53 protein-coding genes (2 of these 53 only partly in view) are annotated in these 55,548 nt (G+C 64.1%); 30 read left to right on the plus strand and 23 right to left on the minus strand.

Annotated features, from left to right (window positions below; translation table 11 throughout):
• The 3 genes from FJQ89_RS24675 to FJQ89_RS24685 all read left to right on the plus strand — a co-directional run.
• Positions 1 to 1,231, plus strand: partial view of a UDP-glucose dehydrogenase family protein gene (locus tag FJQ89_RS24675; RefSeq protein ID WP_141172087.1) — the 3' portion only. It extends 137 nt beyond the left edge of the window; 1,231 of the gene's 1,368 nt are visible here — the last part of the coding sequence; its start codon lies off the left edge, out of view; the stop codon is at positions 1,229 to 1,231.
• Positions 1,228 to 2,181 (plus strand): D-glycero-beta-D-manno-heptose-7-phosphate kinase, encoded by a 954-nt coding sequence (gene rfaE1, locus FJQ89_RS24680; RefSeq protein ID WP_141172088.1) that lies wholly within the window; start codon positions 1,228 to 1,230, stop codon positions 2,179 to 2,181. The genes FJQ89_RS24675 and rfaE1 overlap by 4 nt, the downstream gene beginning before the upstream one ends.
• 176 nt (positions 2,182 to 2,357) lie before the next feature.
• Entirely contained in the window at positions 2,358 to 2,888 is a 531-nt protein-coding gene (locus tag FJQ89_RS24685) for a ComEA family DNA-binding protein (RefSeq protein ID WP_141172089.1), read from the plus strand.
• A gap of 118 nt (positions 2,889 to 3,006) precedes the next feature.
• Here FJQ89_RS24685 and FJQ89_RS24690 read toward each other — a convergent pair whose 3' ends face one another.
• Positions 3,007 to 4,572 carry a phospholipase D family protein gene (locus tag FJQ89_RS24690; protein ID WP_141172090.1) on the minus strand — a complete coding sequence of 522 codons (1,566 nt, stop codon included), beginning with the start codon at positions 4,570 to 4,572 and terminating at the stop codon, positions 3,007 to 3,009.
• Positions 4,573 to 4,798: 226 nt separating this feature from the next.
• Between FJQ89_RS24690 and FJQ89_RS24695 the strand changes: the two genes are divergently transcribed.
• A complete protein-coding gene (locus tag FJQ89_RS24695; protein ID WP_243136242.1) occupies positions 4,799 to 6,133 on the plus strand; it encodes a M20/M25/M40 family metallo-hydrolase in 1,335 nt (444 codons plus the stop codon).
• On the opposite strand, the gene FJQ89_RS24700 is transcribed toward FJQ89_RS24695, so the two are convergent.
• Positions 6,130 to 7,887: an FAD-dependent oxidoreductase gene (locus FJQ89_RS24700; RefSeq protein ID WP_141172092.1), complete on the minus strand. Its 1,758-nt coding sequence runs from the start codon at positions 7,885 to 7,887 to the stop codon at positions 6,130 to 6,132. The genes FJQ89_RS24695 and FJQ89_RS24700 overlap by 4 nt on opposite strands.
• Before the next feature lie 252 nt (positions 7,888 to 8,139).
• Here FJQ89_RS24700 and cysM point away from each other — a divergent pair, with 252 nt between their 5' ends.
• Positions 8,140 to 9,042 (plus strand): cysteine synthase CysM, encoded by a 903-nt coding sequence (cysM, locus tag FJQ89_RS24705; protein ID WP_116743505.1) that lies wholly within the window; start codon positions 8,140 to 8,142, stop codon positions 9,040 to 9,042.
• Between the two features lie 100 nt (positions 9,043 to 9,142).
• On the opposite strand, the gene FJQ89_RS24710 is transcribed toward cysM, so the two are convergent.
• From FJQ89_RS24710 to FJQ89_RS24730, 5 genes are all read right to left on the minus strand, one after another.
• Positions 9,143 to 9,475, minus strand: a complete 333-nt coding sequence (locus tag FJQ89_RS24710) for a hypothetical protein (RefSeq protein ID WP_034751784.1) — start codon at positions 9,473 to 9,475, stop codon at positions 9,143 to 9,145.
• Between the two features lie 438 nt (positions 9,476 to 9,913).
• Positions 9,914 to 11,059, minus strand: a complete 1,146-nt coding sequence (mltB, locus tag FJQ89_RS24715) for a lytic murein transglycosylase B (RefSeq protein WP_141172093.1) — start codon at positions 11,057 to 11,059, stop codon at positions 9,914 to 9,916.
• Between the two features lie 8 nt (positions 11,060 to 11,067).
• Positions 11,068 to 13,092 carry a transglutaminase TgpA family protein gene (locus FJQ89_RS24720; RefSeq protein ID WP_141172094.1) on the minus strand — a complete coding sequence of 675 codons (2,025 nt, stop codon included), beginning with the start codon at positions 13,090 to 13,092 and terminating at the stop codon, positions 11,068 to 11,070.
• Positions 13,089 to 14,096 (minus strand): DUF58 domain-containing protein, encoded by a 1,008-nt coding sequence (locus tag FJQ89_RS24725; protein WP_141172095.1) that lies wholly within the window; start codon positions 14,094 to 14,096, stop codon positions 13,089 to 13,091. The genes FJQ89_RS24720 and FJQ89_RS24725 overlap by 4 nt, the downstream gene beginning before the upstream one ends.
• A gap of 5 nt (positions 14,097 to 14,101) precedes the next feature.
• Positions 14,102 to 15,010 (minus strand): AAA family ATPase, encoded by a 909-nt coding sequence (locus FJQ89_RS24730; protein WP_141172096.1) that lies wholly within the window; start codon positions 15,008 to 15,010, stop codon positions 14,102 to 14,104.
• 226 nt (positions 15,011 to 15,236) lie between these two features.
• Between FJQ89_RS24730 and FJQ89_RS24735 the strand changes: the two genes are divergently transcribed.
• Positions 15,237 to 16,163, plus strand: a complete 927-nt coding sequence (locus tag FJQ89_RS24735) for a histone deacetylase family protein (protein ID WP_141172097.1) — start codon at positions 15,237 to 15,239, stop codon at positions 16,161 to 16,163.
• 12 nt (positions 16,164 to 16,175) lie between these two features.
• Here the strand turns inward: FJQ89_RS24735 and FJQ89_RS24740 are convergent, their stop codons facing one another.
• Together FJQ89_RS24740 and FJQ89_RS24745 are read right to left on the minus strand one after the other, a co-directional pair.
• Entirely contained in the window at positions 16,176 to 16,496 is a 321-nt protein-coding gene (locus FJQ89_RS24740) for a hypothetical protein (protein WP_141172098.1), read from the minus strand.
• Between the two features lie 165 nt (positions 16,497 to 16,661).
• Entirely contained in the window at positions 16,662 to 17,459 is a 798-nt protein-coding gene (locus FJQ89_RS24745) for a hypothetical protein (protein ID WP_141172099.1), read from the minus strand.
• A 227-nt stretch (positions 17,460 to 17,686) separates the two neighbouring features.
• On the opposite strand from FJQ89_RS24745, the gene ylqF reads away from it, so the two are divergent.
• The gene (gene ylqF / locus FJQ89_RS24750) at positions 17,687 to 18,607 is read left to right on the plus strand and encodes a ribosome biogenesis GTPase YlqF (protein ID WP_243136594.1); all 921 of its coding nucleotides are present in this window, start codon (positions 17,687 to 17,689) and stop codon (positions 18,605 to 18,607) included.
• Between the two features lie 70 nt (positions 18,608 to 18,677).
• On the opposite strand, the gene FJQ89_RS24755 is transcribed toward ylqF, so the two are convergent.
• Positions 18,678 to 19,481, minus strand: coding sequence for a DODA-type extradiol aromatic ring-opening family dioxygenase (locus FJQ89_RS24755; RefSeq protein ID WP_141172100.1), 804 nt, complete (start codon positions 19,479 to 19,481; stop codon positions 18,678 to 18,680).
• 112 nt (positions 19,482 to 19,593) lie between these two features.
• Here FJQ89_RS24755 and FJQ89_RS24760 point away from each other — a divergent pair, with 112 nt between their 5' ends.
• The 6 genes from FJQ89_RS24760 to FJQ89_RS24785 all read left to right on the plus strand — a co-directional run bounded on the left by FJQ89_RS24760 (position 19,594) and on the right by FJQ89_RS24785 (position 24,689).
• Complete coding sequence (locus tag FJQ89_RS24760; protein WP_141172101.1) at positions 19,594 to 20,484, plus strand: LysR family transcriptional regulator; 891 nt, start codon at positions 19,594 to 19,596, stop codon at positions 20,482 to 20,484.
• 98 nt (positions 20,485 to 20,582) lie between these two features.
• The gene (locus FJQ89_RS24765; protein WP_141172102.1) at positions 20,583 to 22,148 is read left to right on the plus strand and encodes a TonB-dependent receptor domain-containing protein; all 1,566 of its coding nucleotides are present in this window, start codon (positions 20,583 to 20,585) and stop codon (positions 22,146 to 22,148) included.
• Positions 22,149 to 22,295: 147 nt separating this feature from the next.
• Complete coding sequence (locus FJQ89_RS24770; RefSeq protein WP_099760268.1) at positions 22,296 to 22,967, plus strand: thiol:disulfide interchange protein DsbA/DsbL; 672 nt, start codon at positions 22,296 to 22,298, stop codon at positions 22,965 to 22,967.
• Between the two features lie 12 nt (positions 22,968 to 22,979).
• On the plus strand, positions 22,980 to 23,204 hold the full coding sequence (locus tag FJQ89_RS24775; protein ID WP_141172103.1) for a hypothetical protein: 225 nt from the start codon (positions 22,980 to 22,982) through the stop codon (positions 23,202 to 23,204).
• An 80-nt stretch (positions 23,205 to 23,284) separates the two neighbouring features.
• Positions 23,285 to 24,031, plus strand: a complete 747-nt coding sequence (locus tag FJQ89_RS24780) for an SDR family oxidoreductase (protein WP_141172104.1) — start codon at positions 23,285 to 23,287, stop codon at positions 24,029 to 24,031.
• A gap of 121 nt (positions 24,032 to 24,152) precedes the next feature.
• Entirely contained in the window at positions 24,153 to 24,689 is a 537-nt protein-coding gene (locus FJQ89_RS24785) for an ester cyclase (RefSeq protein ID WP_141172105.1), read from the plus strand.
• A gap of 9 nt (positions 24,690 to 24,698) precedes the next feature.
• On the opposite strand, the gene FJQ89_RS24790 is transcribed toward FJQ89_RS24785, so the two are convergent.
• From FJQ89_RS24790 to FJQ89_RS24820, 7 genes are all read right to left on the minus strand, one after another.
• Positions 24,699 to 25,613, minus strand: a complete 915-nt coding sequence (locus FJQ89_RS24790) for a LysR family transcriptional regulator (RefSeq protein ID WP_141172106.1) — start codon at positions 25,611 to 25,613, stop codon at positions 24,699 to 24,701.
• Complete coding sequence (locus FJQ89_RS24795) at positions 25,610 to 26,518, minus strand: efflux RND transporter periplasmic adaptor subunit (RefSeq protein ID WP_141172107.1); 909 nt, start codon at positions 26,516 to 26,518, stop codon at positions 25,610 to 25,612. The genes FJQ89_RS24790 and FJQ89_RS24795 overlap by 4 nt, the downstream gene beginning before the upstream one ends.
• Positions 26,519 to 26,566: 48 nt before the next feature.
• Positions 26,567 to 26,767 carry a DUF1656 domain-containing protein gene (locus FJQ89_RS24800; protein WP_070224633.1) on the minus strand — a complete coding sequence of 67 codons (201 nt, stop codon included), beginning with the start codon at positions 26,765 to 26,767 and terminating at the stop codon, positions 26,567 to 26,569.
• Positions 26,757 to 28,895, minus strand: a complete 2,139-nt coding sequence (locus tag FJQ89_RS24805) for an FUSC family protein (protein ID WP_243136244.1) — start codon at positions 28,893 to 28,895, stop codon at positions 26,757 to 26,759. The genes FJQ89_RS24800 and FJQ89_RS24805 overlap by 11 nt, the downstream gene beginning before the upstream one ends.
• A gap of 10 nt (positions 28,896 to 28,905) precedes the next feature.
• Positions 28,906 to 29,412, minus strand: a complete 507-nt coding sequence (locus tag FJQ89_RS24810; protein WP_141172108.1) for a MarR family winged helix-turn-helix transcriptional regulator — start codon at positions 29,410 to 29,412, stop codon at positions 28,906 to 28,908.
• A gap of 72 nt (positions 29,413 to 29,484) precedes the next feature.
• A complete protein-coding gene (locus FJQ89_RS24815; protein ID WP_141172109.1) occupies positions 29,485 to 30,897 on the minus strand; it encodes an efflux transporter outer membrane subunit in 1,413 nt (470 codons plus the stop codon).
• A gap of 124 nt (positions 30,898 to 31,021) precedes the next feature.
• Complete coding sequence (locus tag FJQ89_RS24820; protein ID WP_141172110.1) at positions 31,022 to 31,336, minus strand: DUF4148 domain-containing protein; 315 nt, start codon at positions 31,334 to 31,336, stop codon at positions 31,022 to 31,024.
• 285 nt (positions 31,337 to 31,621) lie between these two features.
• Here FJQ89_RS24820 and FJQ89_RS24825 point away from each other — a divergent pair, with 285 nt between their 5' ends.
• The 3 genes from FJQ89_RS24825 (at position 31,622) to FJQ89_RS24835 (ending at position 32,917) form a co-directional block, all read left to right on the plus strand.
• The gene (locus FJQ89_RS24825) at positions 31,622 to 31,957 is read left to right on the plus strand and encodes a hypothetical protein (RefSeq protein WP_141172111.1); all 336 of its coding nucleotides are present in this window, start codon (positions 31,622 to 31,624) and stop codon (positions 31,955 to 31,957) included.
• A 66-nt stretch (positions 31,958 to 32,023) separates the two neighbouring features.
• Positions 32,024 to 32,341 (plus strand): hypothetical protein, encoded by a 318-nt coding sequence (locus FJQ89_RS24830; RefSeq protein WP_141172112.1) that lies wholly within the window; start codon positions 32,024 to 32,026, stop codon positions 32,339 to 32,341.
• Positions 32,342 to 32,428: 87 nt separating this feature from the next.
• Positions 32,429 to 32,917, plus strand: a complete 489-nt coding sequence (locus FJQ89_RS24835; RefSeq protein WP_141172113.1) for a DUF2244 domain-containing protein — start codon at positions 32,429 to 32,431, stop codon at positions 32,915 to 32,917.
• A gap of 5 nt (positions 32,918 to 32,922) precedes the next feature.
• On the opposite strand, the gene mgrA is transcribed toward FJQ89_RS24835, so the two are convergent.
• Complete coding sequence (gene mgrA, locus FJQ89_RS24840; RefSeq protein WP_141172114.1) at positions 32,923 to 33,963, minus strand: L-glyceraldehyde 3-phosphate reductase; 1,041 nt, start codon at positions 33,961 to 33,963, stop codon at positions 32,923 to 32,925.
• A 120-nt stretch (positions 33,964 to 34,083) separates the two neighbouring features.
• Here mgrA and FJQ89_RS24845 point away from each other — a divergent pair, with 120 nt between their 5' ends.
• A complete protein-coding gene (locus tag FJQ89_RS24845) occupies positions 34,084 to 35,670 on the plus strand; it encodes a CYTH and CHAD domain-containing protein (RefSeq protein ID WP_141172115.1) in 1,587 nt (528 codons plus the stop codon).
• A 46-nt stretch (positions 35,671 to 35,716) separates the two neighbouring features.
• Here the strand turns inward: FJQ89_RS24845 and kdoO are convergent, their stop codons facing one another.
• From kdoO to FJQ89_RS24865, 4 genes are all read right to left on the minus strand, one after another.
• A complete protein-coding gene (gene kdoO / locus FJQ89_RS24850) occupies positions 35,717 to 36,592 on the minus strand; it encodes a Kdo hydroxylase KdoO (protein ID WP_141172116.1) in 876 nt (291 codons plus the stop codon).
• Positions 36,593 to 36,671: 79 nt separating this feature from the next.
• Positions 36,672 to 37,031 (minus strand): lysozyme inhibitor LprI family protein, encoded by a 360-nt coding sequence (locus tag FJQ89_RS24855; protein WP_243136246.1) that lies wholly within the window; start codon positions 37,029 to 37,031, stop codon positions 36,672 to 36,674.
• Between the two features lie 247 nt (positions 37,032 to 37,278).
• Positions 37,279 to 37,857, minus strand: a complete 579-nt coding sequence (gene sodB / locus FJQ89_RS24860; protein ID WP_141172118.1) for a superoxide dismutase [Fe] — start codon at positions 37,855 to 37,857, stop codon at positions 37,279 to 37,281.
• 328 nt (positions 37,858 to 38,185) lie between these two features.
• The gene (locus FJQ89_RS24865; RefSeq protein ID WP_071078929.1) at positions 38,186 to 39,205 is read right to left on the minus strand and encodes a LacI family DNA-binding transcriptional regulator; all 1,020 of its coding nucleotides are present in this window, start codon (positions 39,203 to 39,205) and stop codon (positions 38,186 to 38,188) included.
• Positions 39,206 to 39,639: 434 nt separating this feature from the next.
• Here FJQ89_RS24865 and FJQ89_RS24870 point away from each other — a divergent pair, with 434 nt between their 5' ends.
• From FJQ89_RS24870 to FJQ89_RS24895, 6 genes are all read left to right on the plus strand, one after another.
• Positions 39,640 to 40,917: an extracellular solute-binding protein gene (locus tag FJQ89_RS24870; RefSeq protein ID WP_141172119.1), complete on the plus strand. Its 1,278-nt coding sequence runs from the start codon at positions 39,640 to 39,642 to the stop codon at positions 40,915 to 40,917.
• A gap of 7 nt (positions 40,918 to 40,924) precedes the next feature.
• Positions 40,925 to 41,914, plus strand: coding sequence for a carbohydrate ABC transporter permease (locus tag FJQ89_RS24875; protein WP_243136248.1), 990 nt, complete (start codon positions 40,925 to 40,927; stop codon positions 41,912 to 41,914).
• A complete protein-coding gene (locus FJQ89_RS24880) occupies positions 41,911 to 42,729 on the plus strand; it encodes a carbohydrate ABC transporter permease (protein ID WP_070282696.1) in 819 nt (272 codons plus the stop codon). Before FJQ89_RS24875 ends, FJQ89_RS24880 begins: the two co-directional genes overlap by 4 nt.
• Before the next feature lie 25 nt (positions 42,730 to 42,754).
• Positions 42,755 to 44,122 carry a GH1 family beta-glucosidase gene (locus tag FJQ89_RS24885; protein ID WP_141172120.1) on the plus strand — a complete coding sequence of 456 codons (1,368 nt, stop codon included), beginning with the start codon at positions 42,755 to 42,757 and terminating at the stop codon, positions 44,120 to 44,122.
• Between the two features lies 1 nt (position 44,123).
• A complete protein-coding gene (locus FJQ89_RS24890; protein WP_141172121.1) occupies positions 44,124 to 45,176 on the plus strand; it encodes an ABC transporter ATP-binding protein in 1,053 nt (350 codons plus the stop codon).
• A 107-nt stretch (positions 45,177 to 45,283) separates the two neighbouring features.
• Positions 45,284 to 47,734, plus strand: coding sequence for a TonB-dependent receptor (locus FJQ89_RS24895; RefSeq protein WP_141172122.1), 2,451 nt, complete (start codon positions 45,284 to 45,286; stop codon positions 47,732 to 47,734).
• A gap of 87 nt (positions 47,735 to 47,821) precedes the next feature.
• Here the strand turns inward: FJQ89_RS24895 and xseA are convergent, their stop codons facing one another.
• The gene (gene xseA, locus FJQ89_RS24900; protein ID WP_141172123.1) at positions 47,822 to 49,183 is read right to left on the minus strand and encodes an exodeoxyribonuclease VII large subunit; all 1,362 of its coding nucleotides are present in this window, start codon (positions 49,181 to 49,183) and stop codon (positions 47,822 to 47,824) included.
• A 1,330-nt stretch (positions 49,184 to 50,513) separates the two neighbouring features.
• On the opposite strand from xseA, the gene FJQ89_RS24905 reads away from it, so the two are divergent.
• The 7 genes from FJQ89_RS24905 to FJQ89_RS24935 form a co-directional block, all read left to right on the plus strand.
• On the plus strand, positions 50,514 to 51,119 hold the full coding sequence (locus tag FJQ89_RS24905) for a MotA/TolQ/ExbB proton channel family protein (RefSeq protein WP_141172124.1): 606 nt from the start codon (positions 50,514 to 50,516) through the stop codon (positions 51,117 to 51,119).
• Positions 51,116 to 51,559 (plus strand): ExbD/TolR family protein, encoded by a 444-nt coding sequence (locus tag FJQ89_RS24910; RefSeq protein ID WP_131687065.1) that lies wholly within the window; start codon positions 51,116 to 51,118, stop codon positions 51,557 to 51,559. Before FJQ89_RS24905 ends, FJQ89_RS24910 begins: the two co-directional genes overlap by 4 nt.
• Before the next feature lie 113 nt (positions 51,560 to 51,672).
• Positions 51,673 to 52,728, plus strand: coding sequence for a tetraacyldisaccharide 4'-kinase (gene lpxK / locus FJQ89_RS24915; RefSeq protein ID WP_141172125.1), 1,056 nt, complete (start codon positions 51,673 to 51,675; stop codon positions 52,726 to 52,728).
• Positions 52,709 to 52,885, plus strand: coding sequence for a Trm112 family protein (locus FJQ89_RS24920; protein WP_010395789.1), 177 nt, complete (start codon positions 52,709 to 52,711; stop codon positions 52,883 to 52,885). Before lpxK ends, FJQ89_RS24920 begins: the two co-directional genes overlap by 20 nt.
• 2 nt (positions 52,886 to 52,887) lie before the next feature.
• The gene (gene kdsB / locus FJQ89_RS24925) at positions 52,888 to 53,643 is read left to right on the plus strand and encodes a 3-deoxy-manno-octulosonate cytidylyltransferase (RefSeq protein ID WP_141172126.1); all 756 of its coding nucleotides are present in this window, start codon (positions 52,888 to 52,890) and stop codon (positions 53,641 to 53,643) included.
• A gap of 245 nt (positions 53,644 to 53,888) precedes the next feature.
• On the plus strand, positions 53,889 to 54,545 hold the full coding sequence (gene adk, locus FJQ89_RS24930; protein ID WP_071078917.1) for an adenylate kinase: 657 nt from the start codon (positions 53,889 to 53,891) through the stop codon (positions 54,543 to 54,545).
• A 195-nt stretch (positions 54,546 to 54,740) separates the two neighbouring features.
• On the plus strand, positions 54,741 to 55,548 hold the 5' portion of the coding sequence (locus tag FJQ89_RS24935) for a sodium-translocating pyrophosphatase (RefSeq protein WP_141172127.1). It continues 1,316 nt past the right edge of the window; 808 of the gene's 2,124 nt are visible here — the first part of the coding sequence; its start codon is at positions 54,741 to 54,743; its stop codon lies off the right edge, out of view.

Genomic DNA, 55,548 nt, shown 5'->3' on the forward strand with positions numbered 1-55,548 from the left:
CCACGAACCGGGCCTGGAAGAAGTCGTGGCGCGCAACCGCGCCGCCGGCCGCATGACCTTTTCCACCGACGTCGAGGCAGCCGCCGCGCACGGCGTGATGCAATTCATCGCCGTCGGCACGCCGCCCGATGAAGACGGCTCGGCCGACCTGCAATACGTGCTGGCGGCCGCGCGCGGCATCGGCAAGTACATGACGGACTTCAAGGTCATCGTCGACAAGTCCACCGTGCCCGTCGGCACGGCCGAAAAAGTGCGCGCCGCCATCCAGGGCGAACTGGACGCGCGCGGCGTGGCCGCCACGTTCTCGGTGGCGTCGAACCCGGAATTTCTCAAGGAAGGTGCGGCCGTCGAAGACTTCATGCGCCCGGACCGCATCGTCATCGGCTGCGACAGCACGCCGGACGGCGAGCGCGCGCGCGAATTGCTGAAAAGCCTGTACGCGCCGTTCAACCGCAACCGCGAACGTACCTACTGGATGGACGTGCGCTCGGCCGAATTCACGAAGTATGCGGCGAACGCCATGCTGGCCACGCGTATTTCCTTCATGAATGAACTGGCGAACCTGGCCGACAAGGTGGGCGTCGATATCGAGGCCGTGCGCCACGGCATCGGTTCCGACCCGCGCATCGGCCATAGCTTCCTGTACGCAGGTTGCGGCTATGGCGGTTCCTGCTTCCCGAAAGACGTGCAGGCGCTCGAGCGCACGGCGCGCGGCTATGGGCAGGAGTTGCTGATCCTGCGTGCCGTCGAAGCTGTCAACGACCAGCAGAAGCAGGTGCTGGGGCGCAAAGTGGTCACTCGCTTCGGCGCAGATCTGACGGGCCGGCATTTCGCCGTCTGGGGACTGGCCTTCAAGCCGAACACGGACGACATGCGCGAAGCGTCGGCCCGCGTGCTGCTGGCGGACTTGCTGGCGCGCGGCGCCACGGTGGCCGTGTATGACCCGGTGGCCATGCCCGAGGCACGCCGCGTGCTGCAACTGGACTTGACGCCGGAGCAGTTGGCAAGGGTGCGCTTTGCCGACAGTCCGAAGGATGCGCTGCAGGACGCCGATGCGCTGGTCATCGTGACCGAGTGGAAAGCCTTCCGCAGTCCCGATTTCGAACAGGTCAAGGCGCGCCTGAAGCAGGCCGTGATCTTTGACGGACGCAACCTGTTCGAGCCGGCCGTCATGGCCGAGAATGGCATCGAATACCACGGGATCGGTCGCTCGATCCTGACGCGCGCATGAGCGCCCAAGAGGTGGTCGCCTTGACGGCGCCGGCCGCGCTGGCCCAGGTGCGCCTGCTGGTGGTGGGCGATGTGATGCTGGACCGTTACTGGTTCGGCGATGTCAGCCGTATTTCGCCGGAAGCGCCGGTACCCATCGTGCGCATCGAGAAGCGCGAAGAGCGCCTGGGCGGCGCGGCCAACGTGGCGCGCAACGCCGCAGCGCTGGGAACGAAGACGAGCTTGCTGGGCGTGGTCGGCGACGACGAGGCAGGCAGCCAGGTCGAGCGCCTGCTCGAAGGCGGCGGCATCCACAGCTATCTGCAGCGCGATGCGGCCATTTCCACCATCATCAAGCTGCGCGTGATCGGCCGCCAGCAGCAAATGCTGCGCATCGACTTCGAGGATGCGCCCAGCGATACGGTGCTGCGCGACAAGTTGGCGCAGTTTAATGCCCTCTTGCCGCACTACGACGTGGTGGTCATGTCGGACTACGCCAAGGGCAGCCTGGTGAATGTGGCCGAGATGATCAAGGCCGCCAAGGCCGCCGGCAAGATCGTCATGGTCGACCCGAAAGGGGATGATTTCAGCCGCTATACAGGAGCGTCAGTGCTCACTCCGAACAAGTCCGAACTGCGCCGCGTGATCGGCAACTGGAATACGGAAGAGCAACTCACGGAACGCGCGCAGCAGATGCGCGCACAGCTGGGCCTGGAAGCCTTGCTGCTGACCCGTTCCGAAGAGGGCATGAGCCTGTACACGGCCGATGAGGTGCTGCACATGCCGACCGATGCGCGCGAAGTATTCGACGTCTCGGGCGCGGGCGATACGGTGATCGCCACCATGGCGGCCATGCTGGGCGCCGGCATGAGCCTGGGCGATGCAGTGCGTACGGCCAACCGGGCCGGCGGCATCGTCGTCGGCAAGCTGGGCACGGCCACCGTCACCCGCGAAGAGCTGTTCCCGCAGTAATCGCCGCCGTATTCCGCATCTCGCCTGCGCCGGTCTGTTTGATCTGGCGCAGGTTTTTCCCTCCTTCCGCTGTCCCGTCTTGTCAACCGTATCACGCCACAGCCGTTAAAGCCGTTAAGGCGCTGCTCCTCCCTTGCGTTCGAGTCATCTTGAAACCACACCACGGAGAGATACCCATGTTCAAAAAAATACTGCTGGCCATCGTCACCCTGATCGCGACGATGGGTTTTGCCTTTGCCCAGGTCGATGTCAACAAGGCGGACCAGGCGGCACTCGACGGCGTCAAGGGCATCGGCCCCGTTACATCGAAAGCCATCCTTGATGAACGCGCCAAGGGCGGCGCCTTCAAGGATTGGGCCGATTTCGAAAGCCGCGTGAAAGGCATCGGACCGAAAAGTTCCGTGAAACTGTCGGAAGCGGGCTTGCAGGTGAATGGTCAGGCCAAGTCTGGCGCGCCAGCGGCTCCGGTGGCGAAAGCTGCCCCGGCAAAAAAGGAAGCTGCTGTGAAGGAAGTTGCAGCGAAAGAAGCCGCACCGAAGCCAGCTGCTGCGACCGACACCGCTGCGGCGCCAGCCAAGACGGCCGCTGAAACGAAAAAAGAAGCTGCTGCTGCCAAGAAAGAAGCGAAGGCTGCCGCCGCTGCCGCGAAGAAAGAAGCGAAGCTGGCTGCAGCCGAGGCGAAGAAGGCTGAAGCCGAGAAAAAGTAAGCGTGTTGCTGTAAAGCGTGTTGCGTGGTGGTGCCGCGCAGCACGAGAAGAAAACCCTGCGTGGTACCGGCCGCGCGGGGTTTTTTTTATGCGCCGCCACTTTGCCCTGCCGATGCGCCTACAGCTGCGACTCGATCGGCAGCCAGCGCATCACGGACACCAGCATGCGGCGCCAGAAGCCTGACTCCGGATCGTGCGTCCACACCTTGGCGGGCTCTTCGGTGGCGTCGGACCAGCGCAGGGCGCCGTTGTCGAGGAATAAGCGGTAGCTGGTGTCGCCCGACGTCGAGTGCAGGAACAGCGCGCGCATGTCGGCCCCCAGCGCGGCATCGTGGAACAGCACGCCCATCTCCGTGTTCAGCTGGGCCGAGCGGGGATCGAGGTTGAAGGAGCCGACGAAGCCCCGCTGCCCATCGACCACCACGGCCTTGGTATGCAGGCTGGCGCGGCTCGAACCCATCAGGCTGATGCGCTTGCGGTGCAGGGTCTTCAATTCATACAGGTCGACGCCACCGCCGAGCAGCACTTCGCGGTAGCGCGCATAGCCCGCATGCACGAGGGCCACATCGGTGGCGGCCAGCGAGTTGGTCAGCACACTGACCCTGACGCCGGCGGCGACCTTGTCGGCCAGGCTCTGCGTCAGCGCCGCGCCGGGCACGAAGTAGGGCGAAGTCAGCAGCGCTTCCTCGCGCGCCTCCGTCAGTAGCGGCAGCAAGCTGTGCATGAGCCAGTGCTCGCTGCGCTGCAAACTGGCCACGGGGGCGGCTTTTTCCGGCGGGTCCGACAGCACTTGTACCTGCGCGCTCCAGTGCAGGCGCAGCCGGCCATCGAGGTGGGCTTGCAGCTGGCCCGCATCGGTCAGCTGCCGCAGGTAGGGCGAGGCGCCCAGTTCACCCGTGAGCGCGTCGAGGCGGGCGCGCACAGCCTGCAGTTCCGGCGCCCCCGCGTTCTTGCCGGCGAGCAGGGCGCTGATGGGGATGACGGCGCGGCTGTTCCAGAAGCGGTCGAAAATGTCGCTCGTCTGCTGTACGGCGGGACCCACCAGCAGCAAGTCGGCATCCTGGAAATTGACTTGCTCGGCGGCATCAAAGTATTCATCGCCGATATTGCGCCCGCCGACCAGGGCCACCCTGCCGTCGACGATCCAGGCCTTGTTGTGCATGCGCCGGTTCAGGCTGACGGCGCGCAAGGCCATTTCCACGGCGCGCAACCAGATGCCGTCGCGGTTGCGGCCCGGATTGAAGATGCGCACGTCGATCAGCGGATGGCTGTCGAGCGCGAGGATGGCGGCGTCCTGGCCGCGCGCGTTGATATCGTCAAGCAACACACGCACGCGCACGCCGCGGTCGGCCGCGCGCAGCAGCTCGCGCACCAGCAGGCGGCCCGTGACGTCGTTATGCCAGATGTAGTACTGCAGGTCGATGCTGCGGCCCGCCTCGCGCGCGCTCAGGGCGCGCAGGGCGAACGCTTCCAGATTGTCGTCGATCAGGGCCGTGCCGCTCTGTTCCGGGCGTTGCGCCAGCTGCGGCGCCAGCACGCGGTCGAGCAGGGTGGCGTCGGCTGCCACGGGCAAGGCCGTTCCCGGCGCCCCCAGCGAACGTTCGGCGAAGCGCCCGTAGCTGTACAGCGCGGCTATGCTGAGCCCGGCAAACAGGGTGGCCAGCAGCAGCAATTTGACGAGCATGCGGCGCACCGTCAGCGGACCGCGCGCAGGCTGCGGCGTGCGGGATGGAGGATGGGCTGGCGCATGCGGATGTCTTTCGTGAGCGGAACGGGAAGTGGCCGATTGTAGCAGTTTCTATAATGCACGATTTTCATCCTGGAACATCCTTGCCTGCCGTCAAAAATGCGAGAATGGCCAGCTCAATCAATCATCAGGGGATGCAGGCATGGTAAGGATTTTGACAGCAATGACGGCAGCCATGCTGTCGGCTAGTGTGGCGGCGGCGCCGGGCGCCGAACCGGCGCAGCAGCAGATACGCCAGCTGGTGGCCGACATCTCGCCGCAGCGCATCGAGGCGCACGTGCGCAAGCTGGTCAGTTTCCAGACGCGCCACAGCATGTCCGATACCGTCTCCGACACGCGCGGCATCGGCGCGGCGCGGCGCTGGATCAAGGCGGAGCTGGAGCGCTGCGGCGCGCAGGCGGGCGCACGCCTGCAGGTGGCGTTCGACAGCCATATGGCGCCCGTGTCGAAGCGCATTGCGCGGCCGACGGAAATCGTCAACGTGGTGGCGACCCTGCCGGGCAGCCAGCCGCAGTCGGCCGGGCGCATCTATGTCGTCAGCGGCCACTATGACTCGCGCGCCACCGACGTGATGGATGCGCAGGGCGACGCGCCCGGCGCCAACGACGACGCCTCGGGTACGGCGGCCGTGATCGAGATGGCGTGCGCGATGGCGCGCTACCAGTTCGACGCCACGCTCGTCTTCATGGCCGTGGCGGCAGAGGAACAGGGTTTGTTGGGTTCCGGCCACTGGGCGCGGCAGGCGAAGCTGAACAAGCTCAATATCGCCGGCATGCTCAATAACGACATCATCGGCAGTTCGCGCGCCGACGATGGAAGCGTCGACGGTGGCCAGGTGCGCCTGTTTGCCGAGGGCATCCCTGCCGTGAAAGAAATGAGCGACGGCGTGCGCGCCCTGGTGGCGACGGGCGGCGAGAACGACTCGATTTCGCGCCAGCTGGCGCGCCACGTGAAGCAGGTGGGCGAGCGCTATGTGCCCGGTTTCAAGGTCAACGTCATCCAGCGCGCCGACCGCTACCTGCGCGGCGGCGACCATATGCCCTTCCTCGCGCAAGGGTATGCGGCGCTGCGTTTCACGGAGCCGAACGAGGATTTTACCCACCAGCATCAGGATGTGCGCGTGGAAAATGGCGTGCAGTATGGCGACCTGCCGCAATTCGTCGATTATGACTACGTGGCGAAAGTGGCGCGCGTGAATGCGGCGGCGCTCGCTTCACTGGCCCTGGCGCCGGCCGCGCCCGCTGGCGTGCAGGTGCGCACGGCGCAGCTGGAAAACGCCACGACCTTGCAATGGCAGCCGAACTCGGAGCCGGACCTGGCCGGCTACCGCATCGTCTGGCGCGCTACCACGGCAGACCAGTGGCAGGGTGCGCAGGACGTGGGCAATGTCACCGAAGCCAGGCTCAAGCTGTCGAAAGACAACTATTTCTTTGGCGTCCAGGCCATCGACCGCGACGGCAATGTCAGCGTGGCAACATACCCCACGCCGCTGCGCTAGGCGCTGTTGACGGGCAGGCGCGCCAGAAAACCGTGAATCTGGGAAACGACCGCCGCGCCTTCGCCGACGGCGGCCGCCACGCGCTTGGTCGAGCCGGCGCGCACGTCGCCGATGGCGAAGACGCCCGGCACGCTCGTTTCCAGCGCGGCGCGCTCGGGCAGGTCGGGTGGATATACCCCGTGGCCGTGGGCGCGGCATTCGGCGCGCGTGACGTCGAAGCCCGTACGAATGAAACCCTGTTCGTCGACGGCCACGGCGCAGTCGTGCAGCCAGTCCGTGTTCGGATCGGCGCCGACGAAGAGGAACACGCGGCGCACGGCGCAATCGCATTCTTCACCCGTCTGCTTGTTGCGCCAGCGGGCGCCCGTCAAGCCATCGTCGTCGCCTTCGAGGGCGATGATTTCCGTGTGCGTGTGCAAGGTGATGTTGGGCGTGGCGGCGATGCGCTCGATCAGGTAGCTCGACATGCTGGCCGCCAGCCCTGCGCCGCGGATCACCATGTGGACTTTGGCCGCGTGGCCGGATAGAAACACAGCCGCCTGGCCGGCCGAGTTGCCGCCGCCGACCAGGATGATCTCTTCCTGCTTGCACAGCTTGGCTTCGATGGGCGAGGCCCAGTAATACACGCCCCGTCCTTCATATGTTTTCAGGTTCGCCAGCGAGGGGCGGCGGTAGCGCGCGCCGCAGGACAGCACCACCGTGCGGGCGCGCACCTGCGTGCCGTCGCACAGATTGACGCGCAGGGGCCAGGTGTCGCACAGCAAGTTGGCGGCGCTGGCCGGGGTGGCGATCTCGACGCCGAATTTTTGCGCCTGCACATAGGCGCGTCCCGCCAGGGCGCGACCGGAAATGCCGGTGGGAAAGCCGAGATAGTTTTCGATGCGCGCGCTGGCGCCCGCCTGGCCGCCATACGCGCGCTGTTCCAGCGCCAGCACGGTCAAGCCTTCGGAGGCCGCATACACGGCCGTGGCCAGGCCGGCGGGGCCGGCGCCCACCACCAGCACGTCGAAGATCTTGTCGCCGGACAAATCAGGCAACATGCCCAGGCAGCGTCCCAGTTCCGCATTGCCGGGATTCTTCATGATCTTGCCGTCTGGACAGACCACCAGCGGCCACTCCTGCGGCGTGGGCTGGTAGCGCTCGGCCAGCGCGGCGGCCGCCGCATCGGTGGACGGATCGAGCACCGTGTGCGGATGGCCATTGCTCGATAGAAAGCTTTGCAGGTGGAACAGATTACCATTGCCGCGCGGCCCCACCAGCACGGGGCCGCCTGAATTGGCTTCGATCAGCGCCACGCGGCGCAGGATCAGGGCGCGCACGATGCGTTCGCCCATCTCCGCCTCGGCCACGATCAGCGCGCGCAAGGATTCCGAGCTGATGTCGAGCAATTCCACGGCGCCCACGGCGCTGCCGTTGACGAGGGTGGGGCGGCCGGACAACTGCGCCACTTCGGCAATGAAATGGCCGACGCCCACTTCGCGCAGCAGCGACGCCTGGCCCAGCACTTCGTGGCGCGTGATGCTGACGCGCCCGGACAGTATCACCAGCATGCCGAAGCTGCTGCTGCCGGCCTCGAACAGCGTCTCGCCATCGGCAAAGCGCCGCAGCGTGCCATAGCGCTGCAAGCGCTGCAGTTCGAGCGCATTGAAGACGGGCGAGATCTGGTGGCTGCGGCCCTGCAAGTCGAGTGTGGTGAACTGGACGGGATCGTCCTGCGTCGTTTCGGGAATGAATTCGGGTGTGCTGCTGGCCATGGCGAGTCCGTTCGGAGGCTGAATAAGCAAATAACAAAAATAACTAACAGTGACGAGTCTAGCGCATGCGGCGCGCGCCTGCCGCAATACCCGTTGCGCACGCCCGGAAATGCCGGCGCGGCAGGCGCCGTGCGGCATGTGGCGCTGCGGCGGGACGCGCATGCGTGCCCGGCTGCCGTTGCCGATGAGCGATACGCCGTCCAGCATCTCATATTAGAATGGGTCTTTGTTGAATCTACTCAAACAGACACGATGGCTTACAAGACACTTGAAGATACGATAGGCAACACCCCGCTGGTGCAACTGACGCGCTTGCCGGGCGCCGATGCGATTGCGCGCAACAACGTCATCCTCGGCAAGCTGGAAGGCAACAACCCGGCCGGCTCCGTGAAGGACCGCGCCGCCATGTCCATGCTCAAGCGCGCTGAAGAGCGCGGCGTCATCAAGCCAGGCGATACCCTGATCGAGGCCACCAGCGGCAATACGGGCATCGCGCTGGCCATGGCCGCCGCCTTGCGCGGCTACAAGATGCTGCTCTTGATGCCAGACAATCTCAGCGTGGAGCGCCGCCAGAGCATGGCCGCCTACGGCGCCGACATTCTGCTCACGCCGAAGACGGGTGGCATGGAATATGCGCGCGACCTGGCCGAGCAGATGCAGAAGGATGGCCGTGGCATCATCCTCGACCAGTTCGCCAACGAAGACAATTCGCGCGCCCACTACGAAAGCACGGGACCGGAAATCTGGCGCGATACGCATGGCCAGGTTACGCATTTCGTCAGCGCCATGGGCACGACGGGCACCATCATGGGCGTGTCGCGCTATTTGAAGGAACAGAATCCCGCCATCCAGATCATCGGCGCACAGCCCGAGGATGGATCGCAGATTCCCGGCATCCGCAAATGGCCGGAAGCGTACTTGCCGAAAATTTACGACAAGTCGCGCGTGGACCAGGTGGAATACGTGAGCCAGGGCGTGGCCGAGCGCATGGCGCGCAGCCTGGCGGCGGAAGAAGGCTTGTTCTGCGGCATCTCGGCGGCCGGCGCCTGCGAAATCGCACTGCGCATCTCGCAAACGGTGGAGAATGCGACGATCGTGTTTGTCGTCTGCGACCGCGGCGACCGCTATCTGTCCACCGGCGTGTTTCCTGCTTGATAGTTAATACGGGAAAATAAAATCGGCCAGAACGGCCTGAGAACTGCTGGAAATACCCCCTCCCCATGGCGGGGAGGGAAAACCTGCGAAACTGGCAGGATCAGCCTTGTGGCGTTTCGCCTTCTTTTGGCTTGAATTGCTTGTCGCTGATGCGGAATTTGTTACGACGGTCACCCATCAGGTAACGCAGGTCGCGGATGCTCAGGTCGCTCACTTCGTGCATGCGGATCAACAGCGATGCGCCGACCGGCAGGCGGTGGTGGCGGATTTTACTGATGACCGGTGGCGCCACTTCCAGCGCGCGGGACAAGGCTGCGTCGTTTTTCAGGCGCAGGTTTTCGATCAGGGTATCGAGCAATCTGTTTGGGTTGTACTGGAGCAGATCGTCGGAGTCCGAATCGCTGTTCATATCAATGCCGACTTGGTTTGTCATGATGTTAATGTTCCTTCTGTAGTTGCACTGCAAAGTAAAAAACACTCGGAGCTCGCTCTTGCTGCGTTCATGTTCATTCTTTACTAAAAGGAACAAATTCACACACGGTACGATCCGGGATACAGTTTTTCATGATATATACACAATTGTACAGCAGGATTCCATTTCAGGCCGGAAAGCTCTGTAATCTTGCTTTGGATAAAATAACTGTTGTCATGTTGCAACAGCTATTTATTCTTTATTATGCTCTATGATAGAACAAAAATTGTACTTTGACAAAAGTTAAGTATAAAACCATTTCTGTATTCCGTGCCGCACAAAGGCTGGCGAGCGAGGCTGGCACATGTTATCGGCCCCACCATAGACCTGTTTGCTGGTCGCTTCAACATCGCTTACGCTTTCTTACAAGTAATATTATAACTTTACACTGACTTTCGGTTAGCGTGCGCGCACTTGGCTGATGGCCTTGCCCAAGTCAATCACTGACATGGCATAAAAATAACTTCTGTTGTACTGAGTTATAGCAAAGAAGTTATTGCTTGCCAAGTGATACTCAGTTGCTTCTGAACCATTTTGCAGATCGATCAGGCCGTACAACATGTTCTGGGGCGTGGTTGCGAGCGTACTGACGCCGGCTTCCTGCAATTCCTCCAGCCGGTACTTGGCTTGCAAGCCCTGGCCGATGAACTTTTCCCAGGCGTGGCTGCCCGAGACGGTGACGCGATATGTGCTGATGGCCGGGTCATCTCGGCGCCAGCCGTGTTCGACGAGGAAATGCGCCACGCTGCCGATGGCGTCGGCGGTGGAATTGCGCAGGTCGATGTGACTATCGCCATCGAAGTCCACCGCGTATTTCATGATGCTGCTGGGCATGAACTGGGGCAGGCCGATGGCGCCCGCATACGAGCCGAGCAGGGTCAAGGGATCGATGCCATCCTTGCGCGCGTACAGCAGCGCGTTTTCCAGTTCCCCCTTGAAAAATTCCATGCGCGCGGCGCGCGTCGGGCTTTCCGGGTAGGAAAACGCCAGGGTCGTCAGCGCGTCGAGCACGCGGAAACGGCCCGTGTTGCGTCCGTACACGGTTTCCACGCCGATGATGCCGACGATGATTTCAGCCGGCACGCCATATTCGCGTTCGGCGCGCGCCAGCGCTTCCGCGTTCTCTTCCCAGAATTTCACGCCCGCATTGATACGCACAGGCTCGATGAAGCGGGCGCTGTACGCTTGCCAGTTCTTCGGCTTGCCCGGTGGAGCCGGTTTCATCAGCTGCACGGTCGACTCGACATAGCGCACCTTGCCGATCAGGCTATTGAGTTCGGCGCGGTCAAAACCATGCTTGGCGGACATCTCGTCGAGGAAGGCACGCACTTCTTTCCAGTTGGCATAGTCGACAAACTCGCCTTCGAAGTCGAATTTCGCCGGTGCTTTTTTGGCCGTCGCCTTGGCGGGTGGGGCCTTGGCCGCGCGCACGGCGCGGGCGCGGTCAGCGGCGGAAATATTGCTGTTTTCGCCAGCATGCGCGGTCGCCAGGCACAGGGGAAGGGAGAGGAGCAGGGACAGGGCGGAGGTTTTGATCGGTAACAAGGAGCGTCTCATCGGCATTGGGTTAACAGGTGGCGCAAGCTGCGCCGCGCGCGGGATTGTTCGTCTGGGTTGGCATTACCATACTTCATCGTGGCATAGATTGCCAGAAACTGTGCGATGGCGGCGTGCGCCTCTTGTGTGGCCATGCCTGCGGCCAGGCGCGCAGCATAACCGTGCGGCCCTTCATGCGGCGCACGGCTGTAGCCGCGCCGCGCCTGCTGGCGGCAAAACTGCAGGTACAGGGCGTCGAGCGGATCGCCTTGCCGCGCCTGCCGCCACCAGACCAGTGCGCCAGCTGCGGCGGACAGCAGGGCCAGCGCGGCGCAAGCGAGTGCCAGGGTCGTCGCCGGCAGGTTTTTCAAGCGATCGAGCATGGCGCGCTGGCGTTGCGGCGTGGTGTCGAGCACCCAGCTGCTCCAGGCGTGCTCGGCCTGCTGCCATTGCTGGCGCCATGCGGCAAGTGCCCCTGTCGCGCCGCCATCGAGGCCGGCCAGGGCGCGCCAGGCCGTCAGCGGCGACGCGGCCGCTGGCAGGGCGGCATCGAGGCTGCGCTGCGTGCGCAGGGGCGCGACGGCGCTGGTGGGATCGACGCGCACCCAGCCCCGGCCGGCCAGCCACACTTCGCTCCAGGCATGGGCGTCGGACTGGCGCACAGTCAGGCTGGGGCTGCCGTCGGCACCGTCGCGTGTGCCGCCCTGGTAGCCCGTGACGACGCGCGCGGGAATGCCCATGGCGCGCATCAGCACGACGAAGCTGCCCGCGTAATGCTCGCAAAAGCCCGCCTGCGTGGTAAACAGGAACTCGTCGACGCCATGCTTGCCCAGCAGCGGTGGCTGCAGGGTGTAGCGGAAGGGCGCATGGCGGAAGTGCGTGAGGACGGCGGCGATGGCGGCGGCGGGCGCCAGCGCCTGCGCGCCGCTGCCGCGCAGTGCGCGGGCCCAGGCGATGCTGCGCGGGTTGCTGCCAGCGGGCAAGGCCAGCCATGGCTGTTGTTGCGCGAGCGACAGGCCGGCCTGCAGCCGGTAGCGGGGCTGGGAACTGACGCGGTAATGCACGGTCGAAGTAATCGGTTGTATGGTCAGCACTTCCAGCGCAGACGACACGACATACGGATTGCCGGGCAGGCGTTCGATGCTGCGCGGCACGTCGAGCGCGAAGATGCGTCGCTGGCCGTTCGCTGGCAAGGTCACTGCGTAGTGGCTGGGTGGCCCTTCCAGTGCGATGTCGATGCGGCTGTCGCTGGCGGGTGCGCGGCCAGCGCCCCGGCGCGTCCAGGTGGCGCCGTCGTAGTCGCCCAGCACCACGCCGCGCCAGTACAGCTGATCTTGCGGCGGGAGCGGCGTGGAAAAGCGGGCCGTGAAGACGGGCTCGTTTGATACGGCCAGCGCGGCGATGGCGCCCGGCTGCATGCTGTCGGACAAGCCCGTGCGCGCCTGCGCGCCCTCGTGCGGCGTACCCCACAGGGGGGCGCCGGGGCGCGGCACGGCAAGAAACAGTACGGCCGCCAGGGGAAGGGCCAGCGCCAGCATGCGCCCCAGCAAGCCCAGCCTTTGCGCCAGGCGTGGTTGCAACGTGCCGTACTGGGCCGACAGCAGGGCCGCCAGCAGCACGAGCACGGTGGCCAGCATCCAGGCGGCGCTGAGGATGCCTTGCGTATGGAAAAAGTTTGCCAATAGCAAAAAGAAACTGAGGAAGACGAGCACGAAGATGTCGCGCCGGCCATGCATTTCCAGCGACTTCAAGGCCAGCAGCAGGGCCAGCATGGCCACGCCGGGATCGCGTCCCAGCAGCGTGCCATAGCTGGCGTACACGCCGGCGATGCCCAGCAAGGCCAGCGGCGCCAGCACGGCGAGCGGCGGCTGGCGCCGGCCCCGCACGGTGATGACGGCGCGCCACAGCAGCGGTGCGGCTGTCGCTACCGACAGCCATGGGGGCAGGTGCAGCGCGTGGGGCGCGAGCACCATGGCGGCGGCCAGCAACAGCAGCACAATGTCGGCCTTCTCGCGCGGCAAGCCGCTCAGCCAGGCTTTCATGGCATCGCCTGCGCTGGCGGCAAATCGTGCGGCGTACCATGCAGGGCCAGCGCGCGCAGGCAGGCGTCGCGCTGGCCGGCACCCAGGGCCGGTGCCAGGGTCAGCACACCCAGGCGCAAGCCATATGGCAAGCCCGTGCTTTCCGCCTGCAGCACCCAGGCGGCCAGGCGCGACAGGCGTGCTTCCGGCGCCAGCGCGTGCAGGGCGGCGTAGTCGAGCATAAGCTTGCCATGCGTGCCGTGCGGTGCGCGCTTCGGTGCGTCGGCGCCAGGCTGGAATTGCTTGCTGAATAAATGCTCGCCATCATGACGGGCGATCTGGCGCCAGGCCAGGCGCTGCAAGGGGTCGCCCGGCTGGTAGGCGCGCACACCGGCCAGTTCCAGGGCGCCGCCGGGCAAGTCTGGCCAGCCTGGCTGTCGTGCCTGCTGTATTGTGCCGGCCGGCCAGGGCAGCGGCGGTGCATCTTGCTCGGGCTGCGGATACACGAGCACGCGCGCCTCGGGCTGCCAATGGCACCAGGCAACAAACAGGCCCAGTGGAAAACTGCCGGACAGGCGCACGGCGGGCGCATTGAGCCATCCGCGTTGCCGGGCTGGCATGCCGATACTGACGGCCGTTTCACCGTGGGCGGCGATATCGGCCAGGCTGGGTGCTGCCGGCGAACCGCTGACGGCCACGTGGATCGCATGGCGCGGGCGGCTGCTGCGGTTGATCAGGCGCAAGGTAAACAAGGCGCGGCTGCCCGCGAAGACGGGATTGCCCGGCGTGGAGGCCAGCGCCAGGCCCGCCAGGTTGCGGCTGCTAAACAGCATGTCGGCGATGGCGCAGGCGGCCGCGAAATACGTGAGCGCATAGCCCAGGCCCAGGCCGTAATTGACGGCGGCGATCCATAGTGCCAGCAGCAGCGCGGCAAACGCCAGGCCCGCACGCGAGGGGCGGATGTGCACGCGCTGCGCGCCCAGCCAAGGGCGCGCCGGCAGCCATGGAATAGTGCGCCAGCGCATGCCGCTCAGACGGGGATGCTCAACAGCAGATGCTGCAGCAGCGCGCGGCTGTCCGTGGTCCCTTGCGCCGCATGCAGGCGGTGGGCGCAGACGGGCAGCAGCACGGCTTGTACATCGTCGGGTGTGACGTGGTCGCGTCCGGCCAGGGCGGCCCAGGCGCGCGCCGCCTGCAACAGGGCCAGCGCGGCGCGCGGGCTGAGGCCGTCGGCAAACACGCCGGGCGCGCGGGTGGCATGCACGAGGGCCAGCACGTAGTCGACCACGGCGGGTGAGGCGTGGATGGCGCGCAAGCCCGCTTGCGCCTGCAGCAATTCTTCCGCGTTCATCACGGCCGGCAAGGTTTGCAGCATGGCGCGGCGGTCGGCGCCCAGCAGCAGCGCCCGTTCGGCTGCCGCATCGGGGTAGCCCAGGGTGACGCACATGAAAAAACGGTCGAGCTGCGATTCGGGCAGGGGGAAAGTACCCAGTTGGTGCGCGCAGTTTTGCGTGGCGATGACGAAAAACGGTTGCGGCAGCGTGTGCGTGACGCCATCGAGCGTTACTTGCCGCTCTTCCATCGCTTCGAGCAAGCCCGATTGCGTCTTCGGCGTGGCGCGGTTGATCTCGTCGGCCAGCAGTACTTGCGTGAACAGGGGGCCGGGGTGGAAGATGAAACTGGCGCTGGCGCGGTCATACACGCTCATGCCGGCCACGTCGGCAGGCAGCAGGTCGCTGGTAAATTGCTGGCGCTTCCATTGCAGGCCCAGCGAGATGGCCAGCGCATGCGCCAGTGTGGTCTTGCCCACGCCGGGCACGTCTTCGATCAGCAGGTGGCCGCCCGCCAGCACGCAGGCGAGGGTCTGGCGGATCTGCAAGTGTTTGCCGACGAGAACTTCGCCGATTTGCTGCGCGGCCTGGTGTATTTTCGAAAACATGTTATTTCTATCACAGTACAAGGGATTATTTAATTTACAATCGCTTTGGCCAGGTCAAACGGCGGCGCCCGCCAGCTGCGCGCTCGTGGTAGATTAGAGTCACAGCAAAGGCGGCAAGGGCAGCACAGACCAGCCAGTGATTTTATGCGAGAACGCGCAGGGCGAACAGGAATGCCATGCAGTGTTCCCGGAGAATGGACAGAGACAGAGGTAACCAGTACAGCGCATGAGCACAGCCATTTATACCCATCCCGATTGCCAGCGCCATGAAATGGGCGACTGGCATCCTGAATCGCCGGCCCGCTTGCAGGCCATCAACGATCAATTGATCCTCGCGCATATCAGCGACCTGGTCGAGCACCGCGACGGCGTGCGTGCGCAATTGTCCGACATCGAGCGCAACCACAGTGCCACGGCCATCGGCCTGGTACGCGACAATGTGCCGGCCGAGGGCGACTACTATCCGCTCGACGGCGACACCTTGCTCAACGCGCACAGCTACGAGGCGGCCCTGGCCGCCGCTGGCTCGGCCGTGATTGCCACGGACGCCGTTATCGATGGCGAGATCAGCAACGCCTTTTGCGCGATCCGACCGCCAGGCCACCATGCGCGGCCCAGCGAGCCCATGGGTTTCTGCCTGTTCAACAATGTCGCCATCGCCGCCAAGCATGCGCTCGACGTGCGCGGCCTCGACCGAGTCGCCATCGTCGACTTTGACGTACATCATGGCAATGGCACGGCCGAATCCGTGGCAAATGATCCACGCATCCTGATGGTGAGTTTTTTCCAGCACCCGTTTTATCCGTACAGCGATGTCGAGTCTTACACGGATACGCGCGTCAACGTGCCCGTGCCAGCCCGCTCGAAGGGCGATGCCGTGCGCCAGCTGGTGCTTGACCACTGGCTGCCGGCACTGCACCGGCAGCAGCCGCAGATGATTTTCATTTCCGCCGGTTTCGATGCCCACCGCGAAGACGATGTGGGCGGCATGGGCCTGGTGGAGGCCGACTACACATGGCTGACGCAGCAAATGATGGCCGTGGCCAATCAGTATGGCAAGGGCCGCATCGTCAGCTGCCTCGAAGGGGGCTACAACCTGTCGTCGCTGGGCCGCAGCGTGGCGGCGCACGTGAAGGCGCTGGCGGAGCTGTAACGGTGCAGCGAACTACAGCAAGCTCGGACGGCTGCTGGAATTGGTGTGGCGATGGGTCTGGTAGTCGAGCGCGTCGCCGGCCATGAAGCGGCGCCAGGCTTGCGTGTAGACGAGCGATGATTTCTCTGCGTCGAAGCTGTCGAGCTGGAGCATGTCGCGGTGGTGCTTGATTTCATTGACCAATTGGTCATACAGCATTTGCAAGCCATAGCTGTCGGCGCTTTGGCGTTTCAGGCGCTCTTCCAGCTGCGCCACTTGTCCCTGCAACTGCCGGCATTCCTTCTTCCAGTCATTGCGCGGCATGCGCTTGGGCGCCATGCCAGTGTGTTCCATCGTCATATCGACCTATCCCCGTCGCGTATCTCCCTGCACCTGGCGGAGCCAGCCTGGAAATAATTGCTTTTCATTTAAGAGGCGATATTAGAGCATACTTTTTTATTGCTTGCAGTAAATATAAAAATCCTTGTAGAAATATCTTACCTGGCTTCCCGGCACGTATCACTGGTGCTGCGCCGCCTTCAAGGGCGCAGCGGGGGCGGCTTCGGCCAGGTGGTCGTCGTCGGCGTAAGTGAGGGTCAGCAGGGTATTGTCGTCCCAGCTTGCGTCATACAGCGGCGGCACGTAGCGCTGGCGGTCTTGCGTGACGCGGATCTCCAGCGCGCGCTCGCCCGAGCGCGCCTGCACGGCGGCGAGGTTGCGCGGCACGGGATACAGCACGTGGATCAGCGACGAGTGGCACGGTCCGCCCGCCAGGCGGAACAGGTTGCGCCGGACAAAGGGCAAGTCATCCTGCTCGACGGCCCAGCGGATTTCGCATTCCAGGCGCAAGTCGCCCAGGCGGCGCACGTTCGCAGGCAGTCCCGGCGTATGGATGTCGGCGCGCCAGCGCAGGGTGTCGCGCTTCTTGTTGCTGACCAGGTCGGCATTCGCATCGTAGGCCGTCTTGTCGCGCGTCAAGGTGAAGCCGCCATCTGCCGCCAGCGGCACGGGGATCGACAGGTTGTCGGCTGACAGGTGCAGGGTCACGCCATCGAGTCTGGCCTGGGGCGTGGCGGGGACCAGCATGAAGCGCAGCGGCGCGCCCGGCGCCAGGCGCTGGTGGTCGGCATACGCGTCGAGCCCCTTGAGCATGGTGCGGTAGGGGCGCAAGTCGGGATCGCGCGTGCTTTGCACGTCGACAACCTGCTGCATGTCCTGGCTGGCCGTGTCGCCAGGCGCCGCCGTTTGTTCTTGGGCCAGGGCGGGCAGCAGGCAGGCGCAAAGGGGGGCGAGGAGGAAAAAACGGGGAAGATGCATGGAATGCGTGCCAGGTTAAGCGTGCAATGGGGAAACCGGCCAGGCTGGACGGACTGCGGATCTTATCATTCAAGTAACTGCCAAATTATCACCAATTGTCTCGTTCGCGTCGCACGGCTGGCGCTGTCGGCGGAAAATGCGACGTCGTGGCGGCAACCACGTAAAATAGCGGATTGACTGAACGAACTGAAGGCAAGAGCATGGCGATACAATGGTACCCAGGACACATGAACGCGGCCCGCAAGAAAGCGGCCGAGACCATGGAAAACACCGACCTGGTGATTGAAGTGGTGGACGCGCGCTTGCCGGCAGCCAGTTGCAATCCCATGGTGGACGAGTTGCGCCTGTTCCGCCAGCGCCCTTGCCTGAAGATCCTCAACAAGACCGACCTGGCCGATCCTGCCGCCACGGCCGCCTGGGTGGCGTATTTCAATGCCCAGGAAGGCGTGACCGCGTACGCGATGACGACCAAGAAGCCGGGCGACGTGGCGCGCATCCCTGACCTGGCCAAATCGCTGGCGCCGCACCGCGGTGTGCCAACGAAACCGCTGCGCATCATGATCATGGGTATCCCCAACGTGGGCAAGTCGACCCTGATGAATGCGCTGCTGAAAAAGCGCGTGGCCAAGGTGGGCGACGAGCCTGCCGTGACCAAAATGCAGCAGAAATTGTATCTGGACAAGAACACCATCCTCGTCGACACGCCCGGCATGCTGTGGCCGAAGATCGCCATCCCCAGCGACGGCCTGATGCTGGCGGCCAGCCACGCCATCGGCTCGAACGCGCTGATCGAAGAGGAAGTGGCCGTGTTCCTGGCCGAGGAATTGCTCAAGCGCTATCCGGATTTGCTGGCGGCGCGCTATGGCACCAAGGTCGGTGAAGTCGACGCCATCGGCGTGGTCGAAGGCATCGCCGCCAAGCGCGGTTTCCGCATCAAGGGCGGCGATTACGATTTCGAGAAAGCCTCGCATACCTTGCTGCTCGACTACCGCAGCGGCATCCTCGGTCGTATCTCGCTGGAAACGCCGGATACGCGCGCGGCCTTGCTGGCCCAGCACGCGGCCGAGATGGCGGAAAAAGCGGCCATAGCGGCAGCGATTGCCGCCGAAAAAGCAAAAAATGCGGCGCGCGGCAAGCGCGGCACGTAATTCAAGCGACAGCCATGCAAAAAGCGCCGCGACATCACTGTCGCGGCGCTTTTTTTTATGCGCTGGCGGATTATCCGAATCTGAAACTGGTCACCGCCAGCGCGCCAAAAAAATCCTCCTCGTGGTACACCACGTGCGCCGCTTCCTGCTCGGCCGCACCGAGCGCCACCATCAGCGGCAGCAAGTGATCTTCCTGCGGATGGGCCTGGCGCGCGCCGGGGGCCTGGTCCCAGGCCAGCAGTTGCTCCAGCCTTTGTTCTGGCGGCAAGGCCATCGTCTGGCGCAGCCAGGCGTCGAACTGGTGCGAGGCGACGGCGCCCGCCTGGCCGAACTGGCGCAGATTATGGTAAGACAAGCCGCTGCCGACGATTAGCACGCCTTGCCGGCGCAAGCTGGCCAGCGCGCGGCCCACCTCGACGTGCGTCAGCGGGTCATAGCCGTGTTTCAGCGACAGCTGCACCAGCGGCACGTCCGCTTGCGGGTAGATGGGAAACAGGGCGCTGAAGGTGCCGTGGTCGAAGCCCCGCTCGTGGTCCAGGCGCGCCGCGTGGCCGGCCGCATCGAGCAACTGTTTTACCTGCGCCGCCAGTGCCGGCGCGCCCGGTGCCGGGTACTGGATCTGGTAGGTATGCGGCGGAAAGCCCGAATAGTCATAGATCATGCCCGGCTGCGGACTGGCCGAAACGAGGAACTGCGGCCCTTCCCAGTGCGCCGTGACCACCAGCACGGCTTTCGGGCGCGCACCGATCTGGCGCGGGATATCCTGCAGCGATGCTTCCAGCACATCGTAGCGGTCGCCGAACTGCTCTTTCATGAACGGCCACGGGCCGCCGCCGTGCGACAGGAAATAGGTGGGGAAAGTGTGCTCTTGCATGGCGGCTCCGGAGTGGAATGACTGATGCTATCGATGATAGTCATGCGCGGTCAGTTGATCAAGATCGCAATTATTGATATATCATTTCCATTTTGTTGATGATGGGATGGTCATGGATACTTTGCGCAGCATGCGCGTGTTTCGCTCCGTGGTGGAACTGGACAGCTTCGTGCGCGCCAGCGAGCGCCTCGATCTGTCGCCGGCCATGGTCAGCAAGCACGTGATGCACCTGGAACGCCACCTGGGCGCGCGCCTGCTGAACCGCAGCAGCCGTCACCTGAGCCTGACGGAAATCGGCAAGGTGTACTTCGAACAGTGCCGCGACATGCTCGACAACCTCGACGAGGTGGAAGCGACAGTGGGCCGCACGACGGTGGTGCCGCGCGGCATGCTGCGCCTGAGCGCCCCCGTCTGGTTCGCCAACGCCATCTTTACGCGCACCCTGGTGGCTTACCGCGAGCGCTTCCCGGAAGTCACGTTTGACATCGACTTGAGCGGGAGGGTGGTCAACCTGGTGGAAGAGGGTTTCGACCTGGCCCTGCGCGTGAGTCAGGCCCCATCGCCGAGCCTGATCGCGCGGCCTATCGGCAGCATCGCCTTTCACCTGGTGGCCGCGCCCGCCTACCTGGCGCGCGCGGGCCAGCCTGTGGTGCCGCAGGATCTGGCGCAGCACGCCATGATCAGTTATTCGCTGTTGTCAAATGGCAATGAATTGACGTTGGACGGCCCACAGGGACACGAGACGGTGAAGTTTACGCCCGTGCTGCAATGCAATAACGAAAGCCTGCTGCATGCGGCCGCGCTCGACGGCATGGGCATCGCCCTGCTGCCATCGTGGCAAACGGATGCGGACCTGGCGGCGGGGCGGCTGGTGCGTCTCTTCGACGGCTACCAGTTGGCGGGCGGCAAGGTGTACGCCGTCTACACGAGCCGCCGCTACCTGTCCTCGAAAGTGCGCACCTTCATCGACTTCCTGGCCGATGAAGGGCGCCTGGGCAGCTGACGGCCCCAGCGGCGCACGCCGTGCGTATAATGATTCGCTTTTGCCATCCTCCCGTTGCACTACCGTGCGTGCCCCGGTAGCGCACCCAGCTTGCCGCCATGATGCCTGCCCCTCCCGCCCTGACCATCGCCACGCGTGCCTTGCTGCTGTGCGCCCTGGCCATGCCGGCGTGCGCGCAGGAGCTTGAATCGCCTGCCGTGCCGCCATCCGTGCAGCAGGACGGCGGCGCGGCAGGCGTCACGCATGGCGACTTGTCCACCGAACTGGCGCAGGGCGGCCAGCACAGCGTGCGCGGCGCCCTGTCGCGCGACCAGGACGGCATGTCGCTCGATCTGGCCATCGATGAGTTGCGCAATGGCAATTACCGCGATGGCAGCGTGTTTCACCAGCGCGGCTTCAACGGCGGCGCGGAATGGAAGCTGCGCCAGGGGCGTTTCGGCTTCAGCGCCGACCAGCTGAACCAGGACACCCGCTATCCCGCGCCCGAGGCGCCGTTCCTGGCCTTGCTGGCGGCCCGCCCGGAAGACCTGTACCGCTACGAGGTGCGGCGCGCCAGCGCCTTCGTGCAGCGCTATGTGGGCAATGTCGAGCTGGGCGTGGAGCTGTCGCAGCGGGAAAAGCGCGCCACCGCCCAGTATGCGGGCGAGGATGGCAGCAGCGAATCGCGGTACAGCAGCCGCCGCCGGCAACTGGCGCCGCGCCTGCGCCATTACGGCAAGGTGGGCGGCGTGGGCACGGATACGGAAGTGGGCCTGGACCTGATGCAGTGGGAGCGGCGCTCGGGCCGCGATGGCGATGGACGGCGCCGGCAGTATTCGCGCGCGCTGCTGCTGCGCGAAGAGCTGGCATTCGGCGGCCCATCTGCGCCGCGTCTGCTGCTGGGCCTGCGGCATGAACAGTTTCAGCTCGATCCGGCCGACATGCCCGCCGGCGGCAGCGACTGGGAAAACCAGAACGCCTGGGACGTGCAGGGCAGCCTGCAGCTGCGCCCGCAACTGAGCGTGTACGCCAAGGCCGCGCGCAGCTACCGCATCGATGACGATGGCTATACCCGCGCCGGCTACCGTCCCCTGGCGGGACAGCTGCGGCGCGAAACGGAAGTGGGCGCTACCTTCGGCGACGCGGCGCGCAGCGCCTCCGTGCGCGTCTTCAGCGAGCGCCTGAGCAATCAGATCGTCTTCGACCAGAACCTGGGCCAGCTGGGCTTTGCGGGCAACCTCGACCCCTCGCGCCGCGACGGCATCGCCATCGAGGCCAGCATGGCGCTGGCGCGCGACTGGCGCCTCGACGCGCAGGTACGGCAAGTGCATGCGCGCTATGATGATTACACCTACGACGGCCCGGATATCGCCCTCGTGCCCAAGACCCTGGCCAGCCTGCGCGTGTACTGGACGGGGCAGGCCGGCGCGAGTGCCGACGTGGGCGTGCAATGGCTGCGCGCCCTGCGCTATGGCCCGGATTTCGACAACAGCTGCCTGGCGCAAGTGCCCGCATTCGCCACCGTGGACGGGCGCTATGTGCGCAAGCTGGGCGCGTGGGAGCTGGAGCTGGCCGGCAGCAACCTGGCCAACCGTCGCCATTACGGCGATGCGCCCGGCTGCCGCTCCAGCATTTACCTCAACGATGCGCGCCAGCTGCGCGTGTCGGCGCGCTACCATTTCTGAGACAGAGGCGCAGCGGGGCTTAAATGCGGCTTAAGCGGGCGCGAAGCGGGGCGATAAACTCGGCTTTTTTCCACCCTGGCTTCATCGACCGGCGCAAAAAGTGGTAATCTCGCCCCGTTCACGACCACTTTATGATGAAGGATTAATATGCGTTTTCTGCGTTTCTTGCGTCCCCTGCTCGCCGCCGTCACCCTGGTGGCGGCCACCGGCGGCGCCATGGCTGCCGATACCGGCTTTACCACGCTTCCGACGCCAGTGCGCACGGACACGGGCAAGAAGGTGGAAGTGGTCGAGTACTTCATGTATTCCTGCCCGCATTGCTACGCGCTCGATCCTTTGATGCACGACTGGGTCAAGAAGCAGGGCGACAAGATCGCCTTCCGCCGCATCCACCTCGCCTTCTCCGGCCCGAAAGACCCGCAGGCGCACGCGTATGCCACCCTGGAAGCGATGGGCCAGCTGGAGCAGTTCCACGACAAGATCTTCCGCGCCATCCACGTCGAGCGCAACCGCCTGAACCGCGATGACGCCATCCTCGACCTGCTGGTCAAGAACGGCATCGACAAGGCCAAATACCTGGACATGTTCAATTCCTTCGGCGTGCAAACCAAGCTGAAACGCAACGAGCAGCTGATCACCGCCAGCAAGATCGACAGCGCGCCGACCATCGTCATCGACGGCCGCTTCGTCACGTCGCCGTCGCAGCTGTCGCGTCCCGGCCAGTCCGAGCCGCAGACTCAGGCGGCGACCCTGCGCGTGATGGATGAACTGGTGGCACGCACGCTGAAAGAGCGCGCACCCGCGCCAGCGAAGAAGTAAGCGGATAGCGCCATGAAACAGCTGCCCTGGACTTTGTGCGTACTGGCCCTTGCCCTCGTGGCGTGGCTGGCGCTTGCCGTCGTCAGCGTGGAAAACCAGCGCAACGCGCTGGTGACCCAGGCGTGCGTGGACCCCGCGTTCAAGAACGAGGTCGACGCGAAATGCCTGGCGTCCGTGCAGTCGCGCGAACACTGGTGGCAGCACCTCACTTACGCCATGACGCATTTCCGAAATTGAATGCGCCTGCATGAAAACCCGCCGCGCGCGGGTTTTTTTTCGTGTGCGTATGATGAAGCCACAACCATCCCGGAGGAACGATGAAGGAAGTGATCCTGATTACCGGCAGCAGCCGCGGCATCGGCGCGGCGACTGCACAGCTGGCGGCGCGCCAGGGCTATGCCGTCTGCATCAACTATGTGCGCGATGCGCAGGCGGCCGAGGACCTGTGCGCGCGCATCGTCGCTGGCGGCGGCGAAGCGATCGCCGTGCAGGCCGACGTGGGCGACGCAGCGGACGTGGAACGGCTGTTCGGCGAAGTCGATGCGCGCCTGGGCACGCTCACGGCGCTGGTCAACAATGTGGGCGTGCTGGAGCAGAAATGCCGGCTGGCCGACATTTCCGTGCAGCGCCTGGAGCGCGTGCTGCGCACCAACGTGATCAGTTATTTCCTGTGCTGCCAGCAGGCCGTGCGGCGCATGTCGACGGCGAACGGGGGCCAGGGCGGGCGCATCGTGAATGTCTCGTCGGTGGCCGCGCGCCTCGGCTCCCCGGGCGAATACATCGACTATGCGGCCTCGAAAGGCGCCGTCGATACCTTGACCCTCGGGCTGGCGAAGGAAGTGGCGGCCGAAGGCATCCGCGTCAATGGTGTGCGGCCCGGCATCATCTATACGGACATCCACGCCTCGGGCGGCGAACCGGGACGGGTGGCGCGCCTGGCGTCCGGCGTGCCGATGCAGCGCGGCGGCGAGCCGGAAGAAATCGCCGACGCCATCGTGTATCTGCTGGGGCCGGGCGCGACGTATGTGACGGGCAGCATTCTCGACGTGGCCGGCGGGCGCTGATTTTCAAATTCGGCGAGCGATTGCTTCAATTGACAGGCCAATTATCAAGCAGGGCGATTAAATCCAGAATGGCGGTGTGCCATATGCAGTAGGCACGCCGATCAACCAACCTGGATTTATCATGCCGACCCTTGTTCTTGCCCCCGCCCTCCTGGCCCTGTCGCTGCTGGCCGCCGCGCCAGCCCATGCCGCCACAGAGTTGCCCATGCCGTCCCACCTGTCCGGCGCCGCTGCCACCGACAAGGTGGTGCTGGCGGCACGCCGCTATGCCGCGTTCTGGCAGAGCGGCGATGCGGCTCTGGCGCGCCTGGCGCTGGCCGACGATTTTACCGATCGTACCCTGCCCGCCGGCCGCCCGCAGGGGCTGGCGGGCCCGTTGCAGGCGTCGCAAGTGTTTCACGCGGCCGTGCCGGATTTGCGGGTGGCCATCGAGGACATGCTGGTGGCGGGAAGCCGGGTCAGCCTGCGCCTGCATTTCACGGGCAGGTTCACGGGCGTCTTCCCCACGCCGCAGGGCGAGCTGCGCGGCCAGGGACAAGCCATCGACTTTTACGCGTTTGATCTGTACCAGGTCGACGCGCAGGGGCGCATCAGCGACAACTGGCATCTGGAAGACAATCTGACCCTGCTGCGCCAGCTGGGCGTGCTGCCGCAGTAATGGCGGCCCTCAGGCTTGCGGCGCGCTGAACTGCCGCAGCAGGAAGTCAGCCAGCAGGGCGACGCGCGGCGGCTGGAAGCGGCTGCGCCGGTACAGCAGATGCAAGGGAACGCTGTCGACAAAGTAATCGTCGAGCACCGTTTGCAAGCGCCCGGCGCGCAGGTCGTCGCCGATGTCGAGCAGGGATTTGTAGGCATAGCCATGGCCGGCCACGGCCCAGCGACGGATGATTTCGCCGTCGTTGCTGTGCCAGGTGCCTTGCAGGCGCAAGCCGTGGCGCTTGCCGTTCTCGCGGTAGCGCCATTCCTGCGGCGCGCCGTCGCCCGCCGTGAGCACCAGGGTAGGCAGCAGCGCCAGGTCGCGCGGCGTGGCCGGCAAGCCCACCCTGGCGGCCAGCGCGGGCGCCACGCACACCACGCGCCGGCCCGGATGCAGCAGGCGCGCCACCATCTCGCTGTCGGGCAGCTCGCCGTAGCGGATGGCCAGGTCGACCTCGTCCTGCACCAGATTGGCCGTGGCGTCCGTCAGGGTCAGCGCATGCTGCACCTGCGGGTGCAGCGCGGCAAAGCGGTCGAGCATCGGCAGCAGCAACTGGCGGCCGAAATCGGACGGCGCCGAAATGCGCACCAGGCCGCGCACGGCACCAGCGTCCCCGTGCAAGCCGTCTTCCGCCTGCGCCAGCAAGTCCAGCGCCTGTTCGCTGTAGCGGCGGTAGTGCAAACCCTCTTGCGTCAAGCGCAGCTGGCGCGTGGTGCGTTCGAACAGCGTGGCGCCCAGCGCCGTTTCCAGGCGCGCGATGGCGGCGCTGGCGGCGGCCGGCGACAGGCCATGCTTGCGGCCTGCCGCGGAAAAGCTGCCCAGCACCGCGGCGTCGAGGAACAGGGCGATTTCCGCCAGGCGCCCGGCGCCGCCGCTGCGGCTCATGCGGGGTGCGCGGCCGCTGGCTTCGGCGCGGGTGTTGATGGGGGCGCCGAGTGGGGCGTGATCACCACGGTGCAGGTGGTGCCGGCCACCAGCAGTTGCCCCTTCGGCTGCTCGTCGATGTGGATGCGCACGGGCACACGCTGCGCCAGGCGCACCCAGTTGAAGGTGGGATTGACGTCGGCCAGCAGTTCGCGGCCCGTGGCGGCGTCGCGGTCGGTGATGCCGCGCGCGATGCTTTCGATGTGGCCATGCAGGGTGCCGCCGCTCATCAGATTCATTTCCGCCTTGTCGTCCTGCGCCAGCATGCCCAGTTTGGTCTCTTCGAAGTAGCCGACGACGTAGTACGAGGCGCTGTCGATGACGGCCAGCTTGGGGGCGCCAACGGCGGCGAAATCGCCTTTGTGCACGTTCAGGTTGGTCACGTAGCCGCTGACGGGCGCGCGCACGGTGGTGCGCTCCAGGTTCAGTTGCGCCAGCGCGCGCGCGGCCACGGCCGCCTGCACTTGCGACGAGGCCGAGCTGGCGGCGAAGGCGGCGCTTTCGCGGCTTTCCGTCGAGATGATGCTGGCGTCCAGATTGGCGCGCCGCTGCGCTTCCTTGCCGCGGCGGCCCATTTCCGTTTTTTGCGTGGCCAGCACGGCGTCGGCCTGCGCCAGCGCGCTGGCGTAGCGTTCCTTGTCGACGACGAACAGCACATCGCCTTTTTGTACCACCTGGTTGTCGCGCACCAGCACGTCCGTGACGGTGCCGGCCACGTCGGCGCTGATGTTGACGATGTCGGCCTTGATGCGGCCGTCGCGCGTCCACGGCGACTCCATGTAGCGGTCCCAGACGGTCTTGCCGATCCACAGGGCTGCGGCCAGGAGCAGTAGGGTGATGGCGTAGCGGGTCAGTTTGCTTACCATGTCGGCAGCCTTTCCTTGATGGGGTTGAACATTTTTTTTATTTGACGATTATTTGTACAGCGATAGAGCCAGCGCGCCGAAGATGGCGATGAAAATACACAGCCGCGCCAGAGACGGGTGCCACACCATGCGGTACACGCCCAGCCAGCCCAGCACGCGGTCGAGCAGGGTTTGCAGGCCGATGCTGAGGATGAACAGGGGCAGCAGGGTAGGAATCAGAATTCCGAACAGGGCGAATTCACGCGGCATGGTGGTCTCCGGCGCCAGGCGCCATATGGTCAAGCAATGAGGTGTAGATCGAATGCAGGTCGACCAGCGCTGTCTGCAGGCGCGCGCTGCGTTCGGCGCTTGCTTCGACTTCCGTCTGGGCTGCGCGCACCACGGCGCCCGCCTGCAAGGTGGCGGCCAGCGCCGCTTGCAGTGCCGTGTCGCTGCGCGTGCGCAGCCAGCCGGCGATGTGCTCCACGCACTGCTGCAGCGCGTGGCGCGTGGCGCCCGGGCGGGCGGTCGCGATCAGTTCGCGCAGTTCGATCACGGAATGGCCGATTTCCAGCAGGGTCAAGGCCTGGCGCACGACGGCGCGCGTGGCCACGCCCGGCGCCGGTCCGGCCGCCGCATTGAGCTGGCTGAGCAGATCGCGCACGCGGTTGTCGAAACGGTGCTTGACTCTTCGCGCCGGCGCCGTGCACGCATGCAGCGCTTCGCGCCACAGGGCGCGGCCGATGTGGTCCTTGTGGCCCATCGTGTGCTCGGGCAGCAGTACGGCAAACACGAGGGCGGCCAGCATCAGGCCGACGATCAGCGCCATGCCCGTGTTCAAAAAGGCCGCGCCATCGACATGCATCACGTTGGTCGGCGCCATCTGCGTGATGAAAGTCGACACGCCCAGGCCCACGCCCAGCTTGGCGGGATTGGTCATCAGATACAGGCCGACGGCGAGGAACGGTGTAAAACTCAGTACCAGCATGGGGAAGCCGTCGCCGTGCACCAGCACGACATACACGCAGACGAGCGACAGCGGCATGGCGATAAAAAAGCCCGTCAGCACTTGCCGGATCATCATGATGGGGCGCGGCGAGGACGAGGCCAGCGCGCAGAACACGGCCGCCATCAGCATCGCCGTGCTGGCGTAGGGCCAGGCGAGGAAGTAGGCGCCCAGCGCCAGCAGGGCCAGGCTGATGGCCGCGCGCGCGCCGCTGGCGATGACCAGCGCGGGCGGCGTCTTCGGCGCATACGCCTGCGGCGTGCTGACATCGAGCGGCGTGTCATGTACGAGGCTGAAATACACTTCGTGAAAGCGGCTCATGTCGCGTGCGAAGCGTTCCAGCAACTCGCACACGGTGTCGAAGTCGATGCGCTGCGCATGCGCGACTGGCGCCGCTTCAATATCTGTGCGCGCCTGCGTCAGCGCCGTTTGCAGGTGCCGTTGCATGGTGTCGAGCGAGTCTTGCGAAGGCGTCGCCTGCAGCGCCTCGGCGACGATGGCGTACAGGGGCGTGCACGCCTGCATGACCCGGGTTTCGCCATCGCGCTGCAGACGGTCAAACAGGCGGTGGAAGGTATAGAAGGTGGTCAGCGCCGTCATGAAGGTGGCGTTGAAGGCGTGCAGCTTGCGGTTTTGCGCACGCACGTGACCCACTTTGCTGGTCACTTCGAACAGCGCGGCCGAGCGGCCCAGTTCCAGCGCCGCCACGTCGGCGGCGAACTGCAAATGCGTCAGTTCCACCTGCGCCGGCGTGAGCTTTTGCTGCAGCACGTCCTGGCAAAAGGTGAGAAATTTGCCATAGCGCGCCTGCACCGTGCGCATCACCTGCGTGCCCTGGTGACGCGGCAGCAGCACGCTGGAGACGACGGCCGAGCAGATGATGCCCAGGCCCACTTCGGCCACGCGCGTGACGGCCAGCGAGAACACCTGCATCGGTTGCTCGATGGCGGGCAACACGATCATGCAGGCCGTGTAGCCGGCCAGCACGTACACATACGACTGGGCATTGCGGTGCAGGGCCGAGCCGCTCGTGCACAGGCCCACCCACAGGGCCAGGCCGGCGAACAGCAGCACGGGCTGCTGCGGGAACAGACCGATCAGGGTCAGCGCGGCCGCGCATCCCAGCAGGGTGCCGCACAGGCGGTAAAAGCTTTTTTCCAGCACCATGCCGCTGCTGGGCAGGGCCAGGATGATGGTGGTGGTCATCGCCGTGCTGGGCGAATCAAGGCCCAGGCGGTAGGCCAGCCACAGGGCGCAGAACGCGGCGATGAGGGTCTTGCCGACGTAGATCCAGCGTTCGCCTTCCGTCTTGCGCCAGTCTTGCAGCGCCAGCGCCAGCCAGTGGGCCGCCCGGCTCAGGGGGCCATATGTAGGTGTTGTGGCTGGCGTCATCGATAGGCTATCAGTTCTGGTTGTTGAGATTATTCAGGTTGCGCAACTGGCGCACGTACAGCTTGTCGAGCACTTGCAGCTCTTCTTGCGTAAAGCCCTCGTACAGGGCCGAGGTTTCCTGGTACACGTCAGGCAGCGCCGTTTCGATCAGCGTGCGGCCCTTGTCGGTCAGCGAGATCATCACCGAGCGGCGGTCGCCGGGGCGCGTGCCGCGGTGGATCAGGCCGCGCGTTTCCAGGTCGTTGCAGACGCGCGTCAGGTTGGCCGGCTTTTCATGGCACGCCATGCCCAGGGTGCAGGCGTTCGAGGTTTCGTCATCCGTGCCGTACAGCACGGCGAGCACCATGTAGCTGGCATCGACCAGGTCGTGCTTTTTCAGCGCGGCATTGGTCAGGTCCTTCATGCCTTTTTGAATGTGGTACGTCATGCGCAACAGGCGCATCAGTTCCATGGGGAAGCCTGGCATGCGCGTGCGGATGTTTTGCAGCCGCTTGGAGGTGGCGTCAAAAGCGGTCATGTCAATTCCTTCATGTGTGAATAAAGCTCCGATTGTATCTTGTTGAGCCATGGCAATACCAGGATTGCAACACTAGATGCCGCCTCCTAACGCATTCATCAAGGAAACGTACAGATCCAGTTCGCGTGCGCCATTTTGCGCCTGCTGTTGTTCTTCCGCCAGCAGTGCCACTTGCGTGTTGAGCATGGCGATGGCGTCGCTCATGCCCGCTGTGTAGGCCTTTTCCGCCAGGTCGCGTGCGCGCTGCGCCGTGGCCAGCGCCTGCACGGTCAGCTGGTGCTGCTTTGCCAGCGATTGGGCACGGGTGACGGCGTTGGCCACGTCCGACATGGCGTTGATGACGGTGGCGTTGTACTGCTCCACCGCGCCGTCGTACACGGCCGTCTGGCTGCCCAGCTGGGCGCGCAGGCGGGCGCCGGCAAAGATGGGCAGGCTCAGCGCGGGCGAGATGCCGCGGATGTCCGAGTTGGCGTCCAGAAAATGGCTGAAACCGAATGCCTGGAAGCCGGCAAAGGCCACCAGGTTGACGTTCGGGTAAAACTCGGCCTTGGCAGCGTCGATGCGCTGCGCCGCCGCTTCGACTCTCCAGCGCTGGGCGGCGATGTCGGGGCGGCGGCCGATCAGGTCGGCCGGCAGGGCGGCGGGAATGGCCAGCGGCTGGTCCAGGCGCAGCACGGGACGCGTGAGCGCCGCACTGGCGCCCGGACCCTTGCCCGCCAGAGCGGCCAGCTGGTTGCGCAGCAGGGCCAGCGACTCGGCCGACTGTTCCAGCTGGCGGCGGCCGGCCGGCAGGGTGGTTTCGATTTGCGCCACGTCGATATCGGTGCCGATGCCGGCCGCCTTGCGCTGGCGCGTGATGTCGAGGATGCGCGCGCGCTGCGCCAGGCTGCGTTCGATCACGTCCTGCACCCGGAACTCATACGACAGCTGGATGTAGGTGCGCACCAGCGCCGTTTCCAGCGCCAGGCGGGCCATCTGCGATTCGGCCGACGCCAGTTGCACGTCGCCCAGGGCGGCGGACAGGGCGGCGCGGTTGCGGCCCCACAGGTCCAGATCGTACGAAGCGGTGACGGTGGCCTGGTTGCGCCAGGCGTAATTGCCGGCCAGCGGCGCCGGCGTGCTGCCGTGCTGCGAATACAGTTCGCGGTTGATGGAGACGGATGCGTCGGCCTGCGGGCGGGTCTTGTCTTCAAATGCGCCGGCCAGCGCCTCGGCCTGGCGCACGCGCGCCTGGGCGCCGCGCAGGGTAGGGCTGTCGGCCAGCGCCTGCTCCATCAAACGGTTCAACTGGGGGTCGTGCAAGTCTTGCCACCATTGCGCGCGCGGCCATTGTATGGCGGCGCTGGCGGCGGCATCCATGGCCTGGCTACCCTGCAGTTTATTGGCGTCGAGCATGGCCGATTGCGGCGCGATATGGCCCATGTCGGCGCAAGCGCTCAAGGTAAGGATCAGGCTGGCGGCAAGCAAACGGCGGTGCAGGGACATGCAGGGACTCCGGGACAGATCGTGTAGGGGGGGATGCTGACAGCTCGCCGCGGGAGCTTCGGGAGTGGCCCGAGTGCTGCGCCGCAACTGAGTTGTTACTGACTGAAACCGGCTGACTGGTTTCTTATTTCACGACGTGCTTGGTCGTTTGCGCGACATCAAAGTCCGCTTCCGTTTGCGGGATCAGGCCAGCCTTGCGGGCGGCGTAGAACTCGGCCATGACTTGTTCGCGTGTCACTTTGCTGGCGGCGGTGGCCGGCATTTTCGGGTAGTCGACTTCGCTGGTGGCGATTTCGCCGGCATTGCGGGCACGGATGTATTCGGCCGTGACGTCGGCGCGCGTGAGTTGCGCGCTGGTGGCAGGCGCGGCGCTTTGGGCGAAAGCCGAGGTAGCGGTGGTGATGGCAAACAATGCTGCGATGAGTGATTTGGCTTGCATGATAAAACTCCAATATGTGCATGATGGCTGGGTGAATGGGCCGGCTCGCCACGTACCGGTCGGTTCGGCGGCAAGGCGCTGGTGGGCGCCGTGCCGCCGATGAAGCAGTTTCTGGATGAGAAGATGCTTACTTGAATTAACTATAGCAATGAATAGTACATTTGTGAAGTAATTTCTGAAAATAGTTGTGCGACGCCGCAATTCCCCTGAGGAGGTGCCGTGCAGGCGTGCGCCGCTGGCCGGTCCAGGGGAGTAAGCTGGTTTTTTAATCAACGGGAGTCAGCCATGAGCAGCAGCACACTCGATCCGGACAATTTGCCCGTCACTCCCGACCGCGTGCTGGGCAGCGGTCACGGCAAGGGAGCGCTGGGACCGAGCGACAGTTCCGACAGCGGCAGCGACATGCAGGGCGTGCCTGGCCAGGATGCGGAAGAGCTCGACAACGACAGCGATGCGGCCGGCACGGGCGAGCGGGCCGGCGTGGAGCCGCACAACGGGGTAGCCGATGGCGGCGACATCGACGTCGATCATGTGGAAAGCCTGGCGCCAGTGCCGCCGGCAGAGAAGGCTGAGGACGAATTGCCTCCACGAAGTACTGTCTCTCCTGCGCCATCAGCGTAAAATGCAGGCAAGGCGGCGTGCGCGCCGCCACGGCCAGCCGGCCGGCACAGGATAGGATGTCAGAGGATGCAAACGCAGATGTCGCAAGAGAAAGAAAAAGACTTGATGTTGATGTACCGCGAGACGCGGCCACGCGAGTTTTTTGGCGTAAAAAGTAACACCAATCACCTGGCCTGGAGTGCGCTCGTGGTGTTGCTGGCGCTGGCGTTCTGGCTCGTCGTGGCCCTGGCGGCGGCGGAGAACCAGCGTTATGCCCTGGCAACGAAGGCGTGCCAGGATCGCGTCTTCCCTGCCGAAATCGACACGTCTTGCCTGAAGCAGGTCAAGTCGCGCGATCACTGGTGGCAGCATGTGGGCCATGCGCTGGTGCGCATGGGCGCCTGAGCCGGGCGCAAGCTGGCTGAACGACCTGGCGGAACCTGGCGGCGGCGAAGGCCGCTGCGGTGATGGAGCGATAGTGCGGGAGGCATCATGCCACGCGACGACTCGCGCGAGCAGCCGCAATGGCTGCTGGCGCGCCACAGTGCCTTGACGGCGCGCCAGTTGCTGCGCGCCTATGGCTTGCTATGCCTGTTTTCCCTGACGATTGCCGCCGCCTTTGCGCTGCGCGGCATCTGGACCATTCCCGTCTTTTCGTTCGCCGAACTGGGCCTGGTGGCCATCGCCCTGCTGCATTACCTGCGCCATGCGCGCGACTATGAGCACATCGCCCTGCGCGACGGCGAGCTGATCGTCGAACAGGTCAGCGCCGGCCATTGCCGGCGCCACCACTTTTCGCCGTGGCGCACGCGCATCGCTGTGTCGCATGGGCCGCGCCAGTTGATACATATCAATGATACCGGTGCGTGTGGCGCGCAGGTGGATGTGGGCGTGTACGCGACGCCCGAGCGGCGCCGGCAGGTGGCGCAGGAATTGCTGGCCCTGCTGCCATCACCCCTGTCGCCGCCAGCGCCGCCGTGAACGCCTTACACGGCCCGCGACGGACCTTCCCACAGATTGATATGGCCTTCGCGCGCCTGCACGTCGATGGCGGCCAATTCATCGGGCGTGAACGACAGCTGCTGCAGCGCGGTCACGTTTTCGCGGATTTGTGCGCTGCTGCTGGCACCGATCAGGGTCGACGTGACGCGGGGATCGCGCAGCACCCAGGCCAGCGCCATCTGCGCCAGGGTTTGCCCCCGCTGTGCGGCGATCTGGTTCAGCGCACGCACGCGAGCCAGGTTTTCCGCGCTCAGGTGCTGTTGCGTCAGCGAACCGCCGCCGGGGCGGTTGACGCGCGCATCCTGCGGCACGCCGTCCAGGTACTTGTCGCTGAGCAGCCCCTGTGCCAGCGCCGTGAACGTGATGCAGCCCATGCCTTGTTCTTGCAGGGTGTCGAGCAAGCCGTCTTCCTCGATCCAGCGGTTGAGCATGTTGTAGGCCGGCTGGTGGATCAGACACGGCACTTTCCACTCTTTCAGCAGGGCAGCCGCCTCGGCCGTCTTTTGCGGCGAATACGAGGACAGGCCCACGTACAGTGCCTTGCCCTGCTGCACGGCTGTCGCCAGTGCGCCCATGGTTTCTTCCAGCGGCGTGTCGGCATCGTAGCGGTGCGAATAAAAGATATCGACGTAATCGAGGCCCAGACGCTGCAAGCTCTGGTCCAGGCTGGCCAGTACGTATTTGCGCGAACCGCCGCCCTGGCCGTACGGGCCGGGCCACATGTCCCAGCCGGCCTTGGTGGAAATGATCAGTTCATCGCGGTACGGTAAAAAATCGTCGCGCAGCAGCTTGCCGAAATTGCTCTCCGCGCTGCCATACGGCGGGCCATAGTTATTCGCCAGGTCGAAATGCGTGATGCCCAGGTCGAAGGCCGTGCGCAGCATGTCGCGCTGCGAAGCCAGATGGTTGCTGTCGCCAAAGTTGTGCCACAGTCCCAGGGACAGCAGCGGCAGTTTCAACCCGCTGCGCCCGCAGGTGCGGTATGGCATGCTGTCGTAGCGGTTCTCGGCGGCGTGGTAGGTCATGGCATCTCCTTGTCAATGAATCGCCTATTCTGGCGCAAAATCAAGGTGTGCGTACATGCGCCTTGCGCGCGACGGGACGCGCTTTACAATAGGCGTTGAGGAATCTCGCAAGGAGCGGTCATGGAAATCGAATTGAAATTGTCGCTGGCGCAGGAAGATGCCTCGCGCCTGCGCGCGCATCCGTTGCTGGCGCAGTCCGCGCAAGGGCCATTGGTGCTGCAGATGCACGATATCTATGTCGATACGCCCGATTTGCAGCTGTGCCGCCACCAGGCGGGCTTGCGCGTGCGCCAGGTGGACGGGCGCTGGGTGCAAACCCTGAAGGCGGGCGGCACGGTCAGCGGCGGCTTGCACAGCCGCCACGAATGGGAAGGCGAGGTGCCCGGGCCGCAGCCGGACCTCGCCGCGCTCGACGCTGCCATCGGCCGCAAGCAGCCCATCCGTGCGCTGCTGCGCCAGGATGCCATCCGCGACGCCTTGCGGCCCGTGTTTACCACGCGCATCGAGCGCACCGTCTGGCAGTTGCGCACGCCGCAGGGCGACCAGATCGAATGCGTGCTGGATCAGGGTGTCATTGAAAGCGGTGCGGACGGTGCCGATGGTGCCATACGCAGCGTGGCCGTCAGCGAGATCGAGCTGGAGTTGAAGCAAGGGCAGGCCGCCAGCCTGTTCGACGTGGCGCTGGCGCTGCTGCAGGAGGTGCCGCTGCAGCTGGGCCACATGAGCAAGGCGGAACGCGGTTACCGCCTCGCCGCGCCGCAGCCTTTGCGCGCCGTCAAGGCGCAGCCCCTGGCGCTGGACGCGGCGATGTCGGTGGAGCAAGCGTTCCTGGCCATCGCCGGCAATTGCCTGGAACAGGTCAGCGGCAACCAGGATGGCGTGGCGGCGGGCGCAGATGTGGAAAGCGTGCACCAGATGCGCGTGGGACTACGGCGTTTGCGCTCGGCGCTGGGCATGTTCAAGTCCCTGCTGGTGCTGCCGGACGCCTTGAAGAACGAACTCGACTGGCTGGGCGGTGCGCTGGGCGAGGCACGCGACTGGGATGTGCTCGCTGGTAGTACCCTGGCGCAACTCGATGGCGAGGCGCAAGCGGATGCGGCAGCGCTGGCAACGGCGGCGCACGCGCAGGCACGCCTCAAGCATGTAGAGGCCGCCCAGGCCGTCACCTCGGCGCGCTGCACGGCTTGCATGCTGGGCTTGCAGCGCTGGCTGCAGGCGCGCGCCTGGCGCGACAGCTGTTCCGTGCGCCAGATGCGACGCCTGGAGGCGCCCGTTTTCCCGTTTGCCCATGCTACCGTGCGCAAGGACCAGCGCCGCTTGATGAAACGCGGCAAGCGCCTGCTGCATGCCTCGCCGCAGCAGCGCCATCAGGTGCGCATCGCGGCCAAGAAGACGCGTTACGCGACGGAATTTTTTGCCTCGCTGTTTGCCGCGCGCACCGTGCAACCGTATGTGGGGCGCTTGTCGGCCCTGCAGGATGAATTGGGCTGGCTCAATGACGTGCAGGTGGCCGACCGGCTGCTGCAGCAATTGCCCGAAGTTCAGGCTGGCCAGGCCGACCAGGCGGATCAGTTCGCCCAGGACGGGCTGCGGCTGCACGCGGCCTTCATCCGCGGCTATCTGGCGGCGCGCGCGCAGGCGCAGGGCAAGGATGGCCGCATGCACAAGGCCTGGCGACGCTTCAAGGCAGCCCGTTTGCCGGCCTGAGTCTGCCGGAGCGTCAGGCCTGGCCAGGCCTGGCAGCTCGGCCCGGCTATGCCAACGGGCGTTGCAGCTGGCGCTCGAGGATGGCCAGCGGCGATTTATGCGGGGCAGCCATGGCGCGCACGGGCAGCAGCCAGGTTTGCTCCAGCGCATGTTGTCCCCGCAGGGCCGCGTGCGATACCGCGTCGCTGAAGACGATCCACGTCTGGCCCGGCGCGAACGCATGCGTTTGCTGCTCCACCTGCGCCTGGTAATCCAGATCGGCCTTCATGGCGTCGTGCAGCTGCAGCATGTAGTGATCGTAGGGCGTGCGCCGCGACTTGGTGACGTGCAGCCATTGCAGCAGGGCCGCCAGCACGGGTTGCGGACGCTTCGCGACGGGTAAGAAATGCTGCGCCACCTGCTCGAAGGGCGGGCCCAGTTTCCACACGCGGGGCGCGCCGCGCGGATGGATGTTGGTGAAGACGCGCAGGATGCGCCGGCCTTGCGTGGGTGACGAGGGAAAGCTGTCGACATGCAGGCGCGTATCGTCCTTGCGCCAGGATGTCGCCCGGCCGGCGATTTCCACGGGCCGAAAGCTGCCCTTGCCTTGCTGCAGATGGGGAACATAGCCAGGCAGCAAGCCGGCCAGCAAGCGCTGTGTGTGCCCCGCATAGCGCTGCATCAGCGCGGCCAGCAGGGAGGCATCGCAGGCATCGTCGTGGCCGCGCACGCCGCGCGCCGCTTCCCAGCTGATGTTCTTGGCGCTGCTGGCGCTACCCGCCACGCCTTCGAGCAGGGCCTGCTCTTCCTGTTGCAGGGGAAAGCCCAGAGCGGGCAACAGCAGCACTTGCCCCTCTTCAAGTGCCTGCAGCGCCGCCGCCTGCTGCGCTGCGCTGCCGCTGGCGTCCCAGTGGCGCAGGGGAATGTCGATGAGTTTGCTCATGGCGCAAACGGGAAAGAAATCGGAGCGCTCAGTATGGGCGCCTGTCGCCCGCTGCCATTTGCGCTAGCGCAGCTTCAGCTCACAGTTTGCTGTTCTGGCAGCCGGCACTCACGCATTCGCGCGCGCGGTCTTGCAGGAATTGCGCGCGTTCGATGGTGGTCTGGGTGGCGCAATCGAGGTTGACATAGAAGTCCGATGCTTCGCGTTTGGAACAGTTCTTGTTGCGCTTGCTGATCCACGCCAACTGACCCGATTTCAGCTTTTGCTTGCCGCTGGCATCGAGCTGGGAGCCAAGCTTCTTGTAGTTGGCGTTGAGTTCCTTGTCCGCCTCCTGGTACACCTTGTTCAGACAATACAGGCCGTCGAAGTCGTTGCGCGGCGTGTCGCAGGCCGAGTTGGCGAAGGCGGAACCGGAGGCAAGAACGAGCAGGGCAAGCATGAATTTTTTCATTGTTTTCTTTCAGCAAGGGATGGCGGCGAAGCTGGCCGATGAGCACGGGCGTGCACTTGCGTATTTTATAATATCCTGCATGCGGATCTTGTTCGTTTGACCAGTGCTTGCCGCCCGCATGTACTTTTTGCCTGGACATAAAAAAAGCCTGCGCTCGCAAGCGCAGGCTTCTTTCCAGGGCACGTCACAGCGGCGCAGGCCGCGGGTCCGTGCGTTTTACGTTGTAAGGAACCGCTTATGCGAAGTTCTTGGCAACGAATTCCCAGTTGACCAGGCCCCAGAACGTTTCCACGTACTTGGCGCGCAGGTTGCGGTAGTCGATGTAGTAAGCGTGTTCCCAGACGTCGCAGGTCAGCAGTGGCTTGTCGCCGGTGGTCAAAGGGCAGCCGGCGTTCGAGGTGTTGACGATGTCGACGGAACCGTCGGCTTTTTGCACCAGCCAGGTCCAGCCCGAACCGAAGTTGCCCACGCACGACTTGGTGAACTCTTCCTTGAACTTGTCGAACGACGACCATTTGGCGTTGATCGCGTCAGCCACGGCACCGCTCGGCGCGCCACCGCCGGCCGGCTTCATGCCGTTCCAGTAGAAGGTGTGGTTCCATACTTGCGCTGCATTGTTGAAGATGCCGCCCGACGATTTCTTGATGATGTCTTCCAGCGACAGGTTCTCGAACTCGGTACCCTTGATCAGGTTGTTCAAGTTGGTGACATACGCCTGGTGATGCTTGGCATAGTGGTATTCCAGGGTTTCTTTCGAAATATGCGGCGCCAGAGCGTCCATTTCATACGGCAGTGGTGGCAGAGTATGTTCCATGTGATGTCCCTTTATGGTGAGTGTTCGGAGTCTTCCGGCCCGGGCCGGAGGGTTGAGCCTTGTGTGCTTGAACCAAGCATTCTTGCTGAACGAGCCACTATTGTAAAGCGGATGCGCCATTGCTGCAGATTCCCACACGCGTCGCGGATGCCGTTGGCGTAGTGATTCTCGTTCAGGAAAATAGTGGTATATGCTGAAGCGTCAGCACCTTGAGAAACCGTAGCGAGCAAGCCCGATATCGGGTTGAGTAGCGCAGCTGTACAAAAAGTGCAGCGAGCAACGCCGACCCGAGAGTGGGCTGCGCAGTAGGTTTATCATGGTGCAATCCTTAGCGGATGCGGCGCGTAGTCTCGCGCACGATCAATTCCAGGGGCGGAATGGCCGCCTGCACGGCTTCGCCATTGATCAGTCCGAGCAGCGCTTCGGTGGCGATACGGCCGATGTCGTACAGCGGCTGGTGGATGGTCGTCAGCGGTGGCGTCGTGTAGGACGAGCCGGGCAAGTCATCGAAACCGACGAGCGAGATATCGTCGGGCACGCGGATGCCCTTGCGGTACAGGCACAGGCGCACGCCGTAGGCGGACAGGTCGTTGGCAGCGAAGACGGCGCTGAATTGCTGCTGCGTATCGAACAAATGGTTCATGGCCAGCATCCCGCTTGCCTCGTGGAAATCGCCTTCCACCATCAGCTTCGGATCGATGGCGATGTCCGCTTCGCGCAGCGCGCGCTGGTAGCCCGTCAGGCGCTCGGCCGCATCCGTGTTGTTGGCGGGGCCGGAGACAAAGGCGATGCGGCGGTGTCCCAGTTCCACCAGGTGGCGCACGGCCAGGTAGGCGCCGTATTCGTTGTCGAGCTTGAAGCCGATGGCGCTTTTCGTCGCCAGCAGGCGGCCCGTCGAGACGATGGGCCGCTGCTGCGAGAAATCGAGCACGCTCTGGTCCGAGATGCGCCCGGACAGCAGGATGATGCCGTCGACCTTCCGCGCCAGCAGCAAACGGATGCGGTCGGCCTCTTCCTGCGCATTCCAGTGCCCGCTGACGATCACGGATGCGTAGCCCGTGTCTTTCAAGCCATCGTCCACGCCGCGCAGGCTTTCATCGAAGAAGGGGCTGGAAATATCCTGCACCACGATGCCGATGGTCATCGAGCGGCCCTTTTTCAGACCCTGCGCCATCTGGTTCGGCGCAAATTTCATGTGCGCAATCGCCGCCAGCACGGCGTCGCGCTTGTCGTCGGAGACCCTGGCCGTGCCGTTCAGAATGCGCGAGACGGTGCTGGGCGAGACGCCGGCCTGGCGGGCCACGTCGAGCAGGGTGGAAGGGGGAGCAGCGTGGGCGCTATCGTTCAAGGTGATTCCTGGGTATCAAGATGGCTGGTTGTCAGTGCTCTGAAAACCTTTTCAGCGAAAGATTACCATAAATGGCCGATAACGACCGCAGGCCGGCGCAGGTCGGCTTAGCCCGCAGGGCGTAAGCCGACACAGCGCAGCCAACAATGCGCAGGAACCATGCTTTTGTCGCCAACAATGCGTCGGATTACGCGCTCACGCGCTAATCCGACCTACCTATGAAAACGTTTTCACAAAAAACAACGGCAGCTCAAATGACGAATTTTTGCGCTTTTTCATAGGAGAACACGCACCACGGCGCGCAGCTTGCCACGCTGCTCTCAATAAAAATGACAACTTTTTCGGTTGACTTGATTTTCGTTGCGGTGTTAAATGGATGCATGTTGTGAAAACGTTTTCAAGATAGAAGACGCTCAATAAACGGAGATGAAATAATGAAGTCAAGCATTCTTGGCGCCGCCCCGCTGGCCGCGCTGACCCTGGCCGCCAGCGTGGCCGCCGCCCCCGCCGCGCCGCCGGTGCCGGCGCTGGCCCCGGCGACCATCACTGTCGCCTCCTTCCCCGACCTGGACCGCGCCGTCAAGACGGCCTTGCCCCTGTGGGAAAAGCTGTACCCGCAAGTGAAGGTCAAGCTGGTCAGCCTGCAGATCGACGATCACCATAACTCGATGACGACGGCGCTGGCGGCCGGCGCGCGCCTGCCCGACGTGATGGCCATCGACTTCCGCTATGTCGGCAGCTTCGCCGAATCGAAGGGCATGGAAGACTTGTTGCAGCCGCCGTACGGGGCAGGGCAGTACCGCGCCCAGTTCGTGCCGTTCACCTTCGTCCAGGCGACCAGCTCGCGCGGCACCTTGGGCGCCATGCCGGCCGACCTGGGGCCGGGCACCCTGTTCTACCGCAAGGACTTGATGGACAAGGCGGGCATCAAGGAGGCCGACTTGACGGCCTCGTGGGAGTCCTACATTGCCGCCGGCAAGAAGCTCAAGGCCGCCACCGGCACCTATCTGCTGGCCGGCGCCAGCGACCTGGCCGACATTTATATACGCGCCAATCTGAAGGATGGCGAAGGCATTTACTTTGGCGACAAGGGGCAGGTGCTGGTCGACTCGCCCCGTTTCGTCAAGGCCTTCGAACTGGCCAAGGCGGCGCGCGTGGCCGGCATCGACGCGCGCACCGTGGCCTGGACGGGCGAGTGGGCCGAAGGCTTTAAACGCGACAAGGTGGCCAGCCAGATGATGGGATCGTGGCTCAGCGGCCACCTGGCCAAGTGGCTGGCGCCGGCTTCCGCCGGCCAGTGGCGCGCGGCGAACTTGCCGGCCGGCGCGCTGGCGTCGTATGGCGGCTCTTTTTACGGCATCCCGAAAAAGGCCAGCAACAAGGTTCAAGCCTGGGAATTCATCAAGTTCATGACCGTGAACAAGGATATCCAGCTGCATTCCCTGAAAGAGATCGGCGCCTTCCCGGCCCTCAAGGCGGCGTATGCGGACCCGATGATGGACGAGCCGCAAGCGTATTTCGGCGGCCAGAAGACGCGCCTGCTGGCGCGCGACACGGCGGCGAAGATTCCCGTCATCCGCGTCGACAAGTTCGACGCCGTGGCGCGCGACATCGTCAACATGGAACTGGAAAGCGTGCTGGCGCAAAACAAGGATATCAAGACGGCGCTGGCCGACGCCAAGGCCCTGATCACCCACCGCGCGCGGCGCTAGGAGCAGCATGACTACCTCCATGCCTTGTACCGAGGGCGCGCCCGCCGCTGCTGCAGCGCGGCCTGCCAGAAAGCGCTACAACATGAAGCAGTGGGCGCCGTACATTTTCATCAGCCCCTTCTTCATTTTGTTCGCCGTCTTCAGCCTGTTCCCGCTGCTGTTTTCCATCTATTTGTCGTTCAACCAGTGGGAAGCGGCCAGCGGCGTGGAAGCCATGCAGTGGGTGGGCCTGGACAACTACAAATATGCTTTGAGCGACCCGTGGTTCTTGCGCTCGCTGGGCAATACCATCTGGCTGGCGCTGGCCTCGGGCGTGCCGCAGCACCTGGTGGCCATTCCGCTGGCAGCCTTCATCCACAACAGCTTCAAGCGCTCGCGCAACCTGGTGATCGGCATTTACTTTTTACCGTTCATCACCTCCAGCGTGGCCATCGCCATGGTCTTCAACACCCTGTTCTCGCGCGACTATGGCCAGATCAATGTGCTGCTCCAATGGTGCGCCAGCCTGCCGCTGGTCGGCGGCTTGTTCCCCGCCGAATCGATCGACTGGCTGGGCAGCTCGCTGTTCATCAAGCCGGCCGTCGCCTTCGTGATTTTCTGGCGCTACCTGGGCTGGAACCTGGTGCTGTATCTGTCCGCGCTGCAGGTCATTCCCAAAGACCTGTATGAAGCGGCCACCATCGACGGCGCCTCGAAACGCCAGCAATTCTGGTACATCACCCTGCCGCAGCTGCGCCCCATGATCTACCTGGCCGTGACCTTGACCATCATGGGCAATCTGCAGCTGTTCGAGGAGCCGTTCGTGCTGGTGGCCGAATCGAGCGGCGTGAGCCAGTCGGTGATGACGACGGCCATCTTCGTCTACAAGACGGCGTTTTCCTCGGGCGACTTCGGCACGGCGTCGGCCATCTCCTGGCTGCTGTTCCTCATCATCGCCAGCACCACCTGGGTGAATAACCGCATCTTCAGCCGCAACGAGCGCAGGGAGGCCAAATGAAAACTACCCGCTGGACGGCCTACGCCATGGTGGCCATCGGCGCCCTGATCATGGTCGCGCCGTTTTACTTCATGTTCGTCTTCGCCACGCACACGAGCGCCGAAATCTACAGCCTGCCGCCGCCGCGCTGGTTCGGCACGGCCCTGCTCAACAACATCGAGCTGCTGCAGGAGCGCCTGCCGTTCTGGCGCAATATCGGCATCAGCCTGTACGTGGCCCTGATGACCACCGCGCTGACCCTGTTCTTTTGCTCGCTGGGCGGCTATGCGTTCGCCATGTACGAGTTCCGCTTCAAGCGGCCCTTGTTCACCCTGGTGATGGCGTCGATGATCATCCCGTCGTTCATGAACATGATTCCGACCTTCATGCTGATGGATTTCCTCGGCTGGCTGGACCAGCCGCGCGCCCTGTACGTGCCGGGAGCGGCCGGCGCGCTGGGTATCTTCCTGATGCGCCAGTACATCGGCACGGCCATTCCGAAGGACTTGATCGAGGCGGCGCGCATCGACGGCTGCGGCGAATTTGCCATCTACTGGCGCGTCGTGCTGCCGCTGATCGGCCCCGCCATGGGGACCCTGGGCCTGATCACGTTCATCAATTCGTGGAACAATTTCATCACGCCGCTGGTGGTCATGCGCTCGGTCGAGAACTATACGATCCCGCTGGCCCTGCGCAGCATGCAGGCGCCGAACAACACGGAGTGGGGCGCACTGATGACGGGCGCCGCGATTGCCGTGCTGCCGCTGCTGCTGATGTTTTTTGTCGCCTCGAAGCGCCTGATCGAGGGCCTCACGCAAGGCGCCGTCAAAGGCTAGAACTTTCTTAACCACTCACACTGACATGACCACCATGCATAACGACGACACCGATACCAACTTTCCCGCCACCTTCACCTGGGGCGTGGCCACCAGCGCCTACCAGATCGAGGGCGCCGCCGCCATCGACGGCCGCGGCCCGTCCATCTGGGATACCTTCAGCCATGCCGACGGCAAGATCATCGACGGCAGCAATGGCGACGTGGCCTGCGACCACTATCACCGCTATGCCGAGGACGTGGAGCTGATCGCCAAGCTGGGCGTGAACGCCTACCGCTTTTCCATGTCCTGGTCGCGGGTGCAACCCACGGGTTCCGGCGCCTGGAACGAGGCCGGCTTCGACTTTTATGCGCGCCTGCTCGACGCGCTGGCCGCCAAGGGACTCGATGCCCATCTGACCCTGTACCACTGGGACTTGCCGCAAGCCTTGCAGGACGAGGGCGGCTGGCTCAATCGCGCCACCTGCTACCACTTCGCTGCCTATGCGGCCGAGGTGGCGCGGCGCTTCGGCCACCAGGTCGCCAGCATCGCCACGCACAACGAACCGTGGTGCACGGCCGTGCTGGGCCACGGCACGGGCCAGTTCGCCCCCGGCATGGCCGACCCGGCCGCCGCCGTGCAAGTGTCGCACCACTTGCTGCTGTCGCACGGGCTGGCCATGCAAGCCATGCGCGCCGTGAATGTGCCGGCGAAACTGGGCATCGTGCTCAATCAATGGACGGCCACGCCGGCCACCGACAGCGCCCAGGACCGCGAGCTGGCCGAACTCGAATATGCGCGCTCGGTGCAGTGGTATATGGATGCCATCTTCAAGGGCCGCTACCCGGCACTGGCCCTGAAACACGCCGATGCTTCCGCTTTATCCATCTTTGAAAACGATTTCACAGATATTAAACAGCCCATCGATTTCCTCGGCGTGAACTATTACACGCGCGCTTTCATGAGCGCCGAGACGCCGCCGCGCAAGCCCGAGTGCAAGCTCGGCGTCAACGACATGGGCTGGGAAACCTATCCGCAAGGCTTGACGGAGCTGCTGGTGGGCCTGCACCGCGAGTACCGGCTGCCGCCCGTCTACATCACGGAAAACGGCATGGCCGTGGCCGACAAGCTGCAGGGCGGAAAAGTGCACGACCAGCCGCGCATCGAATACGTGCAGCTGCACCTGGACGCCTTGCGCGCCGTAATCGCGCAGGGCATCGACGTGCGCGGTTATTTCTACTGGAGCCTGATGGATAACTTCGAGTGGAACTCGGGCTACGCCAAGCGCTTCGGCATGCTGTACGTCGATTACGCCACGCAGCAGCGCAGCTTCAAGGACAGCGCCCTGTGGTACCGCGATTTTATTACCGCCCAGCGCGCGTCCCATGCCGTAGCCCTGGTCGGGGAGCACTGACATGGCCGCCATTTCCCTGCGCGGCATCCGCAAGACCTACGGCGACGGTCCGGAAATCGTCAAGGGCCTGGACCTCGATATCCATGACGGCGAATTCATGGTCTTCGTCGGGCCGTCCGGCTGCGGCAAGTCGACCCTGCTGCGCATGATCGCGGGACTGGAAGACATCAGCGCGGGTCAGCTGCGCATCGGCGACCTGCTGGCCAACGACGTGGCGCCGGCCGAGCGGGGCATCGCCATGGTCTTCCAGAGCTACGCCTTGTATCCGCACATGACGGCGCGCGACAACATGGGCTTTGCCCTCAAATTGGCGGGTAAACCAGAAGCCGAGGTGCGCGTGGCCGTCGGCAAGGTGGCCGAGATTTTGCAAATCACGCACCTGCTCGACCGCAAACCCAAGGCTTTGTCCGGCGGCGAGCGCCAGCGCGTGGCCATCGGCCGCTCCATCGTGCGCCAGCCCAAGGTGTTTTTGTTTGACGAGCCGCTGTCCAACCTCGACGCCTCGCTGCGCGTGCAGACGCGCATCGAGCTGGCCAAGCTGCACCAGGAACTGGGCACCACCATGATTTACGTCACGCACGACCAGGTCGAGGCGATGACCCTCGGTGACCGCGTCGCCGTCTTCCACGGCGGCCACCTGGAGCAGGTGGGCGCACCTTTGGACCTGTACCGCCATCCGGCCAGCCAGTTCGTTGCCGGCTTCATCGGCGCGCTGCGCATGAACTTTTTGCCGTGCGCCGCCGTGCCGGCACTGGCCAGCCAGCTCGGTGGCAAGGCCGGCATGCTGGTCGGCATACGCCCCGAGCATTTGCGCCTGGTGCCGCGCAATGAGGGCTACGGCGCCACCGTCACGCTGATCGAGCAGCTGGGCGACGCGCAGATCATCCACGCGACGCTTGATGGGCGCATCGACGGCGGCCCGCATACGGTGGCCATCAAGCTGCATGGCGAGGCGCGCCACGCGCTGGCGCAGGGCAGCGCCATCGGCTTCGCGCCGGAAGAAGGCCATGCCTATCTATTCGACACGGCCGGGCGCGCCGTGGCCACCCATTGACCCGGCACGGAGGCGACATGACTTCAGATTGACACCCAAAAAATGTGCAGCAATAGCCAAAGAGCTATGTGATCATCATTCAACCAGCGGTACAGGAGACAACAATAATGCAACAGCTCAAACGCAATACCATCGCCCTCAGCCTGGCGCATGCGACCTTCGCCCAGTTCATCTTGCTGGGCAGCGGCGCCGCGCTGGCACAGGACACAGCAGCCACTGACGCGGCAAAACCGGCAGCCGAACAGATGGACCGCATCGTCGTCACGGCCACGCGCCGCAACACCTTCGTGCAGGAGACGCCGCTGGCCGTCACCGCCTTCAACCAGGACACCCTGCAAAACAATCAAGTGAAAGATCTGGCCTCGCTGGCGACCATGGTGCCGAGCCTGGTCGTCGAGCAGCATGGCGACTCGGGCGGCGTGCACGTCTACATGCGCGGCGTCGGTTCGGCCAACCACACGGAGCTGGGCGACCCGGCCGTCGCCTTCTATGTCGACGGCGTGTATTCGCCGCGCCCCCAGGGTGCCACGGCGCTGATGTATGACCTGTCGCACGTCGAGGTGGCGCGCGGACCGCAGGGCACCCTGAATGGCCGCAATTCGACGGCGGGCGCCGTCAACCTCGTGTCGGCCGCGCCAAGCACGGCCAAGTTCATGGGCTCGGCCGGCATCACCGTGGGCGACTACCGCCACCTGCAGACGCAGGGCATGCTCAATATCCCGTTTTCCGACGACGTGGCGCTGCGCATCGCCGCCATCAAGGATAGTCACGACGGCACGGTGGACTTCCGCCGCGGCTCGAACGTCATGCCGGGCACGGCCAAGTATGGCGCCGGTGACCAGATGGGCGTGCGCGCCTCGCTGCTGTGGAAGTTCACGCCGCAGCTGCGCGGCACGTTCATCGCCGACTACTTCCTCGACCAGGGTTCCGGCAACGTCTACCTGGCGGCCGAACCGAAGCCGGGCGAGAAGCTGCGCTCGGCCCTGATCGACACACCGGGCACCCTGGACCAGTCTATTTTGACCTACAAGGGCAAGCTCAATTACAAGCCGACCGATGCGCTGGACTTCACTTACCTGGGCAGCTGGAGCCGCTACAAGCGCCAGAACAGCAACGATGCCGATGCGGGCCTGTTCCCCGGCTTCAAATCGGAAAACCGCACCGACTGGGCGCAGTTCGACAGCTATTCGCACGAGCTGCAGGCGCGTTCGGACGACGATGCGCCGTTCCAGTGGGTGGCCGGCCTGTTCCTCTTCAATGAAAAGAACAAGGTGCGCTTCGATATCGACCGCAGCCAGATTTCGCAGGCGGCCGTGCAGCAGGATATCGCCAACGGCGCCGTGATTTTCGTGCAGCCGACCGTGGGCCAGTATGCCTCGTCCATGTCCTTCATCCAGGGCGACCGCCAGTTGAAGTCCAAGGCAGTATTCGGCCAGGTCAGCCAGCAGCTGACCGATACGCTCAAGCTGACGGCCGGCGCGCGCTACACGAAAGACCACAAATTCGATATTGGCGGCAAGAACTGGGCCTGCCCGAACTGGCCCGCGAACACGCCGCTGGGCACCACCGTCCTCACTGCCGACCAGCTGCGCCAGCTGGTCACGCCCGGCACGGGCCTGGCCAACACGCACAATATCGGGCCGGGTGGCGCCATCACGGCGGCCAGCTGCGGCAATACGCCAGGCGACAATACGGCCGACCTGAAATACGGCCAGGCCACCTGGCTGGGCCGCATCGAGTACAAGCTGCGCCCGGACATTTTGCTGTTCGGTTCCGTGACGACGGGCTTCCATTCGCCGGCCATCGGCGACGGCGGCGCCACCACCAAGCCGGAAAAGCTGACCAGCTATGAAATCGGCTTCAAGTCGGACTTGCTGAACCGCGAACTGACCCTGAACCTCGACGCGTTTTTGATGAAGTACAAGGACAAGCTCGAATCGCAGGTGGTCAACAGCGTGCTGGCCAACTTCAACGCGGCCGGCGCCACCGTCAAAGGCCTGGAAGCGGAGTGGGTGTGGCGGCCAACGAAGGTCGACCGCCTGACGGGCAACGCCACCTGGCTCAAAGCCGTGTACGATGATTTCATGTCGTGTGACGTCGACGCGGCACGCGCGAATGGCCAGTCCTGCGGCTCGACGGCGCCTTTGGTGAACGTGGGCGGCAGCACCATGAAGCATGCGCCGAAGTTTTCCACCACGGTGCAGTACGAGCATGATTTCGCCGTTGCCGGTGGCCAGCTCACGCCGCGCGCCTCGGTGCACTACGAAACCATGTCATACGTGGGAGCGGGGGCCTTCAACGGCGACGTGCCGGGCCATGCGGGTGTCAAGCGCCAGGAAGCCTACACCACGCTGGACCTGAGTTTGCGCTTCCAGCCGGCGAACAAGGCGTACACGGTGGAAGCGTTCGTGCAGAACGCCACGGACAAGGCGGTCAAGCTGGACGTTAATGAAATCTGCACGGACGTGGGCATGCCATGCCAGCCTACGCAGCAGATCTACGGCGCCTTCTACAACGCGCCGCGCACGGTTGGCGCGCGCGTGTCGATGAAGTTCTGATGGCGTAGTGTGAAAGAGTAGTTGCAGTCCACTCAGTAGGGAAGGTGTTGGGCCGGGGAGTTTCCCCGGCCTTTTTTACGCTAACGCTTATTCCAGGGTGGCTTGCACGCTGGCGATGCCGATCTGCGCGCTGCCTTCGGCCAGGCGCACGTTGACGTTCTGGCGCGCCTGCAGCTGCGCCGGCGAGCGCACGATGGCGCCCTTTTCATCGCGCAAAATCGCGTAGCCGCGTTCCAGGGTGCGCTGCGGGTTGAGCAGTTCCAGCTGCGCCGCCAGGCCGTCGAGGCGGTGGCGCCGCTGCGTCACCAGCTGCGCCATGGCCGCGCCGCCGCGCCGCTGCATTTCCACCAGGCGGGCGCGCGGCGCCGTGACGTCGGGCCGCAAGGCGACCCAGCGCGAACGCAGGCGTTCGAGCGCGTACTGCGACTGGTTCACGGGCGCGCGCGCCGCATGCGTCATGGCCGTCGACAGGGCCAGCAGCTGCAGGCGCTGCTGCCGCAGCTGCGCCTTGGGGTTGAGCAGGCGGCGGCTGTGGCGGTCCAGCGTTTGCGCCGCGTCGTCGAGGCGGCGGCGCATGGCGCGGCGCAGGTCGGCCGCATCGGCGCGCAGGGAGGCCAGCCAGTCGGCGCGCGGCGTGGCCGCCAGTTCCGCCGCCGCCGTCGGCGTGGCCGCGCGCAGGTCGGCCGCGAAGTCGGCGATGGTGAAATCGGTCTCGTGGCCCACGCCGCTGATCACGGGCATGGAACAGTCGGCGATCGCATGGGCCACGGCTTCATCGTTGAACGACCATAAGTCTTCGATGCTGCCGCCGCCACGGCATACCAGCAGCACGTCGCACTCGGCGCGCTGCGAGGCGGTGCGGATGGCGTGCGCGATTTTTTCCGGCGCCTGCTGGCCCTGCACGGGCGTCGGGTACAGAATGATGCCCACGTGCGGCGCGCGGCGCTTGAGCGCGATCAGGACGTCACGCAGGGCGGCCGCCTGCGGGCTGGTGACGATGCCGATGCTGCGCGCGAACATGGGGATGGCGCGCTTGCGTTCCTGGTCGAACAGGCCCTGCGTGGCCAGTTTTTCCTTCAGGCGCTGGAACGCTTCATACAGGGCGCCCACGCCGGCGCGGCGGATGGCTTCCACGTTGATCTGGTAATCGCCGCGTGCGCCGTACAGGGTGACGAGGGCGCGTACTTCCACCTTGTCGCCTTCGCGTGGCGTGAAGCCCGCGTACTGGGCGCGGCCACGGAACATCACGGCGCGCACCTGGGCGCCGTCATCCTTGAGGGTGAAGTACCAGTGGCCGGAGGCGGCGCGCGTGAAGTTGGAAATCTCGCCGGCGATCCAGGTCAGGGGAAACGAGCGTTCGAGCAGGCGCGCGACGGCCTGATTCAGGGCGCTGACGGTCAGCACGGGCGGGGCGGCAAAGCCGCTGTCAGTCGGAGAATCGTTCATCATCTGGCAAGGGGAAAGAAGCAAGCTGTCCACATATTATCGGCGAGGTCATGCTTATGTCATATATCGCGCAAAACAACAAGTTCTATTTCTAAGTATTTGATTTCATGCAGAATTCCTGTATGCCTGATTTGCGTGCACAGGGAAAAAAACCTTTAATATCAAGCACATCAGTGCAGCCACTGCCACTTACGCACAAAGTTATCCACAGAAAGTGTGTGGAACTTTTTGCCTTGGACAATTGTTGCCGGACAGGCTACTTTCGGCAAAGGAAAATGCCCTGCTACATTTTTGCGCATGGAGATAAAGTACATAGGAATCAAGCGCTTAGTATCGCATGCATGGCCTTGCGCACAATCTTATCCACAAAAAATGTGCAGAACTCTGGCGCAGTGCCGGAATGATCCACTGAAACGGCCATGGCATGGCTTGCCTGAATTTTGCGCAGCATAAAAATAACCATATAAATCAAGGGTGTAGCATCCAGGTGTGCGCTTTGCTCACAATCTTATCCACAGAATGTGTGCAAAACTGCATAAACCGTTTCCTGGTTTGTCCGGGTTTTCCACGGCATGCACAGGCTGCGTCGCTGCCTTATTTTTGAGCATTGAAAAAAAATCCTTTTAAATCAAGGGTCTTGCATGGAGTCAATCGGCTTGCTCACAATCTTATCCACACTTTATGTGTGGAACTGTATTGGCGGTGGAAAAGTATTGTTTGACGATGGGTTTTGGCATGAAAACCTGCGCTTTCCACGCCCTGCTACATTTTTATGCAGGGCAATAAAAACGATATAAATCAAGGTACTTGGCGTGTATTCTTGCGCTTGCGCACAATCTTGTCCACAGATTGTGTGCAGAACTTTGACGCTGGAAATGCCGCATGTTTCGCTCCGCTTGCCACTTTTTTGTGCATTTATATAATATCCTTTAAAATCAATGACTTAATTGAATTCCTCGGCTTTGCGCACAATCTTGTCCACAGTTAATGTGCAGAACTCTGTAACTATTGATTTATTGACATTGACTACTGTCGATAAGCTGCTATGCCTGTATTTTGCGCAGAATGATATTTTCCATGTGAATCAAGTACTTGCATGCTGGACTTCATGCTTGCTCACAATCTTATCCACACAAAGTGTGCAAAACTGTGCGCTGGCCGCGCCCGCCCGCCGCGCCGTGTGGACAAGTACGCATGCGGGCGCCACTTGCCGCCGGCGCGGCAACGCGCTACATTGCGCCATTCCCGCGCCGACATGCCATCGCTCTTCGGCGCTCGGTACAATACAGGCTGTCCGGGCGATTCACCGCCTTCCCTTTACCAGGAGTTTCTTTTGCTCGCTATATTTCAAGCCGCTGGCTGGCCCATCTGGCTGTTGTTGATCGCTTCCATCGTCGCCCTGGCCCTGATCATCGAGCGCCTGCTGTATTTGCGACGTGCCAAGATTCTGCCCCGCAAGCTGTTCGATGAAGTGGTGCAGGTATATCGCAGCGGCAAGATCACGCCGGATACGGTGGCCAAGCTGGAAGACAATTCGCCGCTGGGCGTGGTGCTGGCCGCCGCCCTGCGCAATGTGGACGCGCCGCGCGAGGTGATGAAGGAATCGATCGAAGAAGCGGGCAGTGGCGTGGCCCACACGCTGGAACGTTTCCTGACGACCCTGGGCACCATCGCCACCCTGGCGCCGCTGATGGGCCTGTTCGGCACGGTGGTGGGCATGATCGAAATCTTCGGTTCGCAAAACGCCAGCGGCTCCAATCCGGCCCAGTTGGCCCATGGCATCTCGGTGGCCTTGTATAACACAGGCTTCGGCTTGGCCATCGCCATGCCGGCCCTGGTCTTCTACCGCCATTTCCGCGCCCTCGTCGACAGCTTCGTCATTGACATGGAGCAGCAAGCGGTCAAATTCGTCGATATCGTCCACAGTGGCCGCCAATGAACTTCCGTAAAGGCAAGGGGCGTGAAGACCCCGAAATCAACCTGATCCCGTTCATCGATGTGCTGCTGGTGATCCTGATCTTCCTCATGGTGAGCACCACCTACAGCAAATTTACGGAGCTGCAGATCACCTTGCCGACGGCCGACGCCGAGCAAGCCAAGGACAAGCCGCAGCAGATCGACGTCACCATCGATGCCAAGGGCAATTACACGGTCAACCGCGAACCCGTCTCGTTCCGCGACGTGGCCGGCCTGGCCGATGCCCTGCAAAACGCGGCCAAGGCGGCCAACGGCGGCAAGGCGCCTGCGCAGACGCCCGTGGTGGTGGTCAATGCCGACCAGTTCGCCATGCACCAGATGGTCATCCACGTGATGGAAGCGGCGCGCCTGGCCGGCTATGAAAAGCTGACGTTTGCGGCGCAGGCCGGTGGCAGCAAGTAGGTCGGCTTAGCCGGAACGGCGTAAGCCGACACAAGCCGCCGCCGAGCATGTCGGATTACGCTGCGCCTGACGGCGCAGCTAATCCGACCTACACCATTTTTACGTCTTCCTTCATGCCCACATCCTCCCCCGCCAAGCTTGAAACCACATTGACCCGCGCCTGGCTGACGCGCGGCCCGCTGGCGTGCGCGCTGTGGCCCGTCTCCCTGCTGTTCGGCGCCCTGAGTGCCGTGCGGCGCGGCCTGTACCGCGCCGGCGTGTTGACATCGACGCGCCTGCCCGTGCCCGTCGTCGTCGTCGGTAATATTTTTATCGGCGGCACGGGCAAGACGCCGCTGACGATCTGGCTGGTGCAAGCCTTGCGCGATGCGGGCATGCGCCCGGGCGTCATTTCACGCGGCCATGGCAGCGCCGACCGGCTGCCGCGCGCAGTGACAGCAGCTTCGACGCCGCAGCAGGTGGGCGACGAGCCGCTGCTGATCTTCCAGCGCGGCGGCTGCCCCGTGATGGTGGGGCGCGACCGCGCGCAAGCGGGCAGGGCGCTGCTGGCCGCGCATCCCGACGTCGACGTGCTGGTGACGGACGATGGCTTGCAGCATTACGCCTTGCAGCGCGACGTGGAAATCGTGCTGTTCGACGGCCGCGGCGCCGGCAACGGCTGGCTGCTGCCGGCGGGACCTTTGCGCGAATCGCCGCGCCGCCGGCGCGATGTGACGGTGATCAATGCGCCCGAGCTGGCGCCGGCACTCGTGGCCAGGATCGCGCCACAGGGCTCTCTGGTGGTGCAGATGCTGCTGGCCGGTGGCGTGGCCGAACGCATGGCGAACCGCAGCGTAAGGCTGCCGCTTGAAACCCTGGCAGCCAGCGGCCAGCGCATCGTGGCGGCGGCCGGCATCGGCAATCCGCAGCGCTTCTTTGCCATGCTGCGCGGCGCCGGACTGGATTTTACGGAACTGCCTTTGCCCGACCATCACGACTTCCTCGACCAGCCATTTGCGGCACTCGACACGGATGTGATCTTGATCACCGAGAAGGATGCAGTAAAATGTGCGCAAATTGAATATCTCAAAGATGACCCGAGACTGTGGGTTGTCCCCGTCAGTGCGCGCATCGATAGCGCGCTGGCCCAACAAATTGTGGAGAAATGTCGTGGACGCTCGACTGCTTGATATCCTGGTCTGCCCTGTTTGCAAGGGTCCGCTTGAACACGATAAGAAGGCGCAGGAACTGATTTGCCGCGCCGACCGCCTGGCCTATCCTATCCGTGATGGCATCCCCATCATGTGGGCGGACGAAGCGCGCACCCTGCAAGACGCAGTGGAATAACGATGGCGTTCATCGTCATCATCCCGGCCCGCCTGGCCTCGACGCGCTTGCCGGGCAAGCCGCTGGCCGACCTGGGCGGCAAGCCCATGGTGGTGCGCGTGGCCGAGCAGGCAGCCCTGTCTGGCGCCGCGCGCGTCATCGTCGCCACCGACCATGACAGCATCGGCGCCGCCTGCGCCGCGCATGGCGTGGAAGTGTGCATGACGCGCAGCGATCATCCGTCGGGCACGGACCGCATCGCCGAAGTGGCGCGCACGCTCGCTTTGCCGCCGGACGCCGTCGTCGTCAACCTGCAGGGCGACGAACCGCTGATCGATCCGGCCCTGCTGGCCGCCTGCGCGGCGCGGATCAGCAGTACCGTGCCCATGGCCACGTGCGCGCATCCGCTGCATGATGTGGCCGACGCCTTCAACCCGAATGTCGTCAAAGTGGTGCTGGACAAGGCCAACCGCGCCTTGTATTTTTCGCGCGCCACCATTCCCTGGCACCGCGACGGCTTCGCGCAGTCGAAAGACAGCCTGCCGGCCGGCTATGTGCCGCTGCGCCATATCGGCCTGTATGCCTACAGCAATGCTTTTTTGCAAACGTATCCCACGCTCGCCGCTTCGCCGCTGGAGGCCATCGAGGCGCTGGAGCAGTTGCGCGTGCTGTGGCATGGCTATGCCATCGCCGTGCATGTGACCGATAGCGCGCCGGCCGCCGGTGTCGACACGCCGGAAGATCTTGCCAGGGTGCAAGCCCACTACGGCGCCCTGTAGGCATTACCCGCAAAACGGCAGGCGTGCAAATTTAATTTGTGCGCCTGCAGTAAAAACCACATTTTGAAACGTCCGCCTCGCTAATTGCTGGCTTTGATCAATCAGGGCATAGCAATTCGATAGCAAACTGGCGTTCCGGGGATTTTTTGTGGTAAGTTTCGTAGGGAAAGATAGCCATAGCAACATCATCTAAAAAAAATAATTACACATACCACCATCCAAAATCTGTTTTTTAGGAACTTTCAATGCGTCTGATACTTTTAGGAGCACCCGGTGCCGGCAAGGGCACCCAAGCTAACTTCATCAAAGAAAAATACAACATTCCACAAATCTCCACGGGCGACATGCTGCGCGCGGCGATCAAGGAAGGCACGGAACTGGGCCTGGCAGCGAAAAAAGTCATGGATGCGGGCGGCCTTGTGTCGGACGACATCATGATCGGCCTGGTCAAGAACCGCCTGCAGGAAGCCGATTGCGCCAATGGCTACCTGTTCGACGGTTTCCCGCGCACCATCGCGCAAGCGGACGCCATGAAAGATGCCGGCATCAATGTCGACTACGTGCTGGAAATCGACGTGCCTGACGCTTCGATCATCGAGCGCATGGACGGCCGCCGCAGCCACCCCGGTTCGGGCCGCGTCTACCACGTCAAGTTCAACCCGCCGAAGGTCGACGGTGTCGATGACATTACGGGCGAACCGCTGATCCAGCGCGACGACGACAAGGCGGAAACGGTCAAGAAGCGCCTGGATGTGTACCACAACCAGACCAAGGTCCTGCTCGGCTACTACAACGACTGGGCCAAGTCCGGCCTGCCGGGCGCGCCGAAATACCGCCGCATCGCCGGCGTCGGTCCGGTCGAGCAAATCCGCGACAGCGCCTTTGCCGCCCTGGCGGAATAAGCAGTTTTTCAAAAGCGGACCTGAGTGTCCGCTTTTTTTCTGCCCGCTTTTCAGGCAGACTGCCAGCATGGCTGGATGCATAACGTTTTCGTGGTTCAGGTTTTTTGCAGGTCGTGTTTTCCTGGCTGCGCGTGCCTACCCGGTGCGGTCTGCAGCTGTTGGCAATGACGTCGGATAAAAACAGAAGGGGACGATATGGCAGCCAGTTTGTGGTTTGCGGTAGCCTGCGGCGTGGTCGCAGTCATTTACGGTTTGGTGTCGCGTAGCTGGATTCTGCGCCAGGATCCCGGCAACGCGCGCATGCAGGAAATCGCGCTGGCCATCCAGCAGGGCGCGGCCGCCTATCTGGCGCGCCAGTACCGCACCATCGCGTTTGTGGGCGTGGTGCTGCTGATCGCCATTTATGCGCTGCTTGGCCTGCATACGGCGCTGGGCTTTTTGATCGGCGCCGTGCTGTCGGGCGCCTGCGGCTTCATCGGCATGAATGTCTCGGTACGGGCGAATGTGCGCACGGCGCAGGCGGCCACCCTGGGCATCAACCAGGCCCTGAACGTGGCCTTCAAGGGCGGCGCGATCACCGGCATGCTGGTGGTCGGCCTGGGCTTGCTGGGCGTGACCCTGTTCTACTGGCTGCTGGTGACGACGGGTGCGCCCGGCCTGACCCAGCATGATTTGATCAAGCCCCTGATCGGCCTGGCCTTCGGTGCCTCGCTCATTTCCATCTTCGCGCGGCTCGGCGGCGGCATCTTCACCAAGGGCGCCGACGTGGGCGCGGACCTGGTAGGCAAGGTCGAGGCGGGCATCCCCGAGGACGATCCGCGCAACCCTGCCGTCATCGCCGACAACGTGGGCGACAACGTGGGCGACTGCGCCGGCATGGCGGCCGACCTGTTCGAAACCTATGTCGTGACCCTGATCGCCACCATGCTGCTGGGCGCACTGCTGATGGCAGAGGCCAGCAGCACGGCCATCATCTACCCGCTGCTGCTGGGCGCCGTTTCCA

The sequence above is a fragment of the Janthinobacterium tructae genome (assembly GCF_006517255.1).
In the GTDB taxonomy this organism is placed as follows: domain Bacteria; phylum Pseudomonadota; class Gammaproteobacteria; order Burkholderiales; family Burkholderiaceae_D; genus Janthinobacterium; species Janthinobacterium tructae.

What these genes read in the sequence shown, in the direction of transcription:
- FJQ89_RS24830 (WP_141172112.1), top strand. Translation starts at nt 32,024, where the DNA reads ATGCAAACGCAGATGTCGCAAGAGAAAGAAAAAGACTTGATGTTGATG.
- FJQ89_RS24855 (WP_243136246.1), bottom strand. Translation starts at nt 37,031, where the DNA reads ATGCTTGCCCTGCTCGTTCTTGCCTCCGGTTCCGCCTTCGCCAACTCG.
- FJQ89_RS24805 (WP_243136244.1), bottom strand. Translation starts at nt 28,895, where the DNA reads ATGACGCCAGCCACAACACCTACATATGGCCCCCTGAGCCGGGCGGCC.
- FJQ89_RS24825 (WP_141172111.1), top strand. Translation starts at nt 31,622, where the DNA reads ATGAGCAGCAGCACACTCGATCCGGACAATTTGCCCGTCACTCCCGAC.
- cysM (WP_116743505.1), top strand. Translation starts at nt 8,140, where the DNA reads ATGGCTTACAAGACACTTGAAGATACGATAGGCAACACCCCGCTGGTG.
- FJQ89_RS24795 (WP_141172107.1), bottom strand. Translation starts at nt 26,518, where the DNA reads ATGGTAAGCAAACTGACCCGCTACGCCATCACCCTACTGCTCCTGGCC.
- rfaE1 (WP_141172088.1), top strand. Translation starts at nt 1,228, where the DNA reads ATGAGCGCCCAAGAGGTGGTCGCCTTGACGGCGCCGGCCGCGCTGGCC.
- FJQ89_RS24845 (WP_141172115.1), top strand. Translation starts at nt 34,084, where the DNA reads ATGGAAATCGAATTGAAATTGTCGCTGGCGCAGGAAGATGCCTCGCGC.
- FJQ89_RS24785 (WP_141172105.1), top strand. Translation starts at nt 24,153, where the DNA reads ATGCCGACCCTTGTTCTTGCCCCCGCCCTCCTGGCCCTGTCGCTGCTG.
- FJQ89_RS24735 (WP_141172097.1), top strand. Translation starts at nt 15,237, where the DNA reads ATGAGCACAGCCATTTATACCCATCCCGATTGCCAGCGCCATGAAATG.
- FJQ89_RS24870 (WP_141172119.1), top strand. Translation starts at nt 39,640, where the DNA reads ATGAAGTCAAGCATTCTTGGCGCCGCCCCGCTGGCCGCGCTGACCCTG.
- FJQ89_RS24890 (WP_141172121.1), top strand. Translation starts at nt 44,124, where the DNA reads ATGGCCGCCATTTCCCTGCGCGGCATCCGCAAGACCTACGGCGACGGT.
- FJQ89_RS24815 (WP_141172109.1), bottom strand. Translation starts at nt 30,897, where the DNA reads ATGTCCCTGCACCGCCGTTTGCTTGCCGCCAGCCTGATCCTTACCTTG.
- FJQ89_RS24800 (WP_070224633.1), bottom strand. Translation starts at nt 26,767, where the DNA reads ATGCCGCGTGAATTCGCCCTGTTCGGAATTCTGATTCCTACCCTGCTG.
- kdsB (WP_141172126.1), top strand. Translation starts at nt 52,888, where the DNA reads ATGGCGTTCATCGTCATCATCCCGGCCCGCCTGGCCTCGACGCGCTTG.
- FJQ89_RS24835 (WP_141172113.1), top strand. Translation starts at nt 32,429, where the DNA reads ATGCCACGCGACGACTCGCGCGAGCAGCCGCAATGGCTGCTGGCGCGC.
- FJQ89_RS24700 (WP_141172092.1), bottom strand. Translation starts at nt 7,887, where the DNA reads ATGGCCAGCAGCACACCCGAATTCATTCCCGAAACGACGCAGGACGAT.
- FJQ89_RS24690 (WP_141172090.1), bottom strand. Translation starts at nt 4,572, where the DNA reads ATGCTCGTCAAATTGCTGCTGCTGGCCACCCTGTTTGCCGGGCTCAGC.
- FJQ89_RS24695 (WP_243136242.1), top strand. Translation starts at nt 4,799, where the DNA reads ATGACGGCAGCCATGCTGTCGGCTAGTGTGGCGGCGGCGCCGGGCGCC.
- FJQ89_RS24710 (WP_034751784.1), bottom strand. Translation starts at nt 9,475, where the DNA reads ATGACAAACCAAGTCGGCATTGATATGAACAGCGATTCGGACTCCGAC.
- FJQ89_RS24820 (WP_141172110.1), bottom strand. Translation starts at nt 31,336, where the DNA reads ATGCAAGCCAAATCACTCATCGCAGCATTGTTTGCCATCACCACCGCT.
- FJQ89_RS24770 (WP_099760268.1), top strand. Translation starts at nt 22,296, where the DNA reads ATGCGTTTTCTGCGTTTCTTGCGTCCCCTGCTCGCCGCCGTCACCCTG.
- FJQ89_RS24755 (WP_141172100.1), bottom strand. Translation starts at nt 19,481, where the DNA reads ATGCAAGAGCACACTTTCCCCACCTATTTCCTGTCGCACGGCGGCGGC.
- FJQ89_RS24740 (WP_141172098.1), bottom strand. Translation starts at nt 16,496, where the DNA reads ATGGAACACACTGGCATGGCGCCCAAGCGCATGCCGCGCAATGACTGG.
- xseA (WP_141172123.1), bottom strand. Translation starts at nt 49,183, where the DNA reads ATGATGAACGATTCTCCGACTGACAGCGGCTTTGCCGCCCCGCCCGTG.
- FJQ89_RS24910 (WP_131687065.1), top strand. Translation starts at nt 51,116, where the DNA reads ATGAACTTCCGTAAAGGCAAGGGGCGTGAAGACCCCGAAATCAACCTG.
- FJQ89_RS24775 (WP_141172103.1), top strand. Translation starts at nt 22,980, where the DNA reads ATGAAACAGCTGCCCTGGACTTTGTGCGTACTGGCCCTTGCCCTCGTG.
- FJQ89_RS24725 (WP_141172095.1), bottom strand. Translation starts at nt 14,096, where the DNA reads ATGCGCTGGCGCACTATTCCATGGCTGCCGGCGCGCCCTTGGCTGGGC.
- FJQ89_RS24760 (WP_141172101.1), top strand. Translation starts at nt 19,594, where the DNA reads ATGGATACTTTGCGCAGCATGCGCGTGTTTCGCTCCGTGGTGGAACTG.
- FJQ89_RS24790 (WP_141172106.1), bottom strand. Translation starts at nt 25,613, where the DNA reads ATGAGCCGCAGCGGCGGCGCCGGGCGCCTGGCGGAAATCGCCCTGTTC.
- FJQ89_RS24810 (WP_141172108.1), bottom strand. Translation starts at nt 29,412, where the DNA reads ATGACCGCTTTTGACGCCACCTCCAAGCGGCTGCAAAACATCCGCACG.
- FJQ89_RS24765 (WP_141172102.1), top strand. Translation starts at nt 20,583, where the DNA reads ATGATGCCTGCCCCTCCCGCCCTGACCATCGCCACGCGTGCCTTGCTG.
- FJQ89_RS24885 (WP_141172120.1), top strand. Translation starts at nt 42,755, where the DNA reads ATGACCACCATGCATAACGACGACACCGATACCAACTTTCCCGCCACC.
- mgrA (WP_141172114.1), bottom strand. Translation starts at nt 33,963, where the DNA reads ATGACCTACCACGCCGCCGAGAACCGCTACGACAGCATGCCATACCGC.
- adk (WP_071078917.1), top strand. Translation starts at nt 53,889, where the DNA reads ATGCGTCTGATACTTTTAGGAGCACCCGGTGCCGGCAAGGGCACCCAA.
- kdoO (WP_141172116.1), bottom strand. Translation starts at nt 36,592, where the DNA reads ATGAGCAAACTCATCGACATTCCCCTGCGCCACTGGGACGCCAGCGGC.
- FJQ89_RS24880 (WP_070282696.1), top strand. Translation starts at nt 41,911, where the DNA reads ATGAAAACTACCCGCTGGACGGCCTACGCCATGGTGGCCATCGGCGCC.
- FJQ89_RS24780 (WP_141172104.1), top strand. Translation starts at nt 23,285, where the DNA reads ATGAAGGAAGTGATCCTGATTACCGGCAGCAGCCGCGGCATCGGCGCG.
- lpxK (WP_141172125.1), top strand. Translation starts at nt 51,673, where the DNA reads ATGCCCACATCCTCCCCCGCCAAGCTTGAAACCACATTGACCCGCGCC.
- FJQ89_RS24875 (WP_243136248.1), top strand. Translation starts at nt 40,925, where the DNA reads ATGACTACCTCCATGCCTTGTACCGAGGGCGCGCCCGCCGCTGCTGCA.
- FJQ89_RS24685 (WP_141172089.1), top strand. Translation starts at nt 2,358, where the DNA reads ATGTTCAAAAAAATACTGCTGGCCATCGTCACCCTGATCGCGACGATG.
- FJQ89_RS24745 (WP_141172099.1), bottom strand. Translation starts at nt 17,459, where the DNA reads ATGCATCTTCCCCGTTTTTTCCTCCTCGCCCCCCTTTGCGCCTGCCTG.
- FJQ89_RS24720 (WP_141172094.1), bottom strand. Translation starts at nt 13,092, where the DNA reads ATGAAAGCCTGGCTGAGCGGCTTGCCGCGCGAGAAGGCCGACATTGTG.
- FJQ89_RS24730 (WP_141172096.1), bottom strand. Translation starts at nt 15,010, where the DNA reads ATGTTTTCGAAAATACACCAGGCCGCGCAGCAAATCGGCGAAGTTCTC.
- ylqF (WP_243136594.1), top strand. Translation starts at nt 17,687, where the DNA reads ATGAACGCGGCCCGCAAGAAAGCGGCCGAGACCATGGAAAACACCGAC.
- FJQ89_RS24895 (WP_141172122.1), top strand. Translation starts at nt 45,284, where the DNA reads ATGCAACAGCTCAAACGCAATACCATCGCCCTCAGCCTGGCGCATGCG.
- sodB (WP_141172118.1), bottom strand. Translation starts at nt 37,857, where the DNA reads ATGGAACATACTCTGCCACCACTGCCGTATGAAATGGACGCTCTGGCG.